The organism is Janthinobacterium sp. FW305-129 (genome assembly GCF_020858115.1).
Classification (GTDB): domain Bacteria; phylum Pseudomonadota; class Gammaproteobacteria; order Burkholderiales; family Burkholderiaceae_D; genus Janthinobacterium.
Genome location: NZ_JACYMM010000001.1, coordinates 286873 through 344543, shown reverse-complemented (window position 1 = coordinate 344543; position 57671 = coordinate 286873). Strand labels below are relative to the sequence as shown.

Sequence of the window (57671 nt, the reverse complement as noted above, 5' to 3'; positions counted from 1 at the left end):
GACGGGGCATGTGGGTAAAATATTCGGCCACGTCGACGGCGTCCTGGTCGGACAGGTTGCCTTGTCCCAGCGGGAATTTCTGGCCGTGGCCCATCACCATGTTCGCCTTGACGAAGCCGGCCGCCGTGTAGGTGCGGGCCATGCCGGCGCCGATATTGAACGAGCGCTCGCCCCACAGCGGCGGGAAGGCGACGACGCCATTGGCGCCACGGATGCCTTCGCCATTCGCGCCATGGCAGACGGCGCATTGCTCGGCGTACACTTTTTTGCCATGCACGGGATCGGGCAGCAGAGCCCGGTCGATCTTCGCCACGCCGCGTCCCGCCACCTTGTCGCCCGCCTGCGTGGCACCCTTCATCCAGTCGATGTAGGCGACCATGGCCTGCAGGTCGGGGCCGTCCACGGGCAGCGGCTTGCCGTGCATGGAGCGGCGGAAGCAGCCGTTGATGCGCTCTCCCAGGCTGATGACCTTGCCGGCGCGCGGCGCTTCCGACGGGAAGAAGGCGGAAATGCCGAGGAAGGGCGAACCGCCGGCCACCGTGCCGCCATTCAGGTGGCAGCTGCTGCAATTGAGGTCGTTGCCCACGTTTTGCGGCAGCCGGGCCCGCGTTTCCGTCATCAGCTGGATGCCGTGGATCAATTGACTGGCGTTCGGATCGGCCGTCAGGGCGGCGAAGCGGGGCGTGACGAAGCCGCCCGCGTCCGGCGCCTTGAGCTTGAGCTCCTTGCGCACCTTGGCGATCTGCGCGGGCGTCACGGGCGCGCCGTGGTTGCCCCACTTGCCGCGCACAAAGGTGAGGATTTCCGCCAGTTCCGTGTCGGCCAGGCGGTCATACGCTGGCATGCCGAAGGAGCGCGGCGAGTGCTGTGTGACGGCCGACTGCCAGCCCGTCAGGGCGATGTGGATGACGGAGGTGGCGTCTTTCGACTGCACCGAGTCGTTCTGCGCCAGCGGCGGGAAGATGTTGTCCACGCCACGGCCGTCGCGGCGGTGGCAGGTGGCGCAGAACTGCAGGTAGCCGAGGCCGCCCCGCGTGTTGTACAGCGCATCGTTGCTGGCCGCCAGGACGGGCGCCGTTTTCTTCGGCGGCGCGGCCGCGCCATCCCTGGCGGGCAAGCCGTGCAGGTAGTGCGCCAGCGCGTCGAGGTCGGCATCCGTGAAGTATTGCGTGCTGTGCGTGATGACTTCCGTCATGCTGCCGGCCGCCGTGCCGAAGCTGTTGCGGCCGGTTTTCAGCAATTGCACGATGTCGCCCGGCGTCCACAGATTGCGCAGGTTCACCGCATGCCAGCCGTCGAAGGTGAAGCCGGACAGGTAGAGCTTGCCGCTGCCGCCGTCCTGGCCCATGGTTTTTTCCTGGAAAGCCACGCCGCGCGGCGTGTGGCAGGAGCCGCAATGCCCGAGCCCTTGCGCCAGGTAGCTGCCCCGGTTCCACTGGGCCGACTTGGCGCTGTCGGGCTTGAACGGCGCGTCGTCGAGGAAGACGGCATTCCACAGCGACAAGCCCCAGCGCATGCTGAACGGCCATTTCATGTCCGTTTCGCGGTTTTGCTGCGCCACGGGCGCCACGCCCCGCTGCAGATAGGCGTACAGCGCCTGCATGTCGTCGGGCGTGATCTTCGCGTAGGAAGGGTAGGGCATGGCCGGATACAGGTTGTGGCCATCGGCCGCCACGCCCTTGCGCATGGCACGGTCGAATTGCGCGAAGGTGTACGTGCCCAGGCCGGTCTTCGCGTCGGGCGTGATATTCGTGCTGTAGATGGTGCCGAACGGCGTTTTGAGTTCCAGGCCGCCGGCCATGGCGGCGCCGTTCGGGCTCGTGTGGCAGGCCACGCAGTCGCCAAGTCGGGCGACGTATTCGCCGCGCTTGATCAGTTCGGCCGACGTGACTGACGCCGCCGTCGCGCTGGCGCAGAAGACCAGCGTGCCCAGCAGTATTGCGGCAAGCCGGCTGAACATCGAGGGGGAAGAAGCAGGAGGGCGGCGCGAACCGCGGTGCTGGATGGAAATGGCGTTCATGGTGACCCTTTATTATTATGCGCAAGCTTACGCATTCGTCACCACGGCGAAAATTGGGAATTTCTTTCGAACAACTAGGTAATCTTCCCTAGTGTTTTACGCTGGAAAATCGTGTAAGGGCGCCTGCAAGCTGGCCAGGATGCGCTCGCGCAGCCAGCGGTGCGCCGGGTCCAGATGCATGCGCTCGTGCCAGACCATGGCCATTTCGTAGTCGGGCAGGGCGACGGGCGGCTCCCACGTGCGCAGCGCGCCCAGCGCATTCTTCAGCAGGCGCGACGGCAGCAAGGCCACCATGTCGGACGCTTCCAGCAAGGGCGGCACGATCAGGAAATGCGGCACGGACAGCACCACCTTGCGCGTGCGCCCCAGCTGTTCCAGGGCCGTATCGACGTTGCTGCGGAAACCGCCGCCGTTGGGCGAGACGACGATGAATTCCAGCGCGCAGAACTGGTCGAGATCGGGCGGCGATTGCAGCAGCGGATGGCCGTGGCGGCCCGCCAGCACGTAGTGCTCGGTAAACAAGGTGCGGTGGCGCAAGCCGGGCGGCGCTTCTTCCTGCGCCAGGAAACCCAGGTCGACCTGGCCCATTTCCAGGTCATGCGCCATGCGCGCCGGCACGGCTTCAAACACGGCCATGCGCGACAACGGCGCCTGCGCGCGCAAGGACGGCAGCATGGGCAGCAAGATCGCATATTCGGTGGCGTCGGCCGCCGCCAGGTTCCAGCGCACCTGGGCCGTGGCGGGATCGAACGCCGATTCGGGCTGCAAGACCTGTTCCAGCTGGGCCAGCACGGCTTGCAAGGGCGCGAACAGGGCCAGCGCCCGCGCCGTGGGCAGCATGCCGCGCGGGCCGGGCAGCAATAGCGGATCGTCGAAGGCCGCGCGCAGCTTGCCCAGCTGCACGCTGACGGAAGGCTGGCTCAGGTGGAGCCGCGCGGCCGCCCGCGTGACGTTGCGTTCAATCAACAGGGCATTCAGTGTCAGCAGCAGGTTCAGGTCCAGCTTGCGTAAATTGTCCATGACTATACCTTGTATATCAACTATTCATTTCCACTATGATAGCGCAAGCCCTACAGTTGTTCCTGTGACTTCTATTCTTCACCTTTTACAGGAACTAACTGATGCAACTCTATGAATATACAAGCTTTGATGGCTTAGGATTGGCCCAGCTGCTGCGCGAGGGCAGCGTCTCGGCCGCCGAATTGCAGGACGCGGCCCAGCGCGCCTGCGCCGCCGTCAACCCGCAGCTCAATGCCGTGGTCGAGCTGTGGCCGGCCGATTTGACTGCCATCGACCACGCGGCACCGTTCGCCGGCGTGCCCTTCCTGATCAAGGATGTGGCCGTCACGATGGCGGGCCAGCGCATCGAATACGGCAGCCGCCTGGGCGCCGGCCATATCGCCCCCTCTGATTCGCACCTGATGACGCAGTTCCGCGCAGCGGGCCTGGCGACGTTCGGCCGCACCAGCACGCCGGAAATGGCGTTTGCCACCACGACGGAACCGGTCTTATATGGCGCCACGCGCAACCCGTGGAACGTCAGCCTGAGCGCGGGCGGCTCCAGCGGCGGCGCCGCGGCGGCCGTGGCGGCCGGCATCGTGCCGCTGGCCCATGCGACGGACGCGGCCGGGTCCATCCGCGTGCCGGCCGCCTCGACGGGCCTGTTCGGCTTCAAGCCCAGCCGGGGCCGCGTCTCGAACGGCCCCGCCATGGACGAAATCTTCAGCGGCCTGGGCGTGCAGCTGGGCGTGAGCCGCAGCGTGCGCGACAGCGCCGCCTTGCTCGACTGCGTGCAGGGAATAATGCCGGGCGAACCGTATGTGACGAGCGCGCCCAACTTCACCTGGCTGTCGCAGGTGAGCGTGGCGCCGGGCAAGCTGCGCATCGCCGTGCAGCGCGTAGCCTGCAATGGCGCCCGGCCCGTGCCTGCCGTCGATGCCGCGCTGCAAGACACCGTGCGCCTGCTGGAAAGCCTGGGCCACCATGTGGAAGAAGTGGCGCCCGCGCTGGGCGTGTCGTGGCAAGCATTTATCCACGCCAATGCCGGCATCTGGTGCGCCAATCTGGTGCCGTGGATAGCTGGCCTGGCGCAGGAAAGCGGGCGCGCCGTGTCGCCCGATACGCTGGAACCGGCCACCCTGGCCTGCTACCGGTACGGGCAGACGGTGTCGGCCGTCGATGTCGTCGCCGCGCTCGGCGTGCGCAACACGGTCACGCGCCAGGCCGGTGCCTTGTTCGGCCAGTACGACATGCTGCTCACGCCCACCATGCCGGATATGCCGTGGCCGCTGGGGCGCTATGGAGAACAGCAGGAACAGCTCGATGGGCTGGGCTGGACGGCGCGCCTGTTCGAGCATTCGCCATACACGCCGCTGGCCAACGTGGCGGGCTTGCCGGCCATGTCCGTGCCGCTGGCCATGTCCAATGATGGCTTGCCGATCGGCATGCAGTTCATGGCCGGGTATGCAAACGATGGAACCTTGCTGCGCCTGGCCGGCCAGCTGGAGCGGGCGGCGCCGTGGGGGCAAAGGCGGCCGCCTGTGTGGGCGGGTAATTAAGAAGGGCGATTACAGCGCCGCGAGCTGCGCCGCGCCCCGGCTTTCCATACGAAAACGAAATCGTTCCCACAACCGGTCATGGAAGGGCAGCACGATCACGTTGCAGATCGGCTCGACCACGGCCAGCAGGCCGCCGAAGGCCATGGAACCCGTGGCCCAGTACATGACGCCGAAGGCCACGCCCATGTGCATGGCCGTCTGGCTCAGTTTTTCGCCAGCCAGGGCGGCAAAGCCCAGGCGGCTGGCCGCATAGCGGCGGCGGATCGCGTGCCAGGCTTTTTCATGCATGGGCAGCAAGCCCACGTTGATGACGGGTTCGATGATCGCGGCCAGGCCACCGAGTGCCAGCGAGCCCGTCAGCAAATAGGCGAGGCCGAAGGCGATCGACATGTGCGTGCAAACCTGGCTGAATGTTTTGATGGCGGTGAACAAGGGATGCTCCTTTCTGTTGAATTCGCTTATCCTTGATTTAGATAGTAACGATTCTCATTTACAAAAGGAAGCAAAATATTTCAACCGGATCTATAGTTTAAAACTATCACAGGAAAGACATCCATTTGCAATGATGCAAGGCACCAGTTCAGGCAACCGCCGTCGCCTGCGACCAGACGGCTTGCCAGCGCCCATCGCGCCATTCGTAGCTATCCATATGCCAGTAGCGGGCGCGGGGCACGGCGTGTCCGCCAAAGACGATTTCCAGCTGCGCCTGGTAACGCAGGACGGCGGCCGTGCCATACAGGCGCACACTGATCGCTTCCGGTTCCCAGCTCAGATAGCGCATGTGGCCGGAGGCGATGGCGCCCAGGTAGTGTTCCCGCGACAGCATGCGGCCGATGGGCGTGATCAGCTGGAAGTCGTCGGCGTGCAGGGCGCGCGCCGCTTCCGTATCGGCGGCCACGAGGGCGCGCAAACGGCAGCGTTCCGTGTGGCGCAGCAGGTCCATCTGTTGTTCTTCAGTCGGTGCGGCATTGAATTCTTGCATGGCAGTCCTGTTCGGGTAGGTGATTGACACTTTGACGGTTTTTGTCCAAAAGTCATGTTGACACTATATGACCATAGTGTCAACATGGCCGCATGACAACCGATACCCCTAAAAGCCAGCAGATCCTCGATGCGGCGCTGGCCGTGTTTTGCCGCTACGGCTACCGCAAGACGTCCATGCTCGATATCGCGCAGGCGGCCGGCATGTCGCGCGCCGCGCTGTATTTGCACTTCAAGAACAAGGAAGACGTGTTCCGCGCCGGCTCCGAACGGGCCCATGCGACCGTGATGGCGCACGTGGCGGCGGCACTGGCCGAGCCCCGTCCCGTTCTTGCGCGCATCGAAACGGCGCTGCTGGCATTCCAGCAAGGCTTGATGGCGGAAATTTCGGCCAGTGCCCACGGACAGGAGTTGTTCGACGCCAACATGACCCTCGCCGCCGGCATCACCTTGACGGCGCGGGCAACTTTGGTGGCGTCGCTGGCCGGCGCGCTGGAACAGGCCGAAGCGGCGGGCGACATCGCGCTGCGCCGGGTGGACGCGACTGCCGCGCAAGTGGCCGCCTTGCTGGTGGCCGCCATGGATGGCATCAAGCACACGCAAGGGGGAGGGGAGGCGTTGCGCCAGTGCATTGCGCTGCAGATGCGCGTGCTGGGCGCGGCGCTGCTGCGCATGTGAGCGGCAAAGCCCGCATGCGCAGTCGGGCAATGCCGCTTACGGCAAGGTTTTCAGGACATTCTTCGTCGGCACGGAGAAGTTATAGCCGTCGTGGCGGTCCCAGTTGATCGACCACGTCATCACGCCGCGGAAGTCCGGATACGCCTGCAACGGCTTGATGGTGCCGCAGTTGAGCAGGCGCGTCAGGCAATTCAGGGCATTGCTGACGTCGGCATTCGTCGTGAAGCCGGAGCCGGCCGAGCTGCGGCCCGACGGCACGCCGAAGCCCACCTGGTCCGGACGCAAGCCGGCGAAGGTATTGCCGCCATAGTTAAAACCCTCGATCAGCATGCGCGCCGTGGCCACCAGCTGGTCGGCCGAACCCGCCTTGATGGCGCCCGTGGCGTACGGCGTGTAGATGTCGCCATTGTTGTAGTACTGCGGATGCAGCACCGTCAGCTCGCTGCGCAAGGCATTGATGATGGGAATGTAGGCGCCCCAGATGCTGCCGTAGCTCGTGTAGCCCCCCTCCACGTACACCCATTCCGGCGCCATCGACAAATAAAAGCTGCTGCCGACCTTGGTTTTCAGGTTTTTCACGGCGATCGGCAGATAGGTCTGGATGGCCGCGCCTTGCGCCACGCCGTTTTCCAGGTCCAGGTCGATGCCGTCAAAACCGTATTTGGTGATGATGGCGTACAGGCTGTTGGTGAAATTCGTTGCTTCGGCCGTGTTGCCGACGGAAACGGAACCGTTTTGCCCGCCCAGCGACAGGATGACTTTCTTTCCCTTGGCCCGCTTGGCCGCCACGTCGGCGATGAATTGCGCTTCCGTGCCCGCGCCCGGATCGATGGTCAGGCTGACATTGCCGCCGCCCGCGTTGTCGCCGAACGAGACGACGATCACGTCCCAGTCGTCGCTGACCTGACTGATCGGATAGGTGGCGCCGCTGGGGTTGGTGAAGTTGTGCCAGTAGCCGATCAGCGCGTGCTTCGCCAGGCCGGTGGGCGTCGGCGTCGGCGTCGGGGTAGGAGTTGGCGTGGGTGTCGGAGTTGGTGTAGGAGTCGGTGTAGGTGTAGGTGTAGGTGTAGGTGTAGGTGTAGGTGTAGGTGTAGGTGTAGGTGTAGGTGTCGGAGTTGGCGTAGGCGTTGGGGTGGGAGTCGGTGTCGGTGTCGGCGTTGGTGTCGGCGTGCCGCAGTCTCCCACCACCGTCCATGGCTGGCCGCTGCCGGCGCCGCCGCTGCTGGTCGACGGGTTATTGCCTTGCGTCCACCAGTTGGCCGTGTAATTGACGTTGTTGTAGCTGGCCTTGCCGCCGCCGTTGTAGGCGGTGCCGCTGTTCCATGGCGTGTAGCAGGCGACCGCTTCGGCGGCGCCGGCCAGCAGCTGGCTCGCGCCCCCGCTGGATCCGTCGCCGCTGCCGCCGCCGCAAGCGGCCAGGGTGCCGCCGAAGAGGGTAAGGATGAGGGTATTCATGACTGTCCGGTTCATTGCATCTCCTTGTGTTTTTTTTCATGGCCGAGCCGGTTTATCACCGTCCGATTTTTCAGAGTGCAAGCATTGCAAGTGGTAGTCAACTGGTTTTATTCTTTGCGCAAGATCACAATACCAGTCGAAGTCTTTCCCCAGAGGATGGGCGATGCGGGCCATACCAGTGCCTGTTTTCGAGTGTGCTGGTATGGTGTACGCAAGTGCGCCGGGAGCAGGGCGGGGAAGGGAGGAGGACGCCGGGCAGGCTCTTGCGGCTGCTACGGCGCTGTTTCCTTGCGTAAATCGGCATACGGCACGCGCGACAGGTCCAGCAGCATCTGCGTCAAGGTCACGGTTTCGCGCTGCATCAGCCGGTAATCCGTCTGGGTCACCGTGCCGATGCCATAGCTGAACTGGTAGGTCGGCGCCTTGACGTAACTCATCATAGGTATGCCTTGCGCAGCCCGCAACGTCCGGCCTGCATCGAGCCAGGCGGCACCCTTCGCACAGCCATCGCCGCCGGCATTGGCTGGCGGCAGCACGAACGCGGGTGCCACATTGGCGCGCCTGAGCATGGCGGATGCTGCATCCATCAGGGCCGGTGTGCGCGGCGAAAACAGGGCGGCCGGCTCGGACCTGCCCGTGAGATGCAGGTAGCCGTCGCTGTCGGGCAGCACTTCCATCGCCCCCAGTTGCCCGATGGTGAGCATCGCGGCCATGCGCTGCGTCAAGCCGTCGTCCTTGTGCCGGTCCATGAACTGCCCGATGCCCGCGCCGCCCGCGAGATGACCGCCCGTCAGCAGCAGCATGACGCTGCGCGGCAAGCTGTCCTGCGGCAGGCGCGTCAGGTACTGGGCCATGTCGACGATGGCGTTCGGCCCATTGGTTTCCAGCCCGTTCGTGCCATCCGTATAGCTGTTGAGTACCATCAATTCCTCGGACTTGCCGGGGATGATGCCGATCAAATTGCGCGTCTGCACCTGCCGCACGGTGGCCGCCATGGTCAGCCGCAGGACAGGCGCCGTGCCCGCCAGCACGCGGTCGCGCAGGCGCTGACCACGGCCGCGGTCGACAAACACGCCCGGCAGCTGGCGCACCACGCCGTCGCACGGCGCATACAGACCGTCCGCCGACAAGGAAGGCGTATCCAGAATCACGATCACGCCCGCCGCGCCGGCCGCCTGCAGGCTGTCCAGCAAAGCGATGAACGGCCCCAGCATCTGGAACGGGCGCGCATATGGCGTGTCCGGCTCCATGGCGTGGTCCGGATCGTGGACGTGCATGGCCGCCTGGTGAAAAACCTGGCCCGTCCACGCCGCTTTGGGCATCTCGACGAGCACCAGCTTGCCCGCCAGGCTGGCATCCGGCTTGCTATCTGGCGCCAGGTAGACGATGCGTCCCGCAATGCCGGACGGCGGCGTGACGCCCGAATACGGAATGTAGCCAGCCGAAGGCAGCACGCCGGGCCGCTCGCCATCGAGCACTTCCAGGCCCCAGTGTTCCGCCTCCACCGACCATTGCCGCAAGTTCACCGGTTCAAAGCGCAGTTGTTTGACACCGGCGCGCAGCAGACGTTCATGCAGCGCGTCGATATAGGCTTCATGCCGGGGCGATCCCGTGGCGCGCAAGTTGCGCTCGTCGAGGTCGTATTGCCAGTCCACCAGCTGTTTCCTGGACAGCAATTGCGCGGCGTCGACCGTCACGGCAGCCGATGCAGGCAGGGCGCGCGCAGGCCATGGACCAGGCTTGCTGGCACAGGCGGACAAAGCTGCCGTGACAGCCAGCGCGGCGCCCACGCGCAGCAGACAGCGTGAAAGTTGGCAGGACGACAGCAAGGCGCGACGTGCCTGCGCCACGGAAATATCTTGAGACTTTACTTTCGTATTTACCTGTAAAAACTTGATTTCATTGTCATGTTTAGTCGAAAAAATCATCGAAGAAGTCAAGGCATGCCCGGCAAAGAGATAAGGCGGGCAATCTTACACGAGCAAGTCCCGGCACGCAGATTCTGCTGGAGCCACAAACATTGCGCTGTGCCGTCGACGCACCGCATCCGCCGTGCCATGCCTGGCCGAGTCCATCGACATGATCCACATGGACAGGCTGGCCACGGCGCCATCCAAATACGCTGGCGCACGGCAACCGTGGCAGATCGCGGCCGAAGTTGCGCGGTCACACAAACACGCCAGACCTGCGGCCAGGCACGACGCAAACCAGCGCTGCAACCTGGCAGGCCAGCGCGCAGACAGAACCGGCGGCATTGCACCGGTAGACGGGTGCGAAGCGCGCGGCAGCAAACGCCAGGAATCCTGCATGCCAGCCTGGAGGTGGCCAGCGTATCGAAGCACAAAGGGAGTGCGCGAAACCATGGGGAAAAAGTCCCGGCGCCAGGGGATGCGCAAAGGGCTAAAATCGCATTTGCGATTGTACAAGTTGCAAAAAGGGGCATTTGACGAATTCGCCCATAACTTCGCATAATTTATATTATGTCAAATGAAGGATCGAGGAGATCACTACTCATGGTAGTAATCTTTGCTCCCCTATACGTTACTTCTTATCAGATTGAGATAGCTTGATGATTTGCCATTTGTTGTGACTCAAATTCTTCGCGTACACGTACCAACTTATCCCTTTGCTCACGTAGCAAGCTACCGCGATTCCACTCTCCTTTTTTCGGAATTGGTGTCGGCAAGCCCGCATGTACACGGAGCTGCTTCACTAGTTCATCCACTTCAAGTCCAAGCTCAGCAAATCCATGTTGTCGCTCCCAGAAAAAGTCCGCGTAATCTGGTGGGTAGTCATACTCGAAAACTCCAGCTATCTGGTTCGCTAGCTGCTCGGTTTGGTATGGAAGATTAAGAATGCGGTACATTAAGCCGGTCGGAAGTACTTTCCAATCTACCTTCAAATCGAGTGGATCAAAAGATGGTAAGTTCACGGTAATCGCGTGAAACTCGCCTCTTTCCCCTGCTGGTCGACCATTACTTGTACCGTCATCTTGCGCAACATCCAAGCAACAATTTGCATACCTGTCGAGATGAGCAATTACAAGGATCGCAAGATAACTGGATTCTTTTCTGATACGGTCGTTCTCCCTCTCTCTCTCTCTCTCCGGCCGGTTAATTGCCCGCCAAGCCAAACGCCCCCAAGCCCAGATAATGCTGAAATAACGCTAGGTAAGAAATTCCAATCGTAAGCCATGTGCACTTCCTTTTTCGTTATGAAGGGGGAACTAAGTTTTATGCTACTCATTAAATCATCCGTTAAGGATAGAGATCCCAATGCGTTCCATGCCGAATAATGGTATCCGGCGGAACTACCACCGAGAGAGGCACATGAGAAAAATCTTCATTTTTTTTCAAATAAAAATTATCAATTGTTTCATCAAACTCAAAAGACATTTCTGCGCGCTGATGAGACTGAAGACGATGAAATCTTACAAGAGCTACCGGCTTACCGTAAATAAAATCAGGTATAGCATCTTTTATCTTCTCACTTCGCCGCCGCTCAACTTCAGCACCTTCCATTGTTTCGGCCGCCAAGTGAACAATTGAAGGCTTGTCTATTGGCATTTGGCTCACTGCTTCAGACAGCAATTTGGTGACATCTTTTGCGCGTTTATCTAGGGAAATTTCCGAATCGATATCGCGTGTAAATCCACATGCAAACCTTACTTCATCCACATACATGCCTAGTTCCACCAGCTCACAGCCGGCAACATGGCTTACTTTTACATTTTGTAGCATCGTGACAGCCGAATTTTCTGGCGCCCAATCACCGCCGATTACCTTCGTAAGCATTGCAGAATTTAGTTTTACCCTAAATTCTCTCATGTGCTCAGCGATACTCTTCTGGTCAATTAGCCGTGCTTGAATGGTAGCAAATTCATTTTTAATGAGAGTATTCACACCACGCTGGATAGGTAATGATATCTTCCATAAATCTGATAAAAATTTATCGGGTAAATCCTCAGGTGGGACGTGAAAAGTTCCTTTAAACCATATCCACTGTCCATTCTCAATCAAAATATCTTTGGCGTTATCCCATAACCGTAGAAATTGATTACGTTCTTTTTCAGAGTATTGAGTACTGCGAGACAAACGTTTGCATTCAACAAAAAACTCTTGTTTTCCTCTAGTTACTCGCATGTCAGGTGTTTTTTTTCCGCGAGTTTCCTCAATAAACGTAACGTCCCAACCATTGCTGGCGTAAGATAATGCAACTAATAGTTCAAAAAATAGTCCATCAGGATTATTTTTATAGCCATGTAACATCTCATCTAATTTTCTATCAATGCCGACAACCTTATGTGCATGCATCCATCGAGATCCCAAGGATTGAAAAAATGGCAATATGCGCTGTGATTGGCTTGCATCTGTGCAAAATGGGTCATCGATATCTTGCTCACATAAGAATAAATACCATCCCATTTCATCCTTTTGGACTCGAATAGCTTGCGCATTTTCAAGCTCGTTTGTCTTCAAGCGATTTCGGATCGAATCCTGAATCGCAGCTCTACGCGCTTTCCACTTATCCTCTCCTAATCGGTCCATGAAGGCCTTCAATCCGACCTTAAGTGCGATACGAACTGGGTCATCTTCCCGAACACCAAGCGCAGTACTAAGCCGCAGCTTATCCCTTTTAATCGCCAACTTTTCGCGCTGTTCTGCTGTTCCTCGCTTACGTGCTTCTCCCATTTAGTTTCTTTCTATTTTTAAGTTAACCAGCCCAATTAATTTTCATTAAAAATTCGTTCGAATATAGTGAATATATTATATTTCATTCTAACATCTATATTTTTATTTGCCTAATAATCAATTTCCACATCAAAGTATTTATGTGTCAAAATCACCACGCCTAGCTCGTTCGCAAATTCCATGACAACGAAATTCGTCTTTAAAACATCGTTCGCATACTCTTAAACGAAGGCAATACCTAGCTTGCTGTACAGCCCATTTTGGCACCCCAAGCATATACATGAAATCGCCAAGCATCCTAGTGCGATTAACCGCCCGCCAGTTGGTTCGCCTGGAATTGCGGATGATCCAGTACTGATTGCGAAACTCATCCTCAATTTGCTCAAGTATCCGCAGTGAATTAGCATCAAAATTTGCCATGTCACGTCCCTCCTCCCCGTCAATCAAGGTGGAGTAACTGTCAGAAAGGACAATCGTCCACCGCTTGTGGAAATCCAGGCGCGGTCGCCAGGTACACGACGCCGAGATTGTTATTGCACCAGGTCTGCAAGCCGTCCATGCAATGGCCAGAAAGCGCCTGGAATGCGACCTGCGCAGCGCGCAGCATGTTTGTACAAAACGGCACCCGCCATACTTCGACTTCCGGCACCACGATGCCCCTGGAGCGGAAGTAGCGTTTCTGGTCAAGCGCCCTGCACTGCATTTCCTTGCCGCAGTATTTCGCTATGTAACTGGCAATCTTGTGCGCCCCGGCCACGCCAAAGCCGAAACGGTGCTGGTCGCGGATGTGGAATTGGCGCCTCTGGCTATAAAATTACCCTGACGACATTTCAAGCCTAGGCGCTAGCGACACCACAAATGATGCCCCGGAGAAATCCAAACAATCCCCCACGGCAGCCCATGCCATCGGTACTCCGGCGTGTCATTTGGCAAAATACAAAACGTAATGATTCTCATTTATAGTATAGTGCGCACAGTTTTTCTTCTTATAACCTTGCGCCCATGCCATCGATGCCGACCTTACGCCCCGCTCCAGCCTTTGCCCACCATCCCCTCGCCGCCCGCCTGATCCTTGGCGGCCTGCTCCTTGCCAGCGTCCCTCCGTGCGCGCTGGCGCAAACGCTTGCCGGCACGCCGAACGCGCTGGCCACCGTGGTCGTCACGGGCCAGGCCGAGGCCGATGCGGGCGGACAGATCGCCAAGAGCGCGCGGGCCGGCATGCTGGGCGAAAAAGACTTGCTCGATACGCCCTTCAGCGTCAACAGCTACACCAGCCAGCGCATGCTGGACCAGCAGGCGCTTACCCTGGCCGAGGTGCTGGGCGGCGACCCGTCCACGCGCTTCACGGGCCAGATCGGCGGCGTCACGGATTCCTTCTTCATCCGCGGCTTCCCCCTGAACGAAGGCAATTTGAGCGAAGTGGCGTTCGACGGCGTGTATGGCGTGTCGCCCAATTACCATTTATTTACGGAATATCTGCAAAGCGTCGAGGTGCTCAAGGGGCCGGCTGCCTTGCTGTACGGCATGTCGCCGAATGGCGGCGTGGGCGGCGTCGTCAACGCCGTGCCGAAACGCTCGCTGCCACGCGACCTGACGCGATTGACCTTCGATTACGGTTCCAGCGCGCAGCTGGGCGCCGCCATCGACGTCAGCCGCCGCTTCGGCGAGGAGCGGCGCTTCGGCATCCGCTTCAACGGCTTGCACCGCCAGGGCAAGACGCCGCTCGACCACCAAAGCTCGCGCGCGGAAGTGGCGGCCGTCGCGCTCGATTACCAGGGCCAGCGGCTGCGCGCCTCGCTTGACGTGATCGAGCAATACCAGTGGATCGACGCACCCACGCGCCCCTTCCTGGTTAGCGCGCGCCTGCCCGTGCCGGCAGCGCCCGATGGCCGGCGCAATATCGCCCAGTCCTGGGGCTGGTGGAAGTCCAACGACCTGGCCACCCTGGGCAAGGTCGAGTACGACCTGAACGACAACCTTGCCGTCTTCGCCGACGTGGGCGGCACGCGCTCCGACGTGTCGCGCTATTCGGACCAGACGCCGACCATCACCAGCGCAGCGGGCGACATGACAGTCACGCCCATGAACTGGAAATTCCGCGTGCGGCGCGCCAGCGGCGACACGGGCGTGCGCGCGCGCTTTCGCACGGGCGGCGTCGAGCATGCGCTGGTCGTGATGGGCAATGTCTACCGCGACGAATTTGGCAGCGTGAGCAATTCCGGCAAGCTCATCACCTCGAATATCTACCACCCCGTGGCCGTGGCCGACCCCGGCGTACCCGCGCCGGCCCGCGCGCCGAAGTTGTCCGCCTCTACCCTTTCCAGCCTGGCCGTGGCCGATACGCTGGACATGCTGGACCGGCGCGTCCAGCTGACCCTGGGCGTGCGCCGCCAGCTGGTCGAATCGAAGAACTACCACGCCGCCAGCGGCGCCCTCACCACGCATTACAAGCAAGGCGCGCTGACGCCGCTGGCCGGCATCGTCGTCAAGCCGTTGCGCCACGTGTCGCTGTACGCGAACTATATCGAGGGATTGAGCAAGGGCGATATCGCGCCGAACATCGCCGATAACGCGGGCCAGGTCTTCGCGCCCTACAAGAGCAAGCAGTATGAAGTGGGCACGAAGGCCGATTTCGGCGTGGTGCTGGCGACCCTGGCCGTATTCCAGGTGAGCAAACCCAGCGGCCAGCTGTATGGCAAGGTGTACAGCATGGACAGCGAACAGCGCAACCGGGGCCTGGAGCTGAACCTGTCCGGCGCCGCCAGCAAGGCCGTGCGCCTGCTTGCCGGCGTGACCCTGCTCGACGGGCGCCTCGTCAAAACCAACAGCGCCGCCACCATGGGCAAGCGCCCCGTGGGCGTGCCGACGTCCATGGCCAACCTGGGCGGCGAATGGGATTTGCCGTACTGGCCGGGCCTGACGGCCACGGGCGCCGTCAGCTACACGAGCAAACAGTTTGTCGACCAGACGAATCTGCAATCGGTGCCGTCGTGGACCAAGGTCGACCTGGGCCTGCGCTACCGCACGGCCATCGCCGGCAAGGCGACGACCTTGCGCGGCGGGCTGATGAACGCATTCGACCGCCATTACTGGGCCGGCGTGGCTTCATATGGCACCGTGTCGCAATCGGCACCCCGGACGGTGCAACTGTCGGCTGCCGTGGATTTCTGACGCGGCGGGCAGCCTGGCCGGCCGAACCCGCGCCGGCTCTGGCAGCCGTCTTTAATTCTTGGCAACAATGCCCATGCTTTCCATGACCCTCGTTGCATTATCCTTGCAGTCGAGATCCTCGGGTTTGGCATCGATCAATTGAATCAGCGACAACAGATGCGCCTTGTTCTGCGCCAGGCGCACTTCCAGCGATTCGATATCGGCGATCTTCTTTTTCAGCGCCACCATCAGCTCATCATGTTTCCATAATGAAATATTCTCCGGCAAGACTTGCTTGATTTCGTCGAGCGTAAAGCCCGCCTGCTGGGCGTCGCTGATAATCGACAGTACCGCCACCGCTTCCAGCGGATAGTCGCGGTAGCCGTTCGATTGCCGGTCCACGGCTTTCAGCAAGCCCTTGGATTCGTAGAAGCGTATCGTGGACGCCGCCAGGCCGCTGCGCTTGGCCAGTTCGCCTATTTTCATCGTTGTATTCCTGCTCAATTATCGTGGCTTGCCATCGCGGCCTGATCTATAGGCCGTGCATCACTATAAGCTTGAAGCCAGCTTGAATGTCAACCGGCGGATGGCGGCATGTGCGCGAACCCGTGTCGCGAACGGGACACAGGCAAAAAAAATCGCATTTCAGGGCTTGACCTTCAAGTTAGCTTAAAGCTTATCGTGAGGCTATCGCAACCCTGGAGATCAGCATGAACCCCTTTACCGCACTGACATTGCCCAATGGCGCAGTCATACCCAACCGCCTTGCCAAGGCCGCCATGGAAGAAAACATGGCCGACAACGATCACGCGCCCTCAAAGGAGCTGATCCGCCTGTACCAATCGTGGGCCGATGGCGGCGTTGGCCTGATGATCACTGGAAACGTGATGATCGACCGGCGCGCCATGACGGGACCGGGCGGGGTCGTGCTCGATTCCGGGCAATCTGGCGCCCGCTTCGAGCAATGGTCGCGGACCGCCCGTTCACGCGGGGCGCACATCTGGATGCAGATCAACCACCCGGGACGCCAGATGCCGGCCGCCATGGGACAGCAAACCATGGCGCCATCGGCCGTGCCCATGGACCTGGGCAATTTTTCCAAGCAGTTTGCCGCGCCACGGGAAATGACGGAAGCCGATATTGCCGATGTGAAACAACGCTTTGTCGCCAGCGCCCGGCTGGCGGAACAGTTCGGTTTTACGGGCGTGCAAATCCATGCGGCGCACGGCTACCTGCTCAGCCAGTTCCTCTCCCCTCTGACGAATAGACGCACGGACCGCTGGGGCGGCTCGCTCGAGAACCGGGCACGGCTGCTGGTCGACGTCGTCAACGGGGTGCGGCAGGCCGTGGGCAAAGGCTTTGCCGTCGCCGTCAAGCTCAACTCGGCGGATTTCCAGAAAGGCGGCTTCACGCAGGAGGACGCCAGGCAGGTGGTTTCCCTGCTCAACAGCCTGGGCGTGGATCTGATCGAATTGTCTGGCGGCAGCTATGAAGCCCCCGCCATGCATGGCCAGACCCGCGACGGCCGCACCCTGGCCCGCGAAGCGTATTTCCTGGAATTCGCCAAAGACATCGCCACCGTGGCCACGATGCCCCTCATGGTGACGGGCGGCATACGCCGCTACCAGGTGGTCGAGCAAGTGCTGGGCAGCGGCATTGCCATGGCGGGCATGGGGACGGCGCTGGCCATCGATCCGCATCTGCCGAAAGCATGGCTTTCCGACCGTTCGGCCAGCCCCATGCTCAGGGCCATCACCTGGAAAAACAAGGTGCTGTCGTCGATCGGCTATATGGCGATGGTGAAGTATCAGCTGCGGCGTTTGAGCCAGGGCAAGCAAACCAGGCCGAATGTGGCCCCTGCCCTGGCGCTGCTGATGCAGCAACTGGAAACCAAAGTCAGGAATTGGCAGTATCGCCGCCGGATGAACCGGCTGGCGCCCGGCGGCTTGTCGCTGAATTGATTCCAATCCAATACGAAAGGTGCAAGAAATGAACATGAAAATTGCCGCGGCAGTATCCGCATTGCTATGGAGTACTGCCGCAGCCCCGTCGTGGGCTGACAATCCTGCCGAAAACAAGCAGGTCCTCATTGATATCGCCGGCCATGACGTGCCGGTGGCGGCCGGCGGCCTGTACGACCGCTTTCGCTCGAATCCGCCGCTATCGGTGATTGCGGCGGAAGCGCCGGAGCTGGACCTGAGCTGGTTCAAGGGGATTCAAAAAGAAAAGGTCGCCATCGGCTTCGAATCGTATTCGCCGAATTTTTATTATAAAAACAGCAAAATCACGGCTGTCTTTACGGCAGACCTGGCGAGGCTGAAGGAGCTGATGCCGGAAGATATTTTGCGGGAAGTCCAGCCACTGCAAGTGTGGCCGGGCCGGGGCGCGGTGGCGTTGACGGCCTACGCCTATGAATACTGCGACAACGACAGCTACAATGAAATTTCGTTGGCGATCGTGACCAACAAGCCCGGCACCACCAGTTTCGGCCCTTTCACCTTGCTGGGGCAATCGCTGTCCAACGATTTCTGGGGTTATGTGCTCAAGCTGCCCGTGAACACGGAACTGGCCAGGGTGCGCGGTGTCGTTGGGTACAATCTGCCCAAGTGGCTGACCGGTATCGAGCGGAAAGAAACTGAAGGTCACGTTGCCTTCGAGGTCATGGACAGCGCAACGGGCAAGCTCGATTTTGTTTTTGCGGGCAAAAAACTGGGCGGCCTGTCGAACCAGGCCGAGCTGGTAACGAACAGCTTCACCAACAAGGATGGCGCCGGCAAGCTCACTTACGGCTATGCCGTTTCCCGCCAGCTCAGCCACGCATCGAGCACGAGCGCGGAAGCGGTCGACCTGAAACTGGGCGACGGCAGCTTTTCCAGCTATATCAAATCATTAAAGCTGGGGAAGCTGATGAAATATGAATACGTACCGGAATTTCAGGGCGCGCTGTATGCCCCGAAGCCATTAATTGGCCAATAATCGGCTATTAATCGGTTATTAATCGGCCCACGGTGCCGCATTCCGGCTATGAGCATTGCGCGGGCTCCCCCTCCACCAGGGCAATCTCGCCAGCGAAGCAGTATCCGACTGAATGCACGGTACGGATGGGGATATCGACGCCGGTCCGGCTGACGATTTTGGCACGCAGGCGGCGCACCAGCGAATCGAGCGAGCGGCCGCTATGGTAGTCATCGCGCTGATACAGCTTGCTCAAGATCGTCTTTTTTTGTACCGGCAAACCAGGCCTGCTTGCCAGCAATTCGAGAAACATCAATTCCTTCAGACTCAGCGCCACCTGAACATCCTGGGCCAGATGCAGTTCCCACTGCGTAGAAAAGACAGTCCACCGATCCGGGATTTCCGGCACTTCCACGCCCGCTTTCTTGACCCGCTGCGCCATGCTGGCGATTACCGCCGACAATTCGCGGCAATCCACGGGCTTGACCAGGTAATGGTCTGCGCCAGAGCGATAACCTTTGAGCTTGTCGTCTATCGCGCTGCGGGCGGTCAGGATGATGATGCCCATATTGGTATTGGCTCGCACATATTCGGCCAGCACGTAACCATCCTGATCCGGCAGGCCGACATCGATCACGGCTATCTGACAATCGCATTTCGGTAAAGCCTGATAAAACTCGGCCGCATTGCGGACTGCAATGATATGCATGCCCGTCAGTTCAAGCCATTCCACCACGCTATCGCGCAAATCCTCATCATCTTCGACCAATAACACTCTAATATTCGATGGCACCGCTTTGCGCCTCCTCTATCGGCAATGGTAAGGTGATCGTCGCTGAAGTGCCGCCGCCAGGACGATTCGCCAGAAATATGCTGCCCGCATGTTGCGCAATGATGCGCCGTACCAGATACAGGCCGATGCCGCTGCCGGCGATGAAACCGGTGCGGCTGCCACGGAAATACTTGCCATAGACCAGACCGAGCTCATGTTCTGGAATACCGGTGCCATTGTCGTCTACCGTGAGGAACAATGCAGCATTATTTTTCCGCAATTGAATACTGACCAGCCCCTGTTTCGGCCCATATTTGATCGCATTATCGAGCAGATTCAACAGTGCAGTCTTCAGCAGCTTGCGGTCTCCATGAAAAACGATCACTTGCGCATACGTCAATTCCAGTTGCGGCGCACGCTCGCTCCAGAAGTCGCTGGCTTCTTCGATGACACTGCGCAGAAAGTCCGGCATGAGAATCGGTTCGCAGACGATATCCGCTTTCCCGTCATGATGCTGATCCCTTTGCAGTGCGGTTTCTGCCACTTCAAGCAGCCGCAATACCGCGCGCTGCATTTTTTCGAGGTTGGCAGCGAAGTGCCGGCCGCTGGACTGATCTTTATTTTGCAGAATATCCAGATTGGTGCGGATGACAGCCAGCGGCGTACGGTATTCGTGCGAAAACATCTGCACGAAGCGTGTCTGATTTTCCAGCGCTTCCTGCTTCGCTTCCAATGACAGCAATAGTTGATGCTTGATGCGCTCAAAATACAGCAGCAGCAAGGCCGGGAAAAATAACAAGGTGCCGGCGAGCGGTACCAGATAAACGGTGATGATATTAATCTGGGACAGCAATGCGGCACTGACGGTTGCAGGTTTGTAGAGTAAAACGCCGAGGCGCAATACATGCGCAGCAATCAGCATCAATAAACCGGCAATTGCCATTTCGCGGGCATAGCCAAGCTTGCCGGAAGCGGCTTCAGGAATGCGTGCCAATAACGTTTGCAGGCACAGTATAAAAACCAGAACCAGGCTGGCGCTGCTGAGGCAGGCACGGGAGGAAAACTCCGCTTTATTTTCTATTAATATAAAATATAAACATGCAAACAAGGCGACAAGAAAATACGCCCAGCGGCTGATCGGTTTCCCAAAAAAAGCTCTCAGCCCGACCCACACGACGACACAGCCAGAAAATAATGCAGTATTTCCCACCATTAACAGCAAGCCTGGCGGGCGGAAAGCGTTGAGTATGATGATGGTCATTCCTGCAGCGGTCAGCACCCCGGACAGGGCCCACAGCCGCGTATAACGCTCGGTGGGTGCGGCAAAATAGACGCCTATCATCGTCGCCGAAATGCATAACTGTGTAAGGGACAAGGCAATGCTGGCTGTTTGATGATCCATGGGGACAGTTTGTTCGGGGAGCGTAAGAAGGCCGCCGGATGAATCCGCCGGCCCAGGCGGCGGCCATTAGCTTGCCTATCTTACCAGATCGGCAAGGCCCAAAAAATCAGAAACCCTTGCCCGCGACCAGCCACGCGCGCACCGACGACGGCCTGGCCAGCATGGACGGCACCGCCCCCAGGCGCGTAGCGACGGAAACGCTGGCGCGCCACTGGCCGGGGCCGGCCCAGTTCAGGCCGACACCGGCGCCGGATAGGGTCGCGCTATTCTCCGCCCGGGTCCAGGGATGGCGGTTGACCTTGACATGGGCACTGTCAGCAAACGCCAGCACTTGCCATTTCCCGAACGGCATCGCCCCCAGGTCATGGCGCATTTCCACCGTGCCCACATAGCCGGTGTCGCCGGATAGTGCGCCGCTGTCATAGGCGCGGACAGTGTACGGGCCGCCGGCAGTCATTTTTTCGGCAGAATCAAGATTGCCGTCGGCCCATTGCCCGCTGAAGTTGAGGTACAGCGAGTCGCGCGGCGTCAGCCACTGCAAACGGGCGATATTCGCATTCCACTTGGAAAAGCCGCCGCCGGTGCGGGCGGTAGCGGCATCGGCTGCCGCCGCCGATCCATTATCGAAGCCGCCACGCCCGCTGGTCCAGCCCAGACTGGCAATGCTCATGCCGCCGCCCAGCAGGCCGTCGCGCAGATCGCCGTTCACGCTCGCGATCCAGTTATGCAAATGCCGGTCGGTACGCAGGCCGCTGACATCGATATGATCGCGCAGATTTTTGGCATCGTATTGCAATTGCGCATAAACGTTGAATTGCTTGCTGCGTATCAATGGCTGTTTCGCCCACAGGCTGGCCACCCTGGCAGTACCATTCGCATCGAGCGCCCTGGCGGTGCTGCCCAGCTTGTAATGCAATGCCGAATACGCGCCACCGATCCGGGTTCCCTGGCCGTTGAGCAAGGTGTCGTATCCCAGCCGGCCATAGTTCATGCCCTCGCCCGTGCTGACGAGGTTAGCGCTCAGGATATCGCCATGATGAAACGGGTTGACGATATTAAAGTTGCCGCTCAGGCGAGTGCGCCCGATGTAGCGGCTGCCGTAATTGTCCAGCGAAATGTTCGCCAGGGGAACCCTGACGTAGCGGGCCTCGACATCCATATCGGCCGTACCGACCGCCGAGCCCGGTTTGAGAACCGCATTCACGCCCACGCCCGGCACATCGGACAGCAGCAGCAAGGCACGATCGAGGTCGGCATCGGCGATCAATTGCCCGCCGCTGAGCGGCGCCAGGCTGGCCTGGAGCAAGGCGTCGCCGACTTCGCTGCGGTTGTTGAGCCGGACTTTGCCGTAGTGCGCCTCGACGACCTGAATCAGGATGACGCCGCCGGTAATCGACTGGACGGGAATGATGGCGCGCGACAGTGGAAATCCACGCTCCTGGTAATAGGCCGTGATGCGCCCGGCCACCTCGTCGAGTTGTGGCAAGGTCAGGCTTTTACCTTCCTGGTCGGCAAGCAGCGCATGCAGCGTCTCGGTGGAAAACGCGGTATGGCCGGTGATGCGCAGCGCCGTCACCTGAATCGGCGGCGACGGCGGCAAGCCGGCATCGCTCTTCGGTTTTACCTCGAGCGTCGGCGCATTCGGCTTCGCGGCGGCAGGAAGCGCCGGTTGCAATTGTTGCAAGATGGATCCCGCATTCGGCGTCGTTTGCGGATCGGCGGCATAGGCATCGAGTGGCACCAGCAACAAGGCGGCGTACAGGGGCTTCATCAACATGGGTTGCTTGAATAGGGTGGTCATGTGGTTCTTATTCTGTGATGCTGGTGGCGACGAGCGGCAACTGTATGCCGCCATTTTGAATGTGCAGCATCGGCGCAGGCGTGCCGAATCCTGTCGTGGTGTTGAGCAGCGGCGCGCCGGCCGCTTCTTGCGCACGCCCACCATCGCCGCTCCGCTGCACCACGAGCGTCGAGGACAGGTTCAATGCTTGCGGCTGCGCCAGGGCCTGCGGCGGCAAGACAGACGACTGCACTTGCGTTACCGCGCTCTGGATCTGCTGCAGCTGCGTGGCGCCGACGCTCACGTCCGGCGTGACGGGCGTGACGACAGGCGCGGCCTTGATGCTGGCGAAGGCGCGCGCTTGTCCGGTAATGATGTAATTGCCGGCATCGGCCCCGCCATAGACAGTGTGCAGATCAACGGCCTTGCCGTCGCCAGCGGCCGCGTCAGCGAACTGGCCGGTCGAGGCCAGCGTGATCACATCCGAAGCGAACTTGCCCGCCAGCATGGCATTGCCCGTATAGACCGTGGCCCCCGTGGTGGCGTCATACACCTTGTCGGCCGCCGTGATGCCGCTGACCGTAATCGATGCGGGCGTAATGCTGGCGGTCAGCACCTTGCCGTCGACGATATGGTAATTGCCGGCGTCCGCGCCGCTCAGCGCGTAGCCGCTGATGGTCACGGATTTGTTGGCGCCGACATGTTTATCGGCGAACCTGGCAGTGCGCGTGCCGCTCAGCGAGACGCTGTCGCCCAGCATGACACCGGAAAGACTGGCGGTGCCGTTCATCGCCGCCGCAGTCGTGGCATCGTAGACCTTGTCTGCGATAGATAAGCCCGCCAGCGACAGCTCGGCCTTGCTGATGGTGGCGCTCAAGCCTGTCGGTTGCGTGACGACGTAGTTGCCGGCGTCAGCCCCGCCCAAACTGAAACCGGATACGCTGACGGTCTTGTTGGCGCCGGCATCCTTGCTGGCAAAGCTGCCGATACCCTGCCCTGCCAAAGCGAGCTGATCCCCTGCCATCATGCCGGAATACGCCACATTGGCCGTATTCAGGGCCGCCGTCGTCGTCGCGTCATAGGTTTTGTCCATGGCGCCGATGCCGGTCAAAGTGATGCCTTTGGCCGTCACCGTATAGCTGCTGCCGGCCGTGCCGAGCGCATTGTAGTTGCCAGACAAGCCGCCATTGCCGCTGCTGCCCAGCACGAGGCCGGTGGTGCTGTCCAGCGCCGAACCCGTTTGCACGTTCTTGCTGGCCAGATTGCTGGCATCGCCGGCGCCGCCGACGCTGAAGGTCTGTCCCGCGACGCCCGTGGCCGTCAGCGTGCCGCCCGCCACCGCAGTGCTGCCGTCATAGGTCTTGCCGCCGGACAGAATCAGGTCGGCCTTGTGGATGGTGGCCGTCACGCTGCCCGGCTGCACCACGTTGTAATTGCTTGCATCCGTGCCCGTCAGCGTGTAGCCGCTCACGGCAACGTGCTTGCCGCTGCCGCTGCCGGCGTTGGCGTCGGCAAAGCTGCCGCTGCCCGTGCCGACGACGGAAACGTTATCATTAAGAAAACCACTGACCGTGGCCGTGCCGCTCAAGGTCGCACCGGTGCCCGCGTCATAGGTCTTGTTCAAGGCGCTGATGCCGGACACCGCCAGGTCGGCCTTGCTGATCGTCGCGCTCAAGCCTGTCGGTTGCGTGACGACGTAGTTGCCGGCGTCAGCCCCGCCCAAACTGAAACCGGATACGGCAACCGATTTATTCGCGCCGGCATCCTTGCTGGCAAAATGGCCGATACCCTGCCCTGCCAAAGCGAGCTGGTCCCCTGCCATCATGCCGGAATACGCCACGTTGGCCGTATTCAGGGTCGCCGTCGTCGTCGCGTCATAGGTTTTATCCGCTGCGCTGATGCCGGACAGCACCAATTCTGCCTTGTTGATCGTCGCCGTCACGTTTGTCGGCTGCGTGACGACGTAATTGCCGGCGTCCAGCCCGCTCAAGGTGAAACCCGAGACGCTGACCGTTTTATTCACGCCGGCATCCTTGCTGGCAAAATGCCCTGTCCCCTGGCCTGCCAGACTGAGGCTGTCGCCCGCCATCATGCCCGAATAGGTCACATTCGCCGTATTCAGGGCCGCCGCCGTCGTCGCATCGTAGGTTTTATCCATGGCGCTGATGCCGGACAGCACCAACACAGCCTTGTGGATCGTCGCCGTCACGCCGCTCGGCTGTGTGACGACGTAATTGCCGGCATCGATCCCGCTCAAGGTGAAACCGGAAACACTGACGGACTTGTTGGCGCCCGCATCCTTGGTCGCAAAGCTGCCGACACCCTGGCCGCCCAGGCTCAGGCTGTCGCCCGCGACCATGCCGGAATACGCCACATTCGCGGTATTCAGGGTCGCCGTCGTCGTCGCGTCATAGGTTTTGTCCACGGCGCCGATGCCCGTCAAAGTGATGCCCTTGGCCGTCACCGTATAGCTGCTGCCGGCCGTACCGAGCACATTGTAGTTGCCGGACAAGCCGCCGTTGCCGCTGCTGCCCAGCACGAGGCCCGTGGTGCTGCCCAGCGCCGCGCCCGTTTGCACGTTCTTGCTGGCCAGATTGCTGGCATCGCCGGAACCGCCGATGCTGAAGGTCTGCCCAGCCACACCCGTGGCCGTCAGCGTGCCGCCCGCCACCGCAGTGCTGCCGTCATAGGTCTTGCCGCCGGACAGAATCAAATCGGCCTTGTGGATGGTGGCCGTCACGCTGCCCGGCTGCACCAGGTTGTAGTTGGCCGCATCCGTGCCCGTCAGCGCATAGCCGCTGACGGCGACGTTCTTGTTGCCGCCCGCGTTGGCGTCGGCAAAGCTGCCTGTCCCCGTGCCGACGACGGAAACGTTGTCATTAAGAAAACCGCTGACCGTGGCCGTGCCGCTCAAGGTCGCACCGGTGCCCGCGTCATAGGTTTTGTTCAAGGCACTGACGCCCGATACCGCCAGGTCAGCCTTGTGGATCGTCGCGCTCAAGCCTGTCGGTTGCGTGACGACATAATTGCCGGCATCGATCCCGCTCAAGGTGAAACCGGAAACGCTGACGGTCTTGTTCGCGCCCGCATCCTTGGTCGCAAAGCTGCCGACACCCTGGCCGCCCAGGCTGACGTTATCCCCCGCGATCATGCCGGAATACGCCACGTTCGCCGTATTCAGGGTCGCCGCCGTCGTCGCGTCATAGGTCTTGTCCACGGCGCCGATGCCGGTCAAAGTGATGCCCTTGGCCGTCACCGTATAGCTGCTGCCGGCCGTGCCCAGCGCGTTGTAGTTGCCGGACAAGCCGCCGTTGCCGCTGCTGCCCAGCACGAGGCCGGTCGTGCTGCCCAGCGCCGCGCCCGTTTGCACGTTCTTGCTGGCAAGATTGCTGGCATCGCCGGCGCCGCCGATGCTGAAGGTCTGCCCAGCCACACCCGTGGCCGTCAGCGTGCCGCCCGCCACCGCAGTGCTGCCGTCATAGGTCTTGCCGCCGGACAGAATCAAATCGGCCTTGTGGATGGTGGCCGTCACGCTGCCCGGCTGCACCAGGTTGTAGTTGGCCGCATCCGTGCCCGTCAGCGCATAGCCGCTGACGGCGACGTTCTTGTTGCCGCCCGCGTTGGCGTCGGCAAAGCTGCCTGTCCCCGTGCCGACGACGGAAACGTTGTCATTAAGAAAACCGCTGACCGTGGCCGTGCCGCTCAAGGTCGCACCGGTGCCCGCGTCATAGGTTTTGTTCAAGGCACTGACGCCCGATACCGCCAGGTCAGCCTTGTGGATCGTCGCGCTCAAGCCTGTCGGTTGCGTGACGACATAATTGCCGGCATCGATCCCGCTCAAGGTGAAACCGGAGACGCTGACGGTCTTGTTCGCGCCCGCATCCTTGGTCGCAAAGCTGCCGACACCCTGGCCGCTCAGGCTCAGGCTATCGCCCGCGACCATGCCCGAATACGCCGCGTTCGCCGTATTCAAGGTAGCCGCCGTCGTCGCGTCATAGGTTTTGTCCATGGCGCCGATGCCGGTCAAAGTGATGCCCTTGGCCGTCACCGTATAGCTGCTGCCGGCCGTGCCCAGCGCATTGTAGTTGCCGGACAAGCCGCCGTTGCCGCTGCTTCCCAGGACGAGGCCGGTCGTGCTGCCCAGTGCCGCGCCCGTTTGCACGTTCTTGCTTGCAAGATTGCTGGCATCGCCGGCGCCGCCGACGCTGAAAGTCTGTCCCGCCACACCGGTGGCCGTCAGCGTGCCGCCCGCCACCGCAGTGCTGCCGTCATAGGTCTTGCCGCCAGAGAGAATCAGATCGGCCTTGTGGATGGTCGCCGTCACGCTGCCCGGCTGAACCAGCTTGTAGTTGCTTGCATCCGCGCCCGTCAGCGCATAGCCGTTGACGGCAACGCTCTTGTTGCCGCCGGCGTTGGCGTCGGCAAAGCTGCCTGTCCCCGTGCCGACGACGGAAACGTTATCATTAAGGAAACCGCTGACCGTGGCCGTGCCGCTCAAGGTCGCGCCGGTGCCCGCGTCATAGGTTTTATTCAAGGCGCTGACGCCCGACACTGCCAGGTCGGCCTTGTTGATCGTCGCCGTCACGCCGCTCGGCTGCGTCACGACGTAATTGCCAGCGTCCAGCCCGCTCAAGGTGAAACCGGAAACGCTGACCGTCTTGTTGGCGCCCGCATCCTTGCTGGCGAAATGGCCGACACCCTGCCCTCCCAGGCTCAGGCTGTCACCTGCAACCATGCCCGAATACGCCACATTGGCCGTATTCAAGGTCGCCGTCGTCGTCGCGTCATAGGTTTTATCCATGGCGCCGATGCCGGTCAAAGTGATGCCTTTGGCCATCACCGTATAGCTGCTGCCGGCCGTGCCGAGCGCATTGTAGTTGCCGGACAAGCCGCCGTTGCCGCTGCTGCCCAGGACCAGGCCCGTGGTGCTGCCCAGCGCCGCGCCCGTTTGCACGTTCTTGCTGGCAAGATTGCCGGCATCGCCGGCGCCGCCGACGCTGAAGGTCTGGCCCGCCACGCCCGTGGCCGTCAGCGTGCCGCCCGCCACCGCAGTGCTGCCGTCGTAGGTCTTGCCGCCGGACAAGACCAGATCTGCCTTGTGGATGGTGGCCGTCACGCTGCCCGGCTGCACCACGTTGTAGTTGGCCGCATCCGTGCCCGTCAGCGCATAGCCGCTGACGGCGACGGTCTTGTTGCCGCCGGCATTGGCGTCGGCAAACGTCCCCGTGGCGGAGCCGCCTGCCAGCGAAACGACATCGCCGCCGACCAGGTCGGACGACGAAATGCCTGCTCCCGTGAGCGTGGCGGTGGTCGTGCCATCGTAGGTCTTGTCGCTGGCGGAAACGCCGCTGACGTTGATGCTCTTGGGCGTGATCGTCCCCGTCTTGCTGTCGAGGCCATTCAGGTAGTAGTGCTGGCCATTATAGGCAACCGTGGTGCCGCCGCCAGTGAACCTGACGCCGGTGATGGTCACGGCCTTGTCGGTGCCGGCATTCTTGTCCGCAAAGCTAGCCGCCTGGCTGGCAGTATCGAGCGTCAGGCCGGTCGGCATGGCCAGCAGGCTGCTGACCCCAGCCAAGCCGGCGGTCGTCGTGCCGTCATAGACCTTGGGAGCAATCGAAGCGTTCAGATTGACGGCCATATAGGCGGTCAGCTGAGCTGGATTATTGAGGTACGGGGTAAAGTCCGCCGGGGTGCTGTAGCTGCCGGGGTTGTAATAGATGCTGACAGTGCCGGCATTATTTGCAAGGAAAATATTGCTATCAATGGCGGAAAGGTCGTCAAAAAAGACTGTGCCCGTGCCCCTGGCGCCATTGTCGGCCTTCAGCACGATATTCACCGCCCCTTCAGCCACGATGCCTCCGCCAAGATTGCCGATTGCTCCCCCATAAGAAACATTATTCGTCAATTTGAACTGCACATTGCGATAGGCACTGAGCGTCAGCGTCGTGTTGCTGGTCCAGTTAGGGATGCTGGGATTTCCATTGACGGAGTAGTCATTGCCGTAACCGATACCGTCGAGGATGATGATATCGCCATTGCCGGGCTTGCCAGGGGTACACGTCGTGCCCGTGCAACTGGCGGAAGCCCCTGTGGTCTTGATGGTCACATTGCCGTTATTGAGCGCCGTCGACAGGACGCGCGTATCGACATTGATGCCGTAGTCATTTCCCCAGATGCTGGCATTGCCGATCAGGATATCGTCCGGGTCCAGCAGCCATTCCCCCGCCGCGCCATGGGGCGCCGCCGTACTGACGGAGGCGCTGGCGTTGACCTTCAAGGCCTTGCCCGAAGTTTCCACCTTGCCGCCATTGCCCGACACCGCGCCGCCACGCGCCGTGATGCTGCCATTGAATTGCGTGCTGTTATCGGACCAGACGGCGACATTGCCGCCATTGCCGCGGCTGATGGCATCGGCCTTGATCGAGGCGCCGGCGTCGACGATGGCCGTGTGCGCGCGTTGCTCGCTGCCGCTGCCAAGAAAATTGCCGCCGATCAAAGCTGTGCCGCCGCCCTCGCCTGACACATCAATCGCGCTGCCCGCCGCCAGCTTGACCGTGCCGCCAAGCACCTTCACGCTGCCGCCGCCCGCGCCGCCGCTGCCGGAAGCATCGAGCGTGCCGCCATTGCTTGCGGTGCCGGCATTGCCAGCCGTCAGCACAATGGAACCGTTGACGTTCTGCACGCTGCGCGCCTGAATAATGCCGGTGTTATTGATCACGCTGGCCACCAGCGCATCCCTGGCACCGGCCGAGAGCCAGACCGCGCCACCGTCGGCTTTGATGAGGCCGCCGTTTTCGGCCAGGTTGTTCAGCGTGCTCTGCTTGACCTGCAGATTGACCAGGCTATCGCCGGAAAACGACAGCGTGACGTCGCTGCCCGCGCCCAGCGCCGCCGCACCCGCTGCGGCATTGATGGTGCCCGTATTGCTGACCGTATTGCCGATGAAGGCAACATAGCCGCCCTTGGCGGCGTTGATCGTGCCCTGGTTGACGATGCTGCCCGTGCCGCTGCCGCTGAAATGGCGCGTCGCGCCGCCCAGGCCGGCATCGCCGATGTCGAGCGTCGAGGCCACCAGGCCGCCCACGTTGATTTGCGATCCGGCGCCGAACAGCACGCCATTCGGATTGATCAGGTAGACCTGGCCATTGGCGTTGAGCTGGCCAAAGAAGCGGGTGGCATTCGTGTCGGCGATGCGGTTGACGGCAATGGCGCTGGCCGACGGCTGGACGAAATTGACGGTTTCCTGGCTCGTGGTGTTGAAAGACTGCCAATTCAATGACAGGTTCTGGCTCGCTTGCGTCACCGTGGTGGTGGCGCCGCTCTGGCTGATGGTGCCGTTGCCGGCTGTCACCTGGCCGCCCGTCGGCCCCGCCATGGCAACTGGGGTGGCCGCCAGCAAGGCGCTGAACACAAGGCTGCGATTCGCCGCCTTGCCCCGGCCCTTCGTGCGTTCCGGGACGATGACCCATGCATGGTGCACATGGCTCCAGATGAGTCGATAGATTCTGTTCATAGAGGCATGACGCATGATGGTTTTCTCTGGTTGGCGGCGCCATGCGCGGATGGCATACCGCTTGTTATATATGTATTAATTTGCGGAAAATCGGCCCAGGTGCTCGGCGACCCGGCGGTCCAGCGCAGGCTTCCACTCTGCCGGCATGACTTGATTGACCAGTTGCGCAATCCGTTCGATCTCGGCCAGTTCCGCGGTATTTTTCGTGGTGGCTTGGGCAGCGCTGTTCCACATGTAAATCTTTGCCAGACTGGCCGGCGTCAGCGCGCCAGTGGCCGGGTCGGGCGCGCTGTTGGCGTACAGGATGGCCACCGGCAAATAGGCCGGCGCATAGCCTTCGGAGGCCGCATGCTCCAGCCATGACAGGGCCAGCGCCAGGTTGACATCGCCGCCCTCGCCCTGCCCCAGCATCACGCCCAGGCGGTATTGCGCCGGATGGTTGCGGTGTTCCGCCGCCTGCCGATACCAATGACGCGCGGCCGCCAGGTCTTGCGGCACGTCCGTGCCATCCTTGTAATAGTCGGCGATGCGCAGCATGGCCGGCACCGACCCGGCCTGCGCCGCTTGCGCGCACAGCCCCAGGCCGTGCCCGACATCCTTGCCGACGACCTGCCCGCCGATATACAGTTGACCGGCCGAACAGAGCGCATAGGCGATGCCCGCCTGCGCCGCCTTGCGGTACCACGCTTCGGCCGCCTTGCCGTCGGCCGCCTGTCCGATGCCTGCAGCCAGGCAATCGCCAAAAAACTGTTGCGCAGCGGGAATGTTGCGCTGCGCCGCCTTGCCGAACCAGCCGCAGGCGGCTGCCCCATTGCGCGCCCGCCCCCATCCTTCGCGTTCGATCAAGCCCAGATTGAATTGCGCCAGGGGATTGCGGGCGGCGACGCGCGCATATTCCTTGTAGGCGAGTCCGTAGTCCTGGGCCGCCAGCGCCTTGTCGGCGCGCTTCAGCTCAGTGCTGAGGTCGCGCGGCGCGGCGCCGGCCTGTGGCGCGGCAAGCAGCAGCGCGGCCATTGTTGTAACAGCAAGTTTACGCAAAGTGCTAATCCCTGTTTGGATACAGGCCATTGGAGGCCGCGATGTAATACGTCAAGGCGATAAAGGATGGCCGGATATCGATTGCATCGCCACTTCCGACGGGAAGCGTCTGGCCGCTGGCCGTTGCGGTGCCGCCGATGACGCCGTCCAGCGCCTGACCGACCGTAGTCACGGTTCCCGCCATGCCAGGCACCGTGACCGAAACGGTGCCACCGGTGATGGCGCCGGCATTCAGTGTCGCATCCGGTGCCGCCGAGGAATAAATGTTGGAGGACGCAGAGATTGCCTTGCCCAGATAAGCGCCCGATGGCGAGGAGCCCCCATTGGCGCTACCGGACACATTCATTTTCAAGTCCGCTACCGTGCCTGTCGCAACGGTACTGGGAATGAGTGCCGTGCCCGTCAGCGCAGGCAAGGCCACGCCGACCTTCAGCTTGCTCAGGTCGACGGGAACCGCGGCCAGCGCGAACGTATGGGGCGGCAGTTGTGCAACCTTCAATTTGATCGCATTTGCACCGCCCTTGTCGCCAGCCATGTAGTCCTCGCCGTTGGCGCCGATGATGAACTTGCCGCGCAGGTCAGGCAGCTTGAACGTCGTCTGGGTAACGACGCCATAAGCGTTACCAATCAGGGAATACAGTGCCACATTCGTATTGATATACATATCGCGTCCGTCAGCCAGCACATACTGCCGATTGAAACTGCCGAAATTGTATGGCACGGCCATGATGCAGATGCTCGCCAGGACAGGGCTGTCGGAACAGGCAAAACTGTTGGGCGCCCAGGCTGCCGAGACGATGCCGGCGATCAGTGTGGTGCGAGAAAAGTGTTTCTTGACTACCGATTTCATTTTTTATTTCCCCTTGATGTGAAGCAAACGTATGTGCAAGGCGGGCCTCAGGCTTCCTGCCCCGTCGCCAGTGGCGCCGCTGGCCGCAGCCCGCTGCCCGCATCCGGGTGAAGGATCTTTTCCAGTATTTCGACGATCTCCGCGATACGGCGCGTGGCATCCTTGAATTCGCTAACGCCAGGAACAGTTGGCCCGTGCTCGATTGCCAGAAAATCCGGGCCGAGTATCTCTTCGATGTACGTCTTGACATGCTGCACCCCAGCCATGGTCAGGTACGCTGCGGCGGTGGCAGGGGCAGGCCCCGGGGGGGCGCCTGAAAATACGGCGCCCGGCAGAGCGGCGTAGAGCGTTTTCGAGGCGGTGGAATCGGCCAGGGCAAGCAGCACCACGCCATATATCTGTTCCGGCAGCTTTACCCCGCCTTCGGCATCGGAATTGCCGTAAAGGGTAGGCAATTGCAGCAGCGTGCCCAGGGCCCAGGCATGCGGCACGATATCGTACTGATTGTGGATCAGGACATTCCAGCTCTGCCAGGCTTTGCCGCCCGCGGCCTGGCGCGGAAAGGCATCGGCAAAGCGCCTGGAAAAACTGGTATTGCCGGGAGAGGCGCCCGCGGTCGGATAAACCCGTACCCGCTCGAATCTGGACAAGGCGCCGTGTTCCTTCAGGTACAGGGCAAAAGTCGGCGCCAGCGCGCCGGCAAGGCTATGCCCGGTGAAGATCATGCGCGTCCCGGCGCTTGCCGTGCCATTGAGCTGCCCGATAAAATCGGCAAGGCTGCTTGTTCCATGCGCAGGATCGGTCGGCGTCAATGCGGCAATGTGCCGCACGCCAGTCGCCGTGCCTTTGGAAATGAGCGGCATGGCGGAATTGGGCGCAGCGGCAACGGCAAACGGCATGGCCGGATCATATTGCGCCCAGTTGACGGTGGACGACACCGTAAAATCCTCCACGATCCAGTCATAGCCGGAGATGAAATTGGTGGCCGCAATGGCAACCACATAGCTTGCGGCTGTCGTTCCATCCTCGAACGCGACTTCCGGATTATAAAAAACAACGGCGGCATTCTCTGCCACCCGGGACTTCGCGCCGCGCCAGACCGCCGGCCCCCAGACGATTTCCCAGCCAGTCCCCAGGCCTGCCGAGACCGCCGGCTCAGGCAAGGCGGCCTGGATATTGGCCACCAGCTGGGCTTCCAGCGGGTCGCCATGCGTGCCCGGAACATAGCGGTCCCTGGCGATATAGTTGGAAGACAGATTCGATAATAAGGACAGGGCAAACGTCTGTTGAAAAACATCAAAATGTGCTGACATGGTCTCTTTCTATGCCAAGAACTTCGTGAATAAGACGGTATTCGCCGGGTAAAAAATCATGCTGTTTTTATATGCGGCTTTCATTGCGGTGCCCAGCGAGTTCTTTTGATTTATTTTTATCGCCAGCCAGGGATAAAAAATCGGCTTGAATAATGTACTTTTTATCTTTCCATTATCTTTCCGTCCCTGATTTGCTTAGTATAGTGACTCCGTTACTTAAATAACAAACCACCAATACCCACCAGAAGTGACCAATTGTGACGGTGGCCGCCTCCTTCCCATTGGCAGCCGCGCGGTGCCGTCCCTTGGTCGGCGCCATCCGCTCGGCGGCATAGTGCGTACGCTGTTTTAAATAAGGGGGATTTATCCGAAACCGCATTCGGGGCATTGAATGTGGCGCGTTTTAATATATTGATGTAGATCAATCTATTTTCGAATTGCATGCAGCAGAATGTGAGCATACGCAAATGTCTGTTGAACAGACTATGGCAGCACTATGCATGATCAACTTGATAAGGAATGATATGACACCCACAACCATGAAAGCCGCCGTTGTCGAGCAACTGGGCCAGCCGCTGGTGCTGCGCGAGGTTCCCGTGCCGGTGCCCGGTCCCGGCCAGATCCTGGTCAAGACGGAAGCGTGCGGCGTGTGCCACACGGACTTGCATGCGGCGCGCGGCGACTGGCCCGTCAAGCCGACGCCGCCGTTCATTCCCGGCCACGAAGGCATCGGCCTGGTGGTGGCCGTGGGCACGGGCGTGACCGAAGTGCAGCTGGGCGACCGGGTCGGCGTGCCCTGGCTGTACTCGGCTTGCGGCCATTGCGAACATTGCCTGGCAGCCTGGGAAACCGTGTGCGCCGAGGCGCAGTTCGGCGGCTACACGAAGAATGGCGGCTTCGCCGAGTACATCCTGGCCGATCCGCGCTACGTCGCGCACATTCCGGCCGGTCTTTCCGCCGTGCAAGCCGCGCCCATCATCTGCGCCGGCGTCACCAGCTACAAGGGCATCAAGGAAACGGGCGCGCGGCCCGGCGAATGGCTGGCCGTGTCCGGCATCGGCGGCCTGGGCCACCTGGCCATCGAATACGCGCTGGCCATGGGCTTGCGCGTGGCGGCCGTCGACATCGATGAAGGCAAGCTGGAGCACGCGCGCGCCCTCGGCGCCGAAGTCACCATCAACGCCCGCCAGGGCGACCCGGTCGCGGCCTTGCGCGAAGCGACGGGCGGCGGCGCGCACGGCGTGCTGATCACGGCGCCGTCGCTCGATGCCTTCCAGCAAGGCGTGGCGATGACGCGCAAGCGCGGCACCTGCGTATTGGTCGGCTTGCCGCCGGGCGACTTCCCGACGCCGCTGTTCGACGTCGTCGCCAATTGCGTGACGATACGCGGCTCTTTTGTGGGCACGCGCCAGGACATGGCCGAGGCGCTCGCGTTCGCCGCGCATGGCAAGGTCAAGGCCGACGTGGAATTGCAGCCGTTGTCGGCAATCAACGAGGTCTTCAGCCGGCTGGAACATGGCAAGGTCGCCGCGCGCGTGGTGCTCGATTTCAGCGCCAACTGAGCGGCACGCCAACTGCGCCGGTGTGTCGTGCGACGGCAATTAAATTTTTGTTACTATAATTGCATATCATAAAGGACACACCGATGAAAATATCTCTTTCCGGCTTGCTGGCCTGCGCCGCCCTCGCCTTTTCCGCCCCCGCCAGCGCGGCCGAACCGGCCGCGTCCTCCCTGCCCGGGCATTATTACCTGCAAGGCGTCATGGAAGTGGGTTCCGAACTGCTGCTGAAAAAGGACGGCAAGTTCGAATGGATGCTGAGTTACGGCAATACCGACGAGCAAGCCAGCGGCGAGTGGCGCGTTGCCGGCGACCTGGTGACCCTGGTGGCGGGCAACGGCGGCCAGGAGCCGCAGTTCCGCCTGTTCGAGGAAAACGAAATGCGCATCCAGAAACCCGCCGAAGCGGGCGTGTGGGTGGCCATCGTCGGCTACCCACAGGTGGGGCCGATGCCCGGCGTGGAAGTGAAGTTCGAGGCGCAAAGCGGCAAGACGGCCACGGCCGTCAGCGTGGCGAACGGCGACGCCATCGTGCGCATGCCGGCGTCGGAGCGCTGGGTGCGGGCCGGCTTGCGCCGCCAGGGATCAAAGGCCGACTATCAATGGCTGGCCGTGCCGCCCGAACGCGTCAAGGACCGCCTCGCCGCCTTCGCCGTCACCGACGCCAAGTGGCTCCAGGGCCAGGCCTTCCAGAAGCTGGCCTTGCGCGTCGTCAAGGGCGGCCTGAAAGTGGACGGCGTGGACAGCGCCGTGGCCAGGGGCCTGTACACCAAGCAGTAGCCTGATACGGCAATCCCGGCCAGTCCGCCACGGCAACGGGCCGCGCACGTCCACGACGGCATTCATCCTCCTCTCCCAGCCGCCGGCGCCAGGCCGGCGCGCCGCACGACCGGAATCGCTCATTCCCCCACGTTATTCGGCCCGCGCGCAGCCGTGCGCCGTTGACACTGCGCACCGTCTGTCCTATAGTCGCCGGGTTAACGACAAATGAGAATGAGAATCATGTTCAGTTCTATGAAGAAATGGCTCGTGTGTTATCCGCTCATGGCCGCGACCCTGCTGCTGGCCGGAAGCGCGCAGGCGCAGGCGACCGATCCTGGCGCAGGCGCCAAGCAATTGTGGCAATTGATCGATTATGTTGCCGTCGATTACAGCGGTGCCGTCGAGCACGGCAAGGTGGTCAGCGAAGCGGAATACGCGGAAATGCTCGATTTCACGGACAACGCGACGACGCAGATCGCCGCCCTGCCCGCCCATGCCTCGAAGGCGGCCATTGCCGCCGCCATCGCGCAATTGCGCACGGCCGTCGTCGCCAAGGCGGACGGCGCGGACGTCAAGCGCCTGGCGCACCACGCGAACGGCTTGCTGATCGCCGCCTATCCGATACCCGTGGCGCCGAAGGTACTGCCCAACCTGATGCGCGGCGCGGCCCTGTATGCGGCCCAGTGCGCTTCCTGCCACGGAGTGGCCGGCGGCGGCGATGGTCCGCTGGCGGCCAGCCTGGAACCGAAACCGATCGCCTTCACGGATGCCGAGCGGGCCCAGTCGCGCAGCGTGATGGCGCTGTACCAGGTCATTTCGCAAGGCGTGGCCGGTACCTCGATGGCCAGTTTCGGCCAGCTGTCCGAGAACGAACGCTGGGACCTGGCCTTCTTTGTGGGCGGCATGTCGCACGACGCGGCGGCGCGCACGCACGGCGAAAAGCTGTGGCAAGACGATCCACGGGCCAAACAACTGTACGCGGACCTGGCCGCCGTGACGACCGTGACGCAGGAAGCGGCGGCCGCCAAGCTGGGCGCGGACGAGGCGCATGCGCTGACGGCGTACCTGCGCAGCCACCCGGACAAGGCCGAGGCGCACAAGCCCGCGGGCCTGGCCCTGTCGCGCCTGCGCCTGGCCGAAAGCCTGGCCGCCATGCGCGCGGGCGACCGCGCGGGCGCCACGCGCCTGGGCCTGTCGGCCTACCTGGACGGTTTCGAGCCGATCGAACCGATGGTCGGCGCGCGCAACAAATCCCTGCTGCTGGCCGTGGAAAACGCCATGCTGGCCTACCGTTCCGCCGTTGCAAAAGGCACGGTGGCCGACGCCGAGGCGGCCGGCGACAAGCTGCAGCAACTGTTTACCCACGTGGAAGCGGAACTGGGCGACGCCAAGGCCGACCCGATGACGACTTTTGTCGGCGCCCTGACGATCCTGCTGCGCGAAGGCGTGGAAGCGCTGCTGATCGTGATCGGCATCATCGCCTTCCTGCGCAAGGCCAAGCGCAGCGACGTCATGCCCTACGTGCATGGCGGCTGGATCAGCGCCCTGGTGGCGGGCGCCCTGACGTGGGTGGCGGCAACCTATCTGGTGACCATCAGCGGCGCCAGCCGCGAGGTGAGCGAAGGGCTCGGTTCCGTGTTTGCCGCCCTGGTCCTGCTCAGCGTGGGCCTGTGGATGCACCAGAAGAGCAGCGCCGGGCGCTGGCAGGAATATTTGCACGAGAAACTCACGGCGGCCATGACGCGGCGCTCCGCCTGGGGCCTGTTCGCCCTGGCCTTCATCGCCGTCTACCGCGAAGTGTTTGAAACCGTGCTGTTCTATTCCGCCCTGGCGGCGGACGGCAACGGCGGCGCCCTGCTGGGCGGCTTCCTGGCGGCCATCGTGCTGCTGGTGGTGATCGCCTGGGCCTTGCTGCGCACCAGCGCCCGCATGCCGATTGGCAAGTTCTTCTCGTGGACGTCCGCCTTCGTGGCCGTGCTGGCCGTGATATTGATGGGCAAAGGCGTGGCCGCGCTGCAGGAAGCGGGCTGGGTCGGCGTCACCCCCGTCGATTTCATGCGCATCGACTTGCTGGGCATCCTGCCCACGGCGGAAACCCTGCTGGCGCAGGCGGCCATCCTGGCCATCATCGCCACCGGCTACGGCTGGAACCGCTACTCGGCAGGCAAGCACAAGCTGGCCTGAGCTTGAAGCTTCATCCCTGAAACGCGCCGGCACGGGCGTTTCCGCCAGCCCCCGATCGCTGCCTGCAGCCATCGGGGGCTGTTGCATTGCGGCCGCTTACTGCGCCATGGCGCCCGACGACTTGTTGTTGCCGTGTACTTTCACTCCCGCCAGCCAGGTCTCCTCCACCGCGATGTCGCGCAGCTTGCGCACGCTTTCGTCCAGCGGGTCTTGCGCCAGGATCACCAGGTCGGCCCGCTTGCCGGCTTCCAGCGAGCCGACCAAGTGGTCGAGGTGGCAGTGCCAGGCGGCATCGAGCGTGACGGCGCGCAAGGCCGCCATGCGGCTCAGGCACTCGTCCTGGTTCAGCACCTCTTTCCCTGGCGCGGCTTCCATGGTGCGGAACACGGCCTGCTCCATCATGCGCAAGGGCCCCAGCGGCGAGACGAAATGGTCCGAATGCAGGCTGATGCGCATCCCGGCATTCAATGCCGACTGGCAGCGGTCCAGCATCTGGACCCGCTCCTGGCCAAAAATGGTGCGCTGGAAGGTGTGTCCCCAGTAGCCGACGTGGCCGATGAGGAAACTGGGGTTCAGTTGCAGTTCCGCCATCTTGTCGATTGCCGCGTCATCCAGCAGCGATGCGTGTTCCACGCGCAGCCGCAGCTGGCGCCGCTTTTGCGCCTCCTCTTCGCTGAGGATGCCCGGCCGTGGCGTCAAGACCTGCCGGTAGCTGTCCAGCACATAGTCCACCGCCTTGTCGCCGTTGGCGTGCACCAGCACGGGCCAGCCGTGCCCCACCGCCTTGTCCAGCATGCTGGTGAACACGGATGTCACGGGATAGTTGCTCAGGCCAGTGTCCGGCACCCCGGGCACGGAGTGCTCATGCGCACAGGCATAGGGTTCGTTCTGGTAGCCCGTCAAGCCCTGGTTCGAGCCATCCGCGATCAGCTTGATCGCCTTGATGCTGAAACGCTGGTCGCCGTGGCTGTCCAGGTCCGGCGTGTAGTGCTGCAGCCACTCGTCCAGCGCCTGTTCTTCGGGTTTGGTAAACAGCGCGGCGCCGATGCGCACGGGCCCCAGGAGGGCCGCCAGTTTCAGCAGGCCGATTTCCAGCTGCGGGTGCTCGGTGGCACCCAGGCCGGCATCGAATACGGTGGTAAGGCCCATGGCGGAAGCGTTGTCCAGCACCTGCTTCAGGCTGGCCACGAATTCCAGCAGCCTCGGTTGCGGCGCGGCCTGCAGCGCCTTGGCGATGTTGATCTCGGTCAGCACCCCGGAAGGGGTGTCCGTGATGCCAGCCGCGTTCAGCGCAGCGGTATTCAGATAGGCAAGGTGGCCGGACGAGTTCATCAGCAGGATGGGCACCGTGCTGCTGAGCGGGTCCAGTTGCGTGACGGTGATGTCTTCCCAATCGAGCATCAGCGACGGATCGACGCCGAAACCGAGCACCCAGGGCTTGCCACCCTTGTCTTTCGGCAGCGTGTCCGGCTGGTCCAGCGCTTTGCCGATCTGCCGGCTGATGCTGTGGAAACTGTACTCCGGATCCAGCTCCTGTTGCCGCGGGGGCTGCTGGAAGGGCGTGAGCGGCAGCCAGCTCCTGTACAGCGCGCTGGGCAGCACGTGCATATGGGGTTCGACGAAGCCGGGCAGCAAGGTGCGGCCATCCAGATCCACCTCGCGCAACGCATGCGCCTGCATGGCCTGGCGCACGTCGTGCAGCGTGCCCGTGGCCATGATGGTGCCGCCGGCGATGCCCACGGCCTCCACCCGCTTGCTGCCGCCGCTGGCCATGGTGTGAATGACACCGTTATGGAAGATGGTGGCTTGCGGCGCCAGTGTCCGGGCGTGCCGGGAATACGCTTGTTGAAACGCCGCATCGAGTTCACCGCCGGCTGCGGTGTCCGGCAACAGGCCAGCGGTCCATGCCGGCAGGTGAGGCAGGTTGCAGCAGGCGCAACCGAGGTGCTCATGGCTCATGCGGATTCCTATCAGAAGTAAATGATTAACGAGAAAAGAATGAATGCATTCTTGATTCAAAATCTCTATAACTTCCTCATAGAATAACGAATTGACAATCAAAAAAACTCAAACTTTGTCACGCCCATGGAAATAACCACCGCTGACTTCGTCAATCTCCCCGCACCTTATTTATTTTTCTCCGCATTTTCCATGCCACCTGTTTTACCATTCGCTCCGCTCCCGTCCAGTTTCTAGCAAGCGGAAATGAAAATATTTTTCAGCATGTGACAATTGGATAGTAATATTTTCAAAAATTTAACTATATTCGATATTGCGGCGATGCTGCCGTTCGCCGGACACTGGCTGTATCACAAACTATTTCCATTGCATGCACCACTAACGAAAGTTTATCGATGAACGCTCAACGCACAACAATCTGGTCGCTGGGTCTTATTGTGGCAGGCGCCCTGTTATCGTCCCATGCCTATGCGGCGAAAATCCCCGACTGCGGCAAACGGGAACCGAGCAAAACCCTGCCCACCCCGAAAAACAGCGAATATGACGCCTACCGCAATGCGAAGGCGAGCGCGGTGGCCGGTGGTGCGGGCAATACCGTCTTCAATAACAATGAAGGCCGCCTTCCCGCCGCCGGCAAGGACGAGGTTTATTATGAATACTATCTGGGTATCGGCGGCGATGGCGGGGCCGGATCGCATCGCGCCGTATTGCTCGTGCAAACACCGGCGGGTAAACGCAAGCTGGTGGAACGCTATTACACGCAGGACCACTATGCTTCCTTCTGCAGCCTGAAAAGCTAATCTGTTGATTTAAAAATCAGGCGGCGCCGGAAAAATAGCGGCTGCCGCTTGATTCTCCGGCGCATTAAAGTCGAGCCATTCGACTGCCTGCATGATCTCCCCCCTGCACTGCCTCACCGCGGCGCATCGCGCGCATCCACATAGGCCCAGGCTTGCATGCCCGACGCCAGAGTGACGCGCTCGCGCCGGTAATCGGCCACCTCGTAGCCGTCCGCCTGCCGCAATTCCTCCAGCGAGACGGTCAGCACGGCGCCCGGCACGCCATCCGTCGGAATCGTGCTGCGCGAGGCGATCGGATGATGCGTCTTGCCGCTGGTCGCCACCACCTGCGCATCGTCGATGGCCAGCAATGCCAGACGGTAGCCGGGCAAGCGGTCGGGCCGGCTGTCGAGCAATCGGCCGAAGGTGGCCAGTTGCACCTCGGGCTGCTGCAAGGTGCCGTAGGAAAACAGGTGTTCCGTCGCTGCCGCTGGAATAGTTGCCATTTGAATAGTTGCCATCTGTCGCTCCTGGTCGCATGTCGATAGCGTCTATCGTAGCGCCTTTTGCCGGCACAGGCCCTGCGCGGTTTTGAAAACTGCGATATGATGACCATCATGCAGAACTCATCCAACCAATCATCTGACAAGAAATCCCCGGCGCACAGCCGCAAGGAAGCCACCCACGAACGCATCGTCGAGGTGGCCACGCGCGCCATCCGCCGCAGCGGCTATGCGGGCACGGGCGTGGCCGACATCATGAAGGAAGCGGGCCTGACGCACGGCGGCTTCTATGCGCATTTCGCCTCGCGCGACGCGCTGCTGGCCGAAGCGGGCGACCGCGCTGGCGCCGAAGCGGTGGCGCTGGCGGCCAGGGTGGCCGCCAGCGCCCCGCCCGGCCAGGCCCTGCAAGCCATGCTGGCCGCCTACCTGTCGCCCGAACACATCGCCGCCATCGAGGTAGGCTGCCCCGTGTCGGCGCTGGGTTCGGAAATGCCGCGCCAAGCGCCCGAGGTGCGGCGCGCCGCCACCATCCACATCAAGGAAATGATCGACCTGTTCGCGCGCCAGTTGCCGAACTGGGGCCAGCCCGAAGCGCACGCGCAAGCGATGGCGACGGTGTGCGCCATGATCGGCACCACCATCCTGGCGCGCGCCGTCGACGAGCCGGCCCTGTCGGACGCCCTGTGCGCGGCCACCCTGGCGCAGTTTCAAGATGCAAATCAGCCGTAACGCCCATGGCCCGGGTTCGCCCCGGGCTTTTTTTTCAAACTACAATATGACGATCATCATATTTTGTACTCTCCACCAGTGAAGGAACTGCCATGAACAACAAGAAGATTGCCCTGGTCACCGGCGCCTCGTCCGGCATCGGCGCCGCCTCGGCCCAAGGCCTGGCGCAAGCGGGCTACACGGTGTACGGCACCAGCCGCCGCGGCGACCAGGCGGCCGCATCCGGCCATGCGATGCTGGCGCTCGATGTCACCAGCGATGCCTCGGTCGCTGCCGCCGTGGCCGAGGTAATACGGCGCGAAGGCCGCATCGACCTGCTGGTGAACAACGCCGGCTTCGGCGTGGCGCCGGCGGGCGCCGAGGAAAGCAGCATGGCGCAGGCGCAAGCCATCTTCGACACGAATTTCCATGGCGTCGTGCGCATGACCCTGGCCGTGCTGCCGCACATGCGGGCCCAGGGCGGCGGGCGCATCCTCAATATCGGTTCCGTCGTGGGCTTCCTGCCCATGCCCTACGGCGCGCTGTATGCCGCCACCAAGCACGCCATCGAGGGCTACACGGAATCGCTCGATCACGAAATACGGGGCTGGGGCATCCGCGCCAGCGTCATCGAACCGGCCTATACGAAAACCACGTTCGAAGCCAATCTGCTGGCGCCCGATAGCCCGCTGTCCGCCTACCGGCAAGTGCGCGCGGACGTCACGCGCCGGCTGCAAACGCTGATGGCCGGCGCCGATGGCCCTGGCGTCGTGGCCGATACCGTCCTGGCGGCGGCCCGGGCAAGCCGGCCGAAATTGCGCTACACGGCCGGGCCGCTGGCGGCACGCCTGCGCCTGATGCGCCGCTTCCTGCCCGCTGCGCTGATGGACGCGGGCTTGCGCAAGGACCTGCGCCTGGCCTGAGCGCCGCGCCTTTCACTATCCGAAGAGAACATCATGCGAGCATTGCAACTCAAACAATACGGCGGCCTCGATCACGTGGCGTTTGCCGACCTGCCCCGCCCCGCGCCCGGCCCCGGCGAACTGCTGGTGCGCGTGCACGCCGTGGGCCTCAATCCCATCGATTACCTGATCCCCAGGGGCGACTTCAAGCCGATCTTGAAAATGCGCTTGCCGGCCACCCTGGGCAGCGACCTGGCCGGCGTGGTGATGGAAGTCGGCAGCGGCGTCACGCGTTTTAAAGCGGGCGACGCCGTGTATGCGAGTATTTTCGACACGCCGCATGGCAGCGTGGCCGAATTTGCCGTCGTGCCGGAACAGGCGGCCGCCCTGAAACCGGCCAGCCTCGATTTCGTGCAGGCGGCGTCGATACCGATGGTGGGCTTGACGGCGTGGCAAGCCATGCACGAGCGCATGCGGCTGCGGCCTGGCCAGAAAGTGTTCATCCCGGCCGGTTCCGGCGGCATCGGCACGTTTGCCATCCAGCTGGCCAGGCACCTGGGCGCCCGCGTGGGCACGACCACCAGCACGGCCAACGTGGAACTGGTGCGCGGCCTGGGCGCCGACGAGGTGGTCGATTACAAGAAACAACCGTTCGAGGAAGTGCTGCGCGATTACGACGCCGTGCTGGGCACGGTGCGCGGCGACGGCCTGGAAAAGGCCTTGCGCATCGTCAAGCCTGGCAGCCGCGTCGTCTCGCTGGTCGGCCCGCCGGACGCCGCCTTCGCCCGCGCGCGCGGCATGCACATGGTGCTGAAACTGGTGTTCGGTTTACTCAGCCGCAAGATCATCGGTCAGGCGCGGCGGCGCGGCGCCAGCTACGCCTTCCACTTCGTGCGTCCCGACGGCGGCCAGCTGGCGCAGATCGCCGCCCTGCTCGACGCGGGCACCATTCGCCCCGTCATCGACAAGGTGTTTACTTTTATTGAGGCGAAACAGGCGCTGGCCTACCTGGCGCAGGGCCGCGCACGGGGCAAGGTGGTGGTGCGGCTGCCCGTGCCTTGAACGCGCTGCGCCGCAATGGCGTGGGGCGCCGTGATTATGTGTGAGTTTTGCGTTGGCAATTTCGGCCATACTCGTTGTCAACCCTTTACCTATTGATACCTGTCAACTTCAATAAAGGTAGCTCATGCGCTGTTTCCGGGAATGCTGCTGGTTCGCTATCGCCCTCGCCGCCGGCTCCGGCCATGCCGCCGAACCGGGCGTGACCGATACGCACATCCGGCTCGGCATGGTCAACGCACAGACGGGCGCCGCCTCGGGACTGGGGCGGGCCATGCTCGACGGCGCGACGGCCGTGTTCCAGGAAGCGAACCGGGGCGGCGGCATCCACGGCCGCAGCATCGAGCTGGTGGTGGCCGACGATGGCTATGATCCGGACCGCGCCATCAGCGAAACGCTCCGGCTGGTCGAGGAAAAACAGGTATTCGCCCTGTTCGGCAACGTGGGCACGCCCACCACCAACGCCGTCATCCCGATCATCGAGGAAATGAAGGTGCCGCTGGTGGGCGCATTTACGGGCGCGATGACCCTGCGCCGCCCCGTGGTGCATGAAATTATCAACTTCCGCGCCAGTTACGACGATGAGTCCGATGCCCTGGTGCAGTATTTCACCAGCCGGGGCATCCAGCGCTTCGGCGTGCTGTACCAGGACGACGGTTTCGGCAATGCCGTGCTCGACGGCACGGTGCGCGCCCTGCAGCGGCGCGGCATGGAACTCGTTGCCAAGGGCTCGTTCCAGCGCGGCACGACGGCCGTCAAGGCGGGCCTGGCGGCCCTGATCGGCCACGACCTGCAGGCGGTGGTCATGGCCGGTCCCTACACGCCGGTGGCCGCCTTCGTGCGCGAGGCAAGGCAGGCCGGGCTGAAGGCGGCGCTGGCCACCGTCTCCTTCGTCGGCACCGACAGCCTGCTGCAGCTGCTGGGCACGGAAGGCAACAACATTGTGATTTCGCAAGTGGTGCCCCTGCCGGAGGACCGCACGCTGCCGATTGCCGCCGACTGCGCCGCGCTGCTGGCCCGGCACGTGCCGGCGGCCAGGCTGTCTTTCGTCAGTTTCGAAGGCTGCATCTCGGCCACCCTGATGGTGGCGGCGCTGCGCCGCGCGGGCGCGGGCCTCACGCGCGAGCGCCTGATCCAGAGTTTCGAAACGTTCGACCGGCTCGATCTGGGCGGCTTGCAGGTGACGCTGCAACCCGGCGACCACCAGGCGTCGACGGCCGTTTTCCTGACCCGCATCGCCGACGGCAGGATCGTCCCGGCGGACCTGGCGCCTGCCGCGAAGTGATGCGCGCCCCCCTGCCCTGGAACCCGGCATGAAAATCAGGACCAAGCTCATCATCAGTACCAGCGTCCTGCTGGCGGGCGTGGCGGCCATGGCGGCGGCCGGCCTGCTGCTGGTGAAAGGCATCGAAACCCATGTCCACGGTTTGACCGACGAGACGGTGCCGCTGTACACGGACGTGTTGCGCCTGCGCTATACCGTGCAAGACATGGCCTCGGACTTTTTCGAGCTGGGCAAGGCGGAAGACCTGGCGCAGCTGGAGCAGGTGTCGAACAAGATCGGCGCCAATATCCAGGCCGCCGAGCGCCTCAGCGACGATTTGCGGCGCCATGGCGAATCGCAGGCGCCGCGCTACCACGCGGCCTTCGAGCGGGAATTCCAGCGCATGCGCGTCGCCGTGCGCAAGCGCCTGGAAAACGAGGCCTATTACAAGGCGCAGGCGACGGAGATGCGGCAAGTGCTGGCGCAGATCAAGGCCGCCGCCAAGGGCGCGCGCGGCAAGATCCGCCTGATCGACAGCCAGGCCCAGGCCACGGCCGCCGAGGTGCAGCTGCAAAGCCAACGCCTGAACCAGAATGCCCGCTACCTGACGGATTTGCGCAAGAGCATCCACGACATGCAGATTGCGCTGGCCGAAACGGAAGCCGTGAAAAACCGTTTCCGCATCGCCCCCCTGCGCGAGCGGCTGACGGCGGCCGTCGCGCACCTGGCGGGCACCAGCGAGCGCGACATCAGCCCGTCCCAGCTGGCGCTGCGGGCGAAACTGCTGGCCACGGCGCGCCAGATGCTCGATCCCGCCGCCGGCTTGCTGGCCCTGCGCGCCGGGCTGCTGGCCGAAGGCGGCGCCGGCGCGGCGCGGCAGGCCGCCTATCTTGTCCTCAAGGAGCAAACCAGCGCCGCCCTGGCCACTGCCCACCTGCGCCTGGCCGAGGAGCTCGACCCCATCGAACTGCAGCTGGCCATCGGACGCGACCGGCTGGCCGAGGCCGGCCGCTACATGCACACCTCGGCCCGCATTGAGGATGCCAGCGGCGAAATCAACCTGGCCGTCGACGCCATCAGCATCGACGTGGGCGAAGTCATGCTGGCCACGGCCGCCGCCGACGTCGCGCGCCTGGGCCGCGATATCGACCGGCGCATCAGCGCCCTGCACCGCGACATGGCGACCATGCAGACCTTGCTGCAAAGCATAGGCCAGCTGGGCTTGCTGGCCGAAACGCGGACCGTCAACACCTACCTGGACGCAGTGGAGCGCTCGGGACGGCGGCTGGTGCAGGCCAAGGGCAGCGTGCTCGACAGCCAGACGGCGCTGAACGACGTGATCGACCATGTGCGTGCCTTCGAGCGCGAACAGGCCGCCTATTCCGCGCAGCAGGTGGCGCGCATCACGGGGCAGCAGCAGGAGGCGGTGGCCAAGGTGCGCGATGGCGTGCGGCATGCCTTCATGCTGATCCTCGGCATCGCGCTGGTCCTGCTGCTGGCCTGCGTGGCCATCACGGGCCTGATCAGCGCGTCGATCGCCAGGCCGCTGGCGCGCCTGTCCTACGCCATCGCGCATATCCGCGACGGCAAGGCGCTGTCGGTGCGCGTGGCGCAGCACGGCAGCGATGAACTGGGGCAGCTGATCATGGGCTTCAACGGTATGCTTGAACACGTGGAACAGCGCGACCTGGCGCTGACGCAGGCCAAGGCCGAGGCCGATGCCGCCAACCGGGCGAAATCCGAGTTCCTGGCCAAGATGAGCCACGAAATCCGCACGCCGATGAATGGCGTGCTGGGCATGACGGAACTGCTGCAGCGCACGGAACTGAGTCCCACGCAGCAGCGTTTCGTGCACACGGTGCACCGCTCGGGCGAAAGCCTGCTCAGCATCATCGACGACATCCTCGATTTTTCCAAGATCGAGGCAGGCAAGCTGGTGCTCGAACACATCCCCTTCGACCTGCGCCAGGTGATCGACGACGTGGTGGCGCTGTTTGCCAACGGCATCGAACGCAAGGCCATCGCATTTACCTGCCGCATCGCGCCCGACGTGCCGCAGCACGTGCGCGGCGACCCCGTGCGCCTGCGCCAGATCCTCACCAACCTGCTCAATAACGCCACCAAGTTCACGGAACGGGGCGAAATTGCCATCGACGTCAGCTGCTCCGCCGCCGGCCAGCTCCGGCTGGAAGTGCGCGACACGGGCATCGGCATGACGCCGGAAGCGGCGGCGGCCGTCTTCCAGCCCTTCCGCCAGGCCGACAGCACCACCTCGCGCAAATACGGCGGCACGGGGCTGGGCCTGGCCATCATCAAGCAACTGGCGGAAATGATGGGCGGCAATATCGTGCTCGAATCCGTGGCGGGCCAGGGCTCCAGCTTCGCCGTCACCGTCGTCGTGGGCGCGGTGGCGCCCGGGGACGCGCCGGCGGCGCCGATGAAGCCCGCCCTGCCCGCCGCGCCGGACGGCGCTGGCGCAGCGCCGGCGCCGCTGCGCATGCTGCTGGTGGAAGACAACGCGATCAATCAGGAAATCGCCCTGGCCATGCTGGAAGATACCGCTTACCAGGCCACGCCGGCCGACAACGGCCGGCGCGCGCTGGCCCTGTGGGAGCGCTACCCGTTCGATGTGATCCTGATGGATTGCCAGATGCCGGAAATGGACGGCTTCGAGGCGACGCGGCGCCTGCGCCGCATGGAAAGCGAGCAAGGCCGCAGCCGCACGCCCATCATTGCCCTGACGGCCAATGCCATCCTGGGCGACCGCGAACTGTGCCTGGACGCGGGCATGGACGACTACCTCGCCAAGCCGTACACGCGCGCCGCCCTGCTGGCCGTGCTGGCCCGCTGGCGCCCCGCATCTTCCGTACCGGCGGCAGCGGAGACGGCGGAGGAAGTCGACCCGGCCCAGGCGGAGCCGGCGGCGGCGAGCGATGCAAGCCCTATCCTCGACGCGGCCGCCCTGCAAAACCTGCGCGCCATGCGGCGCCCGGGCCGTCCCGACGTGCTGGGCCGCATCATCGACCTGTTCTACAGCGACGCCCCGCGCCTGCTGGGGCAGCTGGAAATGGCCGCCGGGGCCAGCGATGCCGCGGCCCTGCAGCTGGCGGCGCATACCTTCAAGTCCAGCTGCGCCAACGTTGGCGCGCTGGGCTTGTCCGCCACTTGCCGTGAAATCGAACAATACGCGCGCAGCAACGACGTCGGCAGCGCGCTGCGCCATATCCGCGGCATCCAGCAAGAACTCGACCGTGTCCTCGCCGCCCTGGCCCTTGAAAAGGAAGCCCTATGAATACCGCACTCCCTCCGCACGCCCTGATCCTGGTGGTCGATGACGACGCCATGACGCGCCTCCTGGTGACCGAAGCGCTGGAGCCGGAAGGCTTCCGCATCGAGGAAGCGGCCAGCGGCCTCGATGCGCTGGCCGCCTTCCAGCGCGGCGTGCCCGACCTGGTCCTGCTCGACGTCGCCATGCCCGGCATGAGCGGCTTCGAATGCTGCGCCCAGCTGCGCCGGCTGCCCGGCGGCGCGCACGTGCCCATTGTCGTTCTTACCGGCAACGACGACGATGACTCCATCAAACAGGCGCTGGAAGCGGGCGCCAGCGACTTTATCTCCAAGCCGATGCAATGGCGGCTGCTGGCGCACCGGCTGCGCTACCTGCTGCGCGCCAGCAGCGCGCTCACCGAGTTGAGCCGCATCCAGGAAAGCCTCAGCCACGCGCAGGCGCTGGCCCGCCTGGGCAACTGGGAGTACCGGCTCGCCGACGGCGACGGCTACTGGTCGCCGGAACTGTTGCGCATCCTGGGCCTCGATGCCGATTCCGGCCCCACCAGCTTCGAGCGCCTGCTGCAATGCCTGCCGGAAGACCAGCGGCCCCTGCTGCTCGACGCCTTCATGGAACTGCATGCCAGCGGCACCGGCTACAGCCTGGAACACAAGGTGCTGCAGCCGGGCGGCGGCGAGTGCATCGTCTTCCACCAGGCCGAGGCCGTGCGCCAAGGCCGGCAGGTGCTGCTGATGCGCGGCACGGTGCAGGACATCACGGAACGCAAGCTGCAGGAATGGCGCATCGAATACCTGGCCAACCACGATGCGCTGACGGACTTGCCCAACCGCCAGCTGCTGAACGACCGCATCGGCCAGGCCATCGCCCACGCCCGCCGCACCCGGCTGCACCTGGCGACCCTGATGCTGGACCTCGACCGTTTCAAGTTCGTCAACGACAGCTATGGCCACCCCGTGGGCGATGCCCTGCTGCAGGAAGTGGCGCGGCGGCTGCAGCACGCGGTGCGCGAAGGCGACACGGTGGCCCGCCAGGGCGGCGACGAGTTCGTCATCCTGCTGACGGACTTGCCCGATAGCGACACGGCCGAAGACATCGCCAAAAAGGTGCTGGCCGTGTTTGCCGAGCCGTTTGTGCTGGGCGAACATACCTTGCACGTCAGCACCAGTATCGGCGCCAGCCTGTTTCCCTCCGACGGCGACAGCGGCGACATCCTGTTGAAGACGGCCGACGCGGCCCTCTACAGCGCCAAGGACAAGGGCCGCAACGCTTACCAGTTCTACAATCACAAGATGGGCGTGCTGGTGGAAGAGCGGGCCGAGATCGAACACGCCTTGCACCAGGCGCTGGCGCAGGGCGAGCTGGAATTGCACTACCAGCCCAAGGTCAACCTGGTCAGTGGGAAAGTCTATGGCATGGAAGCGCTGCTGCGCTGGCGCCGGCCCGGCATCGGCATGGTGCCGCCGGACCGCTTCATTCCCCTGGCCGAAGAAGCGGGCATGATCATTGCCATCGGCGAATGGGTGCTGCGCACGGCCTGCGCCCAGCTCGGCGTCTGGCATGCCTACGGCTTTACGCACCTGACGATGGCCGTCAACGTCTCGGCGCGCCAGTTCCGCCAGGTCGACATGCCGCAACTGGTGCGCGAAGTGCTGGCCGACAGCGGCGTGCCGGCCGACTGCCTGGAGCTGGAGCTGACCGAGAGCGTGCTGATGCAAAACCGCGACCTGGTGGTGCGGGCGCTGGAACAGTTGAAGGAAATCGGCGTCACCCTGGCGCTGGACGACTTCGGCACCGGCTATTCCAGCTTGTCCTATCTCAAGCAATTCCCCATCGACGTGGTGAAGATCGACCAGTCGTTCATCCGCGACGTGACCGACAGCGAGGACGGCGCTTCGCTGACCCGCTCCATCATCGCCATGGCCAAGTCGCTCAACATGCGCACGGTGGCCGAGGGCGTGGAAACGGAAGGACAATTGGCATTTCTCAATACCAATCACTGCGACGCCATGCAAGGCTATTACTTCAGCCGCCCCCTGCCGGGCGCCGAGATGGACAAGCTGCTGTATGCGGGTACCCATTTGCCGCCCGACAATTGCCACGCGGAAGTGCCGCAGCGCGTGCTGCTGCTGGTCGACGACGAAGAGCATATGCTGTCCGCGCTGCGCCGCTCGCTGCGCAAGGAAGGCTACCAGATACTCAGCACCACCAATCCGCAGGAAGCGCTGGAACTGGTCGCCTCCAACGCGGTGGGCGTGATCCTCACGGATGCGCGCATGCCTGGCATGTCCGGCAACGAACTCTTGCGCCGCATCAAGGGCATCTATCCGGAAATCGTGCGCGTGATGCTGTCCGGCTATCCTGAATTGCATTCGGTGACGGCCGCCATCAACGAAGGCTCCGTGTACAAGTTCATCACCAAGCCCTGGGACGAAACCTTGCTGAAGGAGCATTTGCAGGAAGCCTTCCTGCGCTTCGAATCGGGCGTGCAGCGGCCGCCGCTGGGGCCGCCGATGGGGCCGCGTGTCGTCCAGATCAGCAACCGCGCCGCCTAGGCGCGCCGCCAGGAGCCATGATGCAGGAGCAACTGTTCTTCGCAGGCTTGCGCGCCCTGGCAGAAGCGGCCTTTCCCAAGCATTGCGCCTGCTGCGGCCGCGTCTTCGCCACGGCGGATGAGTTCATCGGGCAGACGCAATCGATGCGGCAGGATGTCTCGGGGCTGAAACAAAGTTTCGATGACAACAACGTCGCCATCGTCGAGGTCTACCGCAATTGCCTGTGCGGCTCGACCCTGATGGATTTCTTTTCGGACCGGCGCGACACGTCCGAGGCGTCCCGGCAGCGGCGCCGGCTGTTCGAACAATTATTGCCGCTGTTGCAAGAAAAAGGCATGGACCGGACTGCGGCGCGCGCCTACCTGCTGGAAGTCGTGCGCGGGCGGTTGCCGTGACGGCGGTGCTTGCCTATATGATACCGCCTGTACACACTCACAGGGAAAGGCAGGCGGCGGAGAATGACAACGATCACCGGGCGATTGCGGGAAGCCGGCTTCGATGCCGGACAGGCCGATACATTGGCGCAGGATATTGAACAGAAGAAATATGGCCCCTTGCTGCAGCAGTTGCTGCTGCGCGGCCTGTGGGCCGACGTCGTCGACGACAGCTTGCCGCAGCCGCAGTGGATAGCACGCTGGCGCGACCTGGGCGAGTCGGATTTCCCCTTCATCAACGCCCCTGCCCTGCAGCGTTTGCTGGACGCGGGCGTCGACGTGCACGACTTGACGGACGTCGTGCGTTCGGCGCAGGTGTTGACGATCTACAATATTGCCCAGCTGATCGACGAGCCTTGCCGCGACCTGGGCTACGACCTGGAAGCAACACCGGACCTGACGCTGGCGGCCGTCGACGACGGCGGCGCCCTGCACCGCTACGGCAGCCTGCACGACGCGCTGGAGGAAATGGACCCGGCGGGCCGCCACGGCCAGCCCCGCTCGCTTGAATTGCGCCGGTTCGGCGGCTTGCCGGACGATCTGCAGGCGCAGCTCAGGGACTTGCTGGCGAAACAGGCGTGGTCGCAGGCGGCCGTGCTGTGGAAGCGCGCCGTCGGCGGCGAGCTGGCGCACTGCCTGGCGGCCATGCGGCAGCTGGCGCGCCAGCTGTAGCAACCGGTATTACCAGTAGCCGAGCACCTTCCACCAGGTCGTGCCGACGACCGCAAAGATCAGCAGTTCCACCACGCACATGATGAAACCGACCCGCCACCAGTTGCCCATCGTCACGAAGCCGCTGCCGAAGATGATGGGCGAGGTACCCGTCGCGTAGTGGGTCAGGGTCATCATGATGGCCGAGCCGGCCGTCATCATCAGCATGAATGGCACGTGGTATTCGGCCGGGATCAGGTGCAGGCCCACCGTCAGGAAGGCCAGCAGCATGGCGCTGATGTGGGCCGTCGTGCTGGCAAAGAAGTAATGCGAAAAGACAAATACCAGTACCAGCACGCCGGCAATCGGCAGCCAGTCCATGCCGCTGGCGACGATGGCCGCCTTCATGCCGGCCGAAAACCAGGCGATCACGCCCGTCTTGTTCAGCTGCTCGGCCATCATGACGAGCGCGCCGAACCACACCAGGGTGTCCCAGGCGCTCTTTTCGGACAGCACGTCGTCCCAGTCGATGGTGCCCGTGATGATCAGCACGAACAGGCCGACAAAGGCGACCACCGTTGCATCGAGCGAAAACGCGGGGCCGAACAGCATGGCGGGAACGTTGGCCCACAGCAAGAGCAGCAAGCCGAAGGTGCCCAGCATGACTTTTTCCGGCGGCGACAGCGGCCCCATGCTTTTCAGTTCCGACTTGGCGTAGGTGACGGCGTCCGGCGTGGCTTTCAGTTCCGGCGGCGACAGCCAATAAATTACCAGCGGCATCAGCAGCAGGCAAACCAGGCCCGGCAGCAGCATGCACAGGGCCCAGGTGGTCCACGTCAGGTGGAAACTCTGGCCGCTGGCCTTGGCCACGAAATCGACCACCAGCGGGTTCGGCGCCGTGGCCGTGAGGAACATGGCCGAGGTGATCGGGTTGGCGTGGTAGTTGACGAGGGCCAGATACGTGCCCACTTTCTTTTCAGTGCCCTTGGCCGGATCCGAATCGAAGGCGTTGGCGATCGATTTCATGACGGGGTGGACGATGCCGCCGCCGCGCGCCGTGTTACTTGGCGTAAAGGGCGCCAGCACCAGTTCGCAAATCGCCAGGCCATAGCCGATGCCCATGGTGCGCTTGCCCAGCAGCGAGATGAAGAGCAGACCGATGCGGCTGCCCAGCCCCGTTTTCTTGAGGCCGCGCGAAATCAGGATCGCCACGACGATCAGCCAGATCAGGGGATTCGAAAAACTGCTGAGCGCATCCGTGATGGCTCCCTTGGACGAGGTCGACGTCACTTGCGACAAAGACACGATGACGATGGCCATCATCGCCATTACGCCGATGGGCATCACTTTTAAAATGATCGCCAGAATCGTCGTGAGGAAGATCGCCACCAGGCCCCAGGCCTTGGGCGTCAAGCCGTCCGGTGCCGGCAGCAATAACATGCCGACCAGCAAGGCGGTGCAGATCAGGGCGGGGACGAGGCGGAAGGGGACGGCTTCCTTGAAATGCAGGAACATGTCGCGCACTGTTTTATACATCTTTATGACCTTTCGCTGTGGGTCGGGCATCGTGGCGGCCGGAATCGTGCACGCAGATTCATGGGCTGGCAGGCACGAAAAACCGCGCCCGCAAGATGATAGATGCCCAACAATTCTGTTCGGCAATATCATACACGCAAGGCTGCGCCGTCCCTGCCCCATTGCCGCGTTCGCTACCGACTATCTGTAAAATCGTTGACCGGCAAGCGACATATGTCACATAATTGCCCCATTAGTCGCCAGACGGGCGGACAAGGAACCCATTGATTACCCGCAACCACCATATCGACGCCTTGCGCGGCGCCGCCATCCTGGGCGTATTGCTGCTGCACTTCGCCCTCGCCTACGGCCTGAAGAACAGCCCGCTTGAAATCCTGCCCGCCTGGCTGCTGCGCGCCGCCTACCAGGGCAATTACGGCGTGACCATGTTTTTCGTCATTTCCGGCTACCTGATCACCTCGACTTCGCTGCACCGCTGGGGCGACCTGGCGCGCATCGACCTGGCGGCGTTCTATCTGTATCGCGTCGCCCGCCTGCTGCCGGCGCTGCTGCTGGCCCTGTCCCTGATCGTGCTGCTCGGTGTGCTGAACGTGCCCTTCTTTGCCAACTCGGACGGCGGCAAGGACTTGCCAGCCAGCTATTTCGTCATCGCCATCACGTCCGTGCTGACCTTCTGGCACAACGTGCTGATGCAAAGCGCCGGTTACTTCAATTACTGCCTGAACGTGTACTGGTCGCTGTCCGTCGAGGAAATGTTTTATCTGCTGCTGCCGCTGTCGTGCCGCTTCCTGCGCCGGCGCCAGGCGATCATGCTGCTGTGCGGCGCCGCCATCGTGGCCGGGCCCGTGTACCGCAGCCTGCACGCGGATAACGAGATTGACTTCATGTACGGCTACCTTGCCTGTTTCGACGCCATCGCCATCGGCTGCCTGACGGCCCTGCTGACACAACACTGGCAGCCGGGCGCGCGGGCCGGGCGGTTCCTGCGCTGGACCGCGGGCCTGGCCCTGGCGGTTCTGTATGTGCGCGGCATCGGCGGCCATGAAGTCTTCGGCTTCAGCGCAATCGCCCTGGCCAGCGCCGCCTTCATCGCGGGCGCCACGGCGGTCCCGGCGGCCGGCCAGGGCCGCCACGGCCCGCTGCAATGGCTGGGACGTCACAGCTATGAGCTGTACTTGTTCCATATCATCGTGCTGGCCGGCATGCGCAACGTGGTCGACAAGGCGGGCCTCGGCTACGCGGAACGGCTGCCGTGGCTGGCGCTGTTCCTGGCAGCGACGGCGCTGGCGGCCGCCCTCGTGGCCCGCCATGTGTCCAACCCGGCGAATGCCGCCCTGCGACGGCGCTTCGGGCGCCGCGCCACGGCCGCGCCGGCATGCGCTGGCGGCAGCCCTGGCGCGGCGCCCCGAAAAAACTGAGCCAGGTCAAGAGAGTGCATGCCCGCGGCCCGTTTCGGGGCCAATTCCAGCCCCGCCTTGCCATTCGCACTATAATGTCGGCACCGCGTGCGGCAGCATTGGCGGCGATAGACGGTAACAATTTCGTGTGGAGGCCAGTACAATAGCGTCTGGGCCTACACAGGGTTTCACTTTTGCCAGCAGTTGCCAGCAACTAACCATTTTTTTGACCAGCCAACAAATACTATGAGTTCGATGAATGAAGAGCGCGTTTTAAGCGTGCACCACTGGACGGATACCCTGTTCTCCTTTACCACCACGCGCGACCCGTCGCTGCGTTTCTCGAATGGCCATTTCACCATGATCGGCCTGCGCGTCGATGGCAAGCCATTGCTGCGTGCCTATAGTATCGCCAGCGCCAATTATGAAGACCACCTGGAATTCTTCAGCATCAAGGTGCCGGGCGGCCCATTGACGTCGCGTTTGCAGCACTTGCAAGTGGGCGACACCGTCATCGTCGGCCGCAAGCCGACGGGCACCCTGGTATCCGACTACCTGCTGCCGGGCAAGCGCCTGTACATGCTGTCGACGGGCACGGGCCTGGCGCCTTTCCTCAGCATCGTGCGCGATCCGGACATCTACGAGCGCTTCGACGAATTGATCCTCGTGCACGGCGTGCGCCAGGTCGACGAGCTGGCTTACCACGACTTGCTGGAAGAGCACCTGCCCAAGCATGAATTCCTGGGCGAAATGGTCAGCGACAAGCTGCGCTACTACCCGACCGTGACGCGCGAAGACTTCCGCAACATGGGCCGCATCACGGAACTGATCGAGAACGGCAAGCTGGCCAAGGACCTGGGCGTGCCGGAACTCAATCCTGCCGAAGACCGCGTGATGATCTGCGGCAGCTCGGACATGCTGCGCGACCTGAAAGAAATGCTGGAAGCGCGTGGCTTCAAGGAAGGCAATACCTCGACGCCTGGCGACTTCGTGGTCGAGCGCGCATTCGCCGAGAAGTAATCGGCTAGTCATCCGCAACACACCAGGGGCCCGGCCCCGCCGCTTCCTGCGGCGGCGCCGGGCCTTTTCATTGCCGGCTCAACGGGCCAGCGCTGCCCCGCGCTGGTACTGCAAGCCATTCATGAAGCGCTGCACGGGCCTAAAGGCGCTGCTGAGGATATCGTCCTGCGCCGCATAATAGCGCGTCTCGATCTTCAGCAAGCCCAGCACGGTCGCGTCGAGCTTGTCCGTCTGGTAGGGCCGGCTTTCCAGCGCGGCGCGCGCGGCCGCCGACTGCGGCGTTTGCTGGTTGTTCCAGATCAACATGGGAATTTCATAGCCGCTCTTGTCCGAGGCGGAATGGCCCGCGTGATTGCGGCTGTAGCCCACTTCCTGCCCGTGGTCGGAAACGAACAGCAGCGAGGCGGCGCGCCCGGCCTTGGCTTTGTCGGCCATGCCGATCAGGGTGCCCAGCACGTAATCGCCGTAGCGGATGGCGTTGTCGTACTCGTCGCGCTGGTTGCGTATCCAGCTGGACCTGCCCTGGCTGGCCATCTGCGCGCTGACGGCGTCGTGCGCCCGGTCGAAATGCGCGAAGCGGCTCGGGTAGCGCATGTCATAGCTGGGATGCGCGCCCAGCAAGTGCACGACGATGAGCTTTTTCGGCGCCGCGTCGCGCAGCGCATGGGCAAACGGCTGGAACAGGTTGCCGTCAAAATTGTTTTCGCCGCGGCCAGTGCCGTAATTGATGAAATCGCTTTCATCGGCCTGGCCCGCCAGCAACCCGATCCAGCCATCGTTGCGCGTCTGGTTCGACACCCAGAACGTCTTGTAGCCGGCCGCCTCGGCCAGCATCAGCAGATTCGGCTTGGCCATCCACGCATCGGGGTTGCCGATATCGGCCGGCGTGAGCATGGTCATCATCGATTCCACCGTGCTGGACGCGGGCGAAATCACATCGTTAAAAACCAGCAGCTTAGCCCGCATGGCGTCGAGCTGGGGCGTGGTGGCGCGCGGGTAGCCATACAGCGACATCGAGGCGCGGTTGGTGCTCTCGCCGATCACAAGGATGACGGTGCGGGCATCCTCGCCCGCATAGCGCACATGCCAGTCGCGCGGTGCGGCCATGGCCGCCGTCAGCGCATGCTGCATCGATTTCATGGCGTCCAGCTGCGCGCTGTACTGCTGGTAGCGCAGCGGCCAGAAAAGGGCCGGATTTTCGCGCCGCATGGTGGTATTGACGTGCAAGGACACGAGAAAGACGGCCATGAAGACGGCAAACCCTTTTTGCGGCCAGCCTGGAGCAGCATGCCCGCGCGCCGCCTGCCAGCGCTGCAGATAGCGGTCGCCCAGCAGCACGGCCGCCGTCACGAGCACAAACCAGGCGGCCGCTTGCGCCAGGGCGGCGCCGTTGTGCAGGAAAAACTCGCCCGTTTCGGCTTGATCTGTCGCAAACATGGCCTGCAAAACCGCATTCGGGTTCGGGCGCATGCCAAAATAGCCGCGCAAGAAGCCTTTTACGGCGGCGTCCAGGTAAAACACGGGCACGACGACGCGCACCAGCACGTTGATCGCGCCGGCGCCGGCATTGCCGCGCCACGCCTGCAGCACGCCGCCCACGCCCAGCAGGAATGCCGCCAGCAAGGCGCTCAATTTCAGGCATTCATTCGCGCTCAATTGATCGAAGAGGAAGAAAAGCAGCAGGCCAGCAATGCTTAACAGGACACGGCAAAACAGAATCAGCATGGAGGCGTCAGAGAGTGAACATGGGACAGGGACAAGCCCGCGCGGACGGGCCAGCGATTGTAGCGTAGTCCCTTGCAACTTGTGCAATCATTTCATGCGTGCTCCTGACAGAAATTGTCAGTGCTTTTTATTATGCTTTCGGCACCAGCTGGCCAGCCAGCCTGTATTACTGTATTCATATCGATATCTCCACCTGCGACAGGACTTTTCATGACACGTGCCATTACCAT

General features: G+C 62.6%; 41 protein-coding genes (2 of these 41 only partly in view). 20 read left to right on the top strand and 21 right to left on the bottom strand.

Translation table 11 applies throughout. The features are described from left to right. Window positions 1-2020 carry the 5' portion of a c-type cytochrome gene (locus tag IGS61_RS01505; protein ID WP_230537827.1) on the bottom strand. It extends 65 nt beyond the left edge of the window, so the window shows 2020 of its 2085 coding nt (coding positions 1-2020); it begins with the start codon at window positions 2018-2020; the stop codon falls past the left edge of the window. A 96-nt stretch (window positions 2021-2116) separates the two neighbouring features. Continuing rightward, window positions 2117-3040: a LysR family transcriptional regulator gene (locus tag IGS61_RS01500; protein ID WP_230537824.1), complete on the bottom strand. Its 924-nt coding sequence runs from the start codon at window positions 3038-3040 to the stop codon at window positions 2117-2119. 101 nt (window positions 3041-3141) lie between these two features. Between IGS61_RS01500 and IGS61_RS01495 the strand changes: the two genes are divergently transcribed. Then, the gene (locus tag IGS61_RS01495; RefSeq protein WP_230537819.1) at window positions 3142-4578 is read left to right on the top strand and encodes an amidase; all 1437 of its coding nucleotides are present in this window, start codon (window positions 3142-3144) and stop codon (window positions 4576-4578) included. 9 nt (window positions 4579-4587) lie between these two features. Here the strand turns inward: IGS61_RS01495 and IGS61_RS01490 are convergent, their stop codons facing one another. Together IGS61_RS01490 and IGS61_RS01485 are read right to left on the bottom strand one after the other, a co-directional pair. Beyond that, entirely contained in the window at window positions 4588-5010 is a 423-nt protein-coding gene (locus IGS61_RS01490; protein WP_230537817.1) for a DUF2061 domain-containing protein, read from the bottom strand. A gap of 148 nt (window positions 5011-5158) precedes the next feature. Then, window positions 5159-5560, bottom strand: coding sequence for a nuclear transport factor 2 family protein (locus IGS61_RS01485; RefSeq protein WP_230537811.1), 402 nt, complete (start codon window positions 5558-5560; stop codon window positions 5159-5161). Between the two features lie 92 nt (window positions 5561-5652). Here IGS61_RS01485 and IGS61_RS01480 point away from each other — a divergent pair, with 92 nt between their 5' ends. After that, a complete protein-coding gene (locus IGS61_RS01480) occupies window positions 5653-6237 on the top strand; it encodes a TetR/AcrR family transcriptional regulator (RefSeq protein ID WP_230537809.1) in 585 nt (194 codons plus the stop codon). Window positions 6238-6273: 36 nt separating this feature from the next. Here the strand turns inward: IGS61_RS01480 and IGS61_RS01475 are convergent, their stop codons facing one another. The 5 genes from IGS61_RS01475 to IGS61_RS01455 form a co-directional block, all read right to left on the bottom strand. Continuing rightward, window positions 6274-7692, bottom strand: coding sequence for a chitinase (locus IGS61_RS01475; RefSeq protein ID WP_230537807.1), 1419 nt, complete (start codon window positions 7690-7692; stop codon window positions 6274-6276). Window positions 7693-7964: 272 nt separating this feature from the next. Then, on the bottom strand, window positions 7965-9542 hold the full coding sequence (locus IGS61_RS01470; RefSeq protein ID WP_230537805.1) for a PA domain-containing protein: 1578 nt from the start codon (window positions 9540-9542) through the stop codon (window positions 7965-7967). Between the two features lie 701 nt (window positions 9543-10243). Then, window positions 10244-10699 (bottom strand): hypothetical protein, encoded by a 456-nt coding sequence (locus IGS61_RS01465; protein ID WP_230537787.1) that lies wholly within the window; start codon window positions 10697-10699, stop codon window positions 10244-10246. A 250-nt stretch (window positions 10700-10949) separates the two neighbouring features. Continuing rightward, the gene (locus IGS61_RS01460) at window positions 10950-12383 is read right to left on the bottom strand and encodes a hypothetical protein (RefSeq protein ID WP_230537775.1); all 1434 of its coding nucleotides are present in this window, start codon (window positions 12381-12383) and stop codon (window positions 10950-10952) included. 460 nt (window positions 12384-12843) lie between these two features. Then, on the bottom strand, window positions 12844-13140 hold the full coding sequence (locus IGS61_RS01455) for a hypothetical protein (RefSeq protein ID WP_230537767.1): 297 nt from the start codon (window positions 13138-13140) through the stop codon (window positions 12844-12846). 254 nt (window positions 13141-13394) lie between these two features. On the opposite strand from IGS61_RS01455, the gene IGS61_RS01450 reads away from it, so the two are divergent. Then, a complete protein-coding gene (locus IGS61_RS01450) occupies window positions 13395-15554 on the top strand; it encodes a TonB-dependent receptor (protein ID WP_230537761.1) in 2160 nt (719 codons plus the stop codon). A gap of 51 nt (window positions 15555-15605) precedes the next feature. On the opposite strand, the gene IGS61_RS01445 is transcribed toward IGS61_RS01450, so the two are convergent. Beyond that, complete coding sequence (locus IGS61_RS01445) at window positions 15606-16019, bottom strand: MerR family transcriptional regulator (RefSeq protein WP_230537757.1); 414 nt, start codon at window positions 16017-16019, stop codon at window positions 15606-15608. A 224-nt stretch (window positions 16020-16243) separates the two neighbouring features. On the opposite strand from IGS61_RS01445, the gene IGS61_RS01440 reads away from it, so the two are divergent. Together IGS61_RS01440 and IGS61_RS01435 are read left to right on the top strand one after the other, a co-directional pair. Further along, window positions 16244-17494: an NADH:flavin oxidoreductase/NADH oxidase family protein gene (locus IGS61_RS01440; RefSeq protein ID WP_230537756.1), complete on the top strand. Its 1251-nt coding sequence runs from the start codon at window positions 16244-16246 to the stop codon at window positions 17492-17494. 34 nt (window positions 17495-17528) lie between these two features. Beyond that, window positions 17529-18509, top strand: coding sequence for an acetoacetate decarboxylase (ADC) (locus IGS61_RS01435; protein WP_230537742.1), 981 nt, complete (start codon window positions 17529-17531; stop codon window positions 18507-18509). Between the two features lie 46 nt (window positions 18510-18555). On the opposite strand, the gene IGS61_RS01430 is transcribed toward IGS61_RS01435, so the two are convergent. From IGS61_RS01430 to IGS61_RS01395, 7 genes are all read right to left on the bottom strand, one after another. Beyond that, the gene (locus IGS61_RS01430; RefSeq protein ID WP_171985027.1) at window positions 18556-19257 is read right to left on the bottom strand and encodes a response regulator transcription factor; all 702 of its coding nucleotides are present in this window, start codon (window positions 19255-19257) and stop codon (window positions 18556-18558) included. Between the two features lie 7 nt (window positions 19258-19264). Further along, on the bottom strand, window positions 19265-20662 hold the full coding sequence (locus IGS61_RS01425; RefSeq protein ID WP_230537740.1) for a sensor histidine kinase: 1398 nt from the start codon (window positions 20660-20662) through the stop codon (window positions 19265-19267). A gap of 106 nt (window positions 20663-20768) precedes the next feature. Beyond that, complete coding sequence (locus tag IGS61_RS01420) at window positions 20769-22463, bottom strand: ShlB/FhaC/HecB family hemolysin secretion/activation protein (RefSeq protein ID WP_230537726.1); 1695 nt, start codon at window positions 22461-22463, stop codon at window positions 20769-20771. Window positions 22464-22470: 7 nt separating this feature from the next. Beyond that, window positions 22471-29973, bottom strand: coding sequence for a YDG domain-containing protein (locus IGS61_RS01415; RefSeq protein WP_230537724.1), 7503 nt, complete (start codon window positions 29971-29973; stop codon window positions 22471-22473). A 60-nt stretch (window positions 29974-30033) separates the two neighbouring features. Further along, the gene (locus IGS61_RS27790) at window positions 30034-30972 is read right to left on the bottom strand and encodes a tetratricopeptide repeat protein (RefSeq protein ID WP_268993673.1); all 939 of its coding nucleotides are present in this window, start codon (window positions 30970-30972) and stop codon (window positions 30034-30036) included. A 28-nt stretch (window positions 30973-31000) separates the two neighbouring features. Further along, window positions 31001-31846, bottom strand: coding sequence for a phage tail protein (locus IGS61_RS01400; protein WP_230537717.1), 846 nt, complete (start codon window positions 31844-31846; stop codon window positions 31001-31003). A gap of 47 nt (window positions 31847-31893) precedes the next feature. Next, window positions 31894-33159, bottom strand: a complete 1266-nt coding sequence (locus IGS61_RS01395) for a lipase family protein (RefSeq protein ID WP_230537696.1) — start codon at window positions 33157-33159, stop codon at window positions 31894-31896. Between the two features lie 524 nt (window positions 33160-33683). Between IGS61_RS01395 and IGS61_RS01390 the strand changes: the two genes are divergently transcribed. The 3 genes from IGS61_RS01390 (at window position 33684) to IGS61_RS01380 (ending at window position 37663) form a co-directional block, all read left to right on the top strand. Further along, a complete protein-coding gene (locus IGS61_RS01390; RefSeq protein ID WP_230537689.1) occupies window positions 33684-34721 on the top strand; it encodes a zinc-dependent alcohol dehydrogenase in 1038 nt (345 codons plus the stop codon). Window positions 34722-34804: 83 nt separating this feature from the next. Continuing rightward, window positions 34805-35497, top strand: a complete 693-nt coding sequence (locus IGS61_RS01385; RefSeq protein WP_230537687.1) for a hypothetical protein — start codon at window positions 34805-34807, stop codon at window positions 35495-35497. 222 nt (window positions 35498-35719) lie between these two features. Beyond that, window positions 35720-37663, top strand: coding sequence for a cytochrome c/FTR1 family iron permease (locus IGS61_RS01380; protein WP_230537685.1), 1944 nt, complete (start codon window positions 35720-35722; stop codon window positions 37661-37663). A gap of 96 nt (window positions 37664-37759) precedes the next feature. Here IGS61_RS01380 and IGS61_RS01375 read toward each other — a convergent pair whose 3' ends face one another. Further along, window positions 37760-39622, bottom strand: coding sequence for an amidohydrolase (locus IGS61_RS01375; protein WP_230537684.1), 1863 nt, complete (start codon window positions 39620-39622; stop codon window positions 37760-37762). A gap of 395 nt (window positions 39623-40017) precedes the next feature. Here IGS61_RS01375 and IGS61_RS01370 point away from each other — a divergent pair, with 395 nt between their 5' ends. Further along, window positions 40018-40422: a ribonuclease domain-containing protein gene (locus IGS61_RS01370; RefSeq protein WP_230537683.1), complete on the top strand. Its 405-nt coding sequence runs from the start codon at window positions 40018-40020 to the stop codon at window positions 40420-40422. Window positions 40423-40535: 113 nt separating this feature from the next. Here IGS61_RS01370 and IGS61_RS01365 read toward each other — a convergent pair whose 3' ends face one another. Then, entirely contained in the window at window positions 40536-40922 is a 387-nt protein-coding gene (locus IGS61_RS01365) for a gamma-glutamylcyclotransferase family protein (protein ID WP_230537682.1), read from the bottom strand. Window positions 40923-41006: 84 nt separating this feature from the next. On the opposite strand from IGS61_RS01365, the gene IGS61_RS01360 reads away from it, so the two are divergent. The 8 genes from IGS61_RS01360 to IGS61_RS01325 all read left to right on the top strand — a co-directional run bounded on the left by IGS61_RS01360 (window position 41007) and on the right by IGS61_RS01325 (window position 51784). Continuing rightward, entirely contained in the window at window positions 41007-41633 is a 627-nt protein-coding gene (locus IGS61_RS01360) for a TetR/AcrR family transcriptional regulator (protein ID WP_230537681.1), read from the top strand. A gap of 92 nt (window positions 41634-41725) precedes the next feature. Further along, on the top strand, window positions 41726-42535 hold the full coding sequence (locus IGS61_RS01355; RefSeq protein ID WP_230537680.1) for an oxidoreductase: 810 nt from the start codon (window positions 41726-41728) through the stop codon (window positions 42533-42535). A gap of 33 nt (window positions 42536-42568) precedes the next feature. Next, complete coding sequence (locus IGS61_RS01350) at window positions 42569-43576, top strand: NADP-dependent oxidoreductase (RefSeq protein WP_230537679.1); 1008 nt, start codon at window positions 42569-42571, stop codon at window positions 43574-43576. Window positions 43577-43700: 124 nt separating this feature from the next. After that, a complete protein-coding gene (locus IGS61_RS01345) occupies window positions 43701-44858 on the top strand; it encodes an ABC transporter substrate-binding protein (RefSeq protein ID WP_230537678.1) in 1158 nt (385 codons plus the stop codon). Window positions 44859-44886: 28 nt separating this feature from the next. Further along, on the top strand, window positions 44887-48129 hold the full coding sequence (locus IGS61_RS01340; RefSeq protein WP_230537677.1) for an ATP-binding protein: 3243 nt from the start codon (window positions 44887-44889) through the stop codon (window positions 48127-48129). Continuing rightward, a complete protein-coding gene (locus IGS61_RS01335) occupies window positions 48126-50678 on the top strand; it encodes an EAL domain-containing protein (protein ID WP_230537676.1) in 2553 nt (850 codons plus the stop codon). The genes IGS61_RS01340 and IGS61_RS01335 overlap by 4 nt, the downstream gene beginning before the upstream one ends. A 20-nt stretch (window positions 50679-50698) precedes the next feature. Beyond that, on the top strand, window positions 50699-51073 hold the full coding sequence (locus tag IGS61_RS01330; RefSeq protein ID WP_230537675.1) for a hypothetical protein: 375 nt from the start codon (window positions 50699-50701) through the stop codon (window positions 51071-51073). Window positions 51074-51136: 63 nt separating this feature from the next. After that, entirely contained in the window at window positions 51137-51784 is a 648-nt protein-coding gene (locus IGS61_RS01325; protein WP_230537674.1) for a hypothetical protein, read from the top strand. Window positions 51785-51793: 9 nt separating this feature from the next. On the opposite strand, the gene IGS61_RS01320 is transcribed toward IGS61_RS01325, so the two are convergent. Continuing rightward, complete coding sequence (locus IGS61_RS01320; protein ID WP_230537673.1) at window positions 51794-53299, bottom strand: DASS family sodium-coupled anion symporter; 1506 nt, start codon at window positions 53297-53299, stop codon at window positions 51794-51796. A gap of 263 nt (window positions 53300-53562) precedes the next feature. On the opposite strand from IGS61_RS01320, the gene IGS61_RS01315 reads away from it, so the two are divergent. Beyond that, entirely contained in the window at window positions 53563-54717 is a 1155-nt protein-coding gene (locus IGS61_RS01315) for an acyltransferase family protein (RefSeq protein WP_230537672.1), read from the top strand. 225 nt (window positions 54718-54942) lie between these two features. Beyond that, entirely contained in the window at window positions 54943-55716 is a 774-nt protein-coding gene (locus tag IGS61_RS01310) for a ferredoxin--NADP reductase (protein ID WP_230537671.1), read from the top strand. A 78-nt stretch (window positions 55717-55794) separates the two neighbouring features. On the opposite strand, the gene IGS61_RS01305 is transcribed toward IGS61_RS01310, so the two are convergent. Then, the gene (locus IGS61_RS01305) at window positions 55795-57441 is read right to left on the bottom strand and encodes a phosphoethanolamine transferase (RefSeq protein WP_230537670.1); all 1647 of its coding nucleotides are present in this window, start codon (window positions 57439-57441) and stop codon (window positions 55795-55797) included. Window positions 57442-57651: 210 nt separating this feature from the next. Between IGS61_RS01305 and IGS61_RS01300 the strand changes: the two genes are divergently transcribed. Beyond that, window positions 57652-57671: the 5' portion of a type 1 glutamine amidotransferase family protein gene (locus IGS61_RS01300; RefSeq protein ID WP_230537669.1), read on the top strand. 556 nt of this gene lie beyond the right edge of the window; the window shows 20 of its 576 coding nt (coding positions 1-20); it begins with the start codon at window positions 57652-57654; its stop codon lies beyond the right edge, outside the window.

Coding starts and splice junctions, on each gene's coding strand:
- IGS61_RS01500 (WP_230537824.1), bottom strand. CDS start 3,040: ATGGACAATTTACGCAAGCTGGACCTGAACCTGCTGCTGACACTGAAT.
- IGS61_RS01495 (WP_230537819.1), top strand. CDS start 3,142: ATGCAACTCTATGAATATACAAGCTTTGATGGCTTAGGATTGGCCCAG.
- IGS61_RS01485 (WP_230537811.1), bottom strand. CDS start 5,560: ATGCAAGAATTCAATGCCGCACCGACTGAAGAACAACAGATGGACCTG.
- IGS61_RS01480 (WP_230537809.1), top strand. CDS start 5,653: ATGACAACCGATACCCCTAAAAGCCAGCAGATCCTCGATGCGGCGCTG.
- IGS61_RS01475 (WP_230537807.1), bottom strand. CDS start 7,692: ATGAATACCCTCATCCTTACCCTCTTCGGCGGCACCCTGGCCGCTTGC.
- IGS61_RS01460 (WP_230537775.1), bottom strand. CDS start 12,383: ATGGGAGAAGCACGTAAGCGAGGAACAGCAGAACAGCGCGAAAAGTTG.
- IGS61_RS01450 (WP_230537761.1), top strand. CDS start 13,395: ATGCCGACCTTACGCCCCGCTCCAGCCTTTGCCCACCATCCCCTCGCC.
- IGS61_RS01445 (WP_230537757.1), bottom strand. CDS start 16,019: ATGAAAATAGGCGAACTGGCCAAGCGCAGCGGCCTGGCGGCGTCCACG.
- IGS61_RS01440 (WP_230537756.1), top strand. CDS start 16,244: ATGAACCCCTTTACCGCACTGACATTGCCCAATGGCGCAGTCATACCC.
- IGS61_RS01435 (WP_230537742.1), top strand. CDS start 17,529: ATGAAAATTGCCGCGGCAGTATCCGCATTGCTATGGAGTACTGCCGCA.
- IGS61_RS01425 (WP_230537740.1), bottom strand. CDS start 20,662: ATGGATCATCAAACAGCCAGCATTGCCTTGTCCCTTACACAGTTATGC.
- IGS61_RS01420 (WP_230537726.1), bottom strand. CDS start 22,463: ATGACCACCCTATTCAAGCAACCCATGTTGATGAAGCCCCTGTACGCC.
- IGS61_RS01415 (WP_230537724.1), bottom strand. CDS start 29,973: ATGCGTCATGCCTCTATGAACAGAATCTATCGACTCATCTGGAGCCAT.
- IGS61_RS27790 (WP_268993673.1), bottom strand. CDS start 30,972: ATGGCCGCGCTGCTGCTTGCCGCGCCACAGGCCGGCGCCGCGCCGCGC.
- IGS61_RS01400 (WP_230537717.1), bottom strand. CDS start 31,846: ATGAAATCGGTAGTCAAGAAACACTTTTCTCGCACCACACTGATCGCC.
- IGS61_RS01395 (WP_230537696.1), bottom strand. CDS start 33,159: ATGTCAGCACATTTTGATGTTTTTCAACAGACGTTTGCCCTGTCCTTA.
- IGS61_RS01390 (WP_230537689.1), top strand. CDS start 33,684: ATGACACCCACAACCATGAAAGCCGCCGTTGTCGAGCAACTGGGCCAG.
- IGS61_RS01385 (WP_230537687.1), top strand. CDS start 34,805: ATGAAAATATCTCTTTCCGGCTTGCTGGCCTGCGCCGCCCTCGCCTTT.
- IGS61_RS01380 (WP_230537685.1), top strand. CDS start 35,720: ATGTTCAGTTCTATGAAGAAATGGCTCGTGTGTTATCCGCTCATGGCC.
- IGS61_RS01375 (WP_230537684.1), bottom strand. CDS start 39,622: ATGAGCCATGAGCACCTCGGTTGCGCCTGCTGCAACCTGCCTCACCTG.
- IGS61_RS01370 (WP_230537683.1), top strand. CDS start 40,018: ATGAACGCTCAACGCACAACAATCTGGTCGCTGGGTCTTATTGTGGCA.
- IGS61_RS01365 (WP_230537682.1), bottom strand. CDS start 40,922: ATGGCAACTATTCAAATGGCAACTATTCCAGCGGCAGCGACGGAACAC.
- IGS61_RS01360 (WP_230537681.1), top strand. CDS start 41,007: ATGATGACCATCATGCAGAACTCATCCAACCAATCATCTGACAAGAAA.
- IGS61_RS01355 (WP_230537680.1), top strand. CDS start 41,726: ATGAACAACAAGAAGATTGCCCTGGTCACCGGCGCCTCGTCCGGCATC.
- IGS61_RS01350 (WP_230537679.1), top strand. CDS start 42,569: ATGCGAGCATTGCAACTCAAACAATACGGCGGCCTCGATCACGTGGCG.
- IGS61_RS01345 (WP_230537678.1), top strand. CDS start 43,701: ATGCGCTGTTTCCGGGAATGCTGCTGGTTCGCTATCGCCCTCGCCGCC.
- IGS61_RS01340 (WP_230537677.1), top strand. CDS start 44,887: ATGAAAATCAGGACCAAGCTCATCATCAGTACCAGCGTCCTGCTGGCG.
- IGS61_RS01335 (WP_230537676.1), top strand. CDS start 48,126: ATGAATACCGCACTCCCTCCGCACGCCCTGATCCTGGTGGTCGATGAC.
- IGS61_RS01330 (WP_230537675.1), top strand. CDS start 50,699: ATGCAGGAGCAACTGTTCTTCGCAGGCTTGCGCGCCCTGGCAGAAGCG.
- IGS61_RS01325 (WP_230537674.1), top strand. CDS start 51,137: ATGACAACGATCACCGGGCGATTGCGGGAAGCCGGCTTCGATGCCGGA.
- IGS61_RS01320 (WP_230537673.1), bottom strand. CDS start 53,299: ATGTATAAAACAGTGCGCGACATGTTCCTGCATTTCAAGGAAGCCGTC.
- IGS61_RS01310 (WP_230537671.1), top strand. CDS start 54,943: ATGAGTTCGATGAATGAAGAGCGCGTTTTAAGCGTGCACCACTGGACG.
- IGS61_RS01305 (WP_230537670.1), bottom strand. CDS start 57,441: ATGCTGATTCTGTTTTGCCGTGTCCTGTTAAGCATTGCTGGCCTGCTG.